Annotated in this window: 48 protein-coding genes, 3 tRNA genes and 2 pseudogenes (1 of these 53 running past the window's edge); 32 read left to right on the top strand and 21 right to left on the bottom strand. The window is 68.8% G+C overall.

Annotated elements, in window-relative coordinates:
* Window positions 1–1,363 carry the 5' portion of a coiled-coil domain-containing protein gene (locus ABEA10_RS00840; protein ID WP_345455926.1) on the bottom strand. 347 nt of this gene lie to the left of the window's left edge, so 1,363 of the gene's 1,710 nt are visible here — the first part of the coding sequence; it begins with the start codon at window positions 1,361–1,363; its stop codon lies beyond the left edge, outside the window.
* Window positions 1,364–1,854: 491 nt separating this feature from the next.
* Here ABEA10_RS00840 and ABEA10_RS00835 point away from each other — a divergent pair, with 491 nt between their 5' ends.
* From ABEA10_RS00835 to ABEA10_RS00815, 5 genes are all read left to right on the top strand, one after another.
* Window positions 1,855–2,211 carry a four-helix bundle copper-binding protein gene (locus tag ABEA10_RS00835; protein ID WP_345455924.1) on the top strand — a complete coding sequence of 119 codons (357 nt, stop codon included), beginning with the start codon at window positions 1,855–1,857 and terminating at the stop codon, window positions 2,209–2,211.
* A 230-nt stretch (window positions 2,212–2,441) separates the two neighbouring features.
* Window positions 2,442–2,894, top strand: coding sequence for a MarR family winged helix-turn-helix transcriptional regulator (locus ABEA10_RS00830; RefSeq protein ID WP_345455921.1), 453 nt, complete (start codon window positions 2,442–2,444; stop codon window positions 2,892–2,894).
* Entirely contained in the window at window positions 2,891–4,723 is a 1,833-nt protein-coding gene (locus ABEA10_RS00825) for an ABC transporter ATP-binding protein (RefSeq protein WP_345455918.1), read from the top strand. The genes ABEA10_RS00830 and ABEA10_RS00825 overlap by 4 nt, the downstream gene beginning before the upstream one ends.
* Complete coding sequence (locus tag ABEA10_RS00820; RefSeq protein ID WP_345455915.1) at window positions 4,720–6,567, top strand: ABC transporter ATP-binding protein; 1,848 nt, start codon at window positions 4,720–4,722, stop codon at window positions 6,565–6,567. The genes ABEA10_RS00825 and ABEA10_RS00820 overlap by 4 nt, the downstream gene beginning before the upstream one ends.
* An 82-nt stretch (window positions 6,568–6,649) precedes the next feature.
* Complete coding sequence (locus tag ABEA10_RS00815; protein WP_345455912.1) at window positions 6,650–7,327, top strand: class I SAM-dependent methyltransferase; 678 nt, start codon at window positions 6,650–6,652, stop codon at window positions 7,325–7,327.
* A 10-nt stretch (window positions 7,328–7,337) separates the two neighbouring features.
* Here ABEA10_RS00815 and ABEA10_RS00810 read toward each other — a convergent pair whose 3' ends face one another.
* Window positions 7,338–7,763 carry a PaaI family thioesterase gene (locus tag ABEA10_RS00810; protein WP_345455909.1) on the bottom strand — a complete coding sequence of 142 codons (426 nt, stop codon included), beginning with the start codon at window positions 7,761–7,763 and terminating at the stop codon, window positions 7,338–7,340.
* A gap of 184 nt (window positions 7,764–7,947) precedes the next feature.
* Between ABEA10_RS00810 and ABEA10_RS00805 the strand changes: the two genes are divergently transcribed.
* The gene (locus ABEA10_RS00805) at window positions 7,948–8,823 is read left to right on the top strand and encodes an SDR family NAD(P)-dependent oxidoreductase (protein ID WP_345455906.1); all 876 of its coding nucleotides are present in this window, start codon (window positions 7,948–7,950) and stop codon (window positions 8,821–8,823) included.
* A 9-nt stretch (window positions 8,824–8,832) separates the two neighbouring features.
* Entirely contained in the window at window positions 8,833–9,342 is a 510-nt protein-coding gene (locus ABEA10_RS00800; protein WP_345455903.1) for a MerR family transcriptional regulator, read from the top strand.
* Window positions 9,343–9,380: 38 nt separating this feature from the next.
* Here ABEA10_RS00800 and ABEA10_RS00795 read toward each other — a convergent pair whose 3' ends face one another.
* From ABEA10_RS00795 to aceE, 3 genes are all read right to left on the bottom strand, one after another.
* Window positions 9,381–9,953: a DUF732 domain-containing protein gene (locus ABEA10_RS00795; protein ID WP_345455900.1), complete on the bottom strand. Its 573-nt coding sequence runs from the start codon at window positions 9,951–9,953 to the stop codon at window positions 9,381–9,383.
* Window positions 9,954–9,979: 26 nt separating this feature from the next.
* On the bottom strand, window positions 9,980–10,549 hold the full coding sequence (locus tag ABEA10_RS00790; protein WP_345455897.1) for a DUF732 domain-containing protein: 570 nt from the start codon (window positions 10,547–10,549) through the stop codon (window positions 9,980–9,982).
* Between the two features lie 238 nt (window positions 10,550–10,787).
* Window positions 10,788–13,577, bottom strand: a complete 2,790-nt coding sequence (aceE, locus tag ABEA10_RS00785; RefSeq protein ID WP_345455894.1) for a pyruvate dehydrogenase (acetyl-transferring), homodimeric type — start codon at window positions 13,575–13,577, stop codon at window positions 10,788–10,790.
* A gap of 274 nt (window positions 13,578–13,851) precedes the next feature.
* On the opposite strand from aceE, the gene ABEA10_RS00780 reads away from it, so the two are divergent.
* The 5 genes from ABEA10_RS00780 to ABEA10_RS00760 all read left to right on the top strand — a co-directional run bounded on the left by ABEA10_RS00780 (window position 13,852) and on the right by ABEA10_RS00760 (window position 15,957).
* Window positions 13,852–14,265 (top strand): secondary thiamine-phosphate synthase enzyme YjbQ, encoded by a 414-nt coding sequence (locus ABEA10_RS00780; RefSeq protein ID WP_329240141.1) that lies wholly within the window; start codon window positions 13,852–13,854, stop codon window positions 14,263–14,265.
* 149 nt (window positions 14,266–14,414) lie between these two features.
* Window positions 14,415–14,837, top strand: a complete 423-nt coding sequence (locus ABEA10_RS00775) for a DUF3052 domain-containing protein (RefSeq protein ID WP_285581524.1) — start codon at window positions 14,415–14,417, stop codon at window positions 14,835–14,837.
* A 120-nt stretch (window positions 14,838–14,957) separates the two neighbouring features.
* The gene (locus ABEA10_RS00770; protein WP_329240143.1) at window positions 14,958–15,419 is read left to right on the top strand and encodes a peroxiredoxin; all 462 of its coding nucleotides are present in this window, start codon (window positions 14,958–14,960) and stop codon (window positions 15,417–15,419) included.
* A gap of 58 nt (window positions 15,420–15,477) precedes the next feature.
* Complete coding sequence (locus tag ABEA10_RS00765) at window positions 15,478–15,807, top strand: hypothetical protein (protein WP_345455881.1); 330 nt, start codon at window positions 15,478–15,480, stop codon at window positions 15,805–15,807.
* A gap of 77 nt (window positions 15,808–15,884) precedes the next feature.
* Window positions 15,885–15,957, top strand: a tRNA-Val gene (locus ABEA10_RS00760).
* A gap of 150 nt (window positions 15,958–16,107) precedes the next feature.
* Here the strand turns inward: ABEA10_RS00760 and ABEA10_RS00755 are convergent.
* Window positions 16,108–16,296: pseudogene (locus tag ABEA10_RS00755) on the bottom strand (DNA cytosine methyltransferase); the annotation flags it as partial.
* A 135-nt stretch (window positions 16,297–16,431) separates the two neighbouring features.
* Here ABEA10_RS00755 and ABEA10_RS00750 point away from each other — a divergent pair.
* Genes ABEA10_RS00750 through ABEA10_RS00735 form a run of 4 tightly spaced genes read left to right on the top strand, consistent with a single transcriptional unit; the run spans window position 16,432 to window position 20,062 of the window.
* Window positions 16,432–17,361: an ABC transporter ATP-binding protein gene (locus ABEA10_RS00750; RefSeq protein WP_345455878.1), complete on the top strand. Its 930-nt coding sequence runs from the start codon at window positions 16,432–16,434 to the stop codon at window positions 17,359–17,361.
* The gene (locus ABEA10_RS00745) at window positions 17,358–18,173 is read left to right on the top strand and encodes an ABC transporter permease subunit (RefSeq protein ID WP_345455875.1); all 816 of its coding nucleotides are present in this window, start codon (window positions 17,358–17,360) and stop codon (window positions 18,171–18,173) included. Before ABEA10_RS00750 ends, ABEA10_RS00745 begins: the two co-directional genes overlap by 4 nt.
* 6 nt (window positions 18,174–18,179) lie before the next feature.
* Window positions 18,180–19,406, top strand: a complete 1,227-nt coding sequence (locus tag ABEA10_RS00740) for a sensor histidine kinase (protein ID WP_345455873.1) — start codon at window positions 18,180–18,182, stop codon at window positions 19,404–19,406.
* Entirely contained in the window at window positions 19,403–20,062 is a 660-nt protein-coding gene (locus tag ABEA10_RS00735) for a response regulator (RefSeq protein WP_345455870.1), read from the top strand. Before ABEA10_RS00740 ends, ABEA10_RS00735 begins: the two co-directional genes overlap by 4 nt.
* Before the next feature lie 130 nt (window positions 20,063–20,192).
* On the opposite strand, the gene ABEA10_RS00730 is transcribed toward ABEA10_RS00735, so the two are convergent.
* The 4 genes from ABEA10_RS00730 to ABEA10_RS00715 form a co-directional block, all read right to left on the bottom strand.
* Window positions 20,193–21,329, bottom strand: coding sequence for a glycosyltransferase (locus ABEA10_RS00730; protein ID WP_345455867.1), 1,137 nt, complete (start codon window positions 21,327–21,329; stop codon window positions 20,193–20,195).
* A complete protein-coding gene (locus ABEA10_RS00725) occupies window positions 21,322–22,779 on the bottom strand; it encodes a CDP-glycerol glycerophosphotransferase family protein (RefSeq protein ID WP_345455864.1) in 1,458 nt (485 codons plus the stop codon). The genes ABEA10_RS00730 and ABEA10_RS00725 overlap by 8 nt, the downstream gene beginning before the upstream one ends.
* A gap of 69 nt (window positions 22,780–22,848) precedes the next feature.
* Window positions 22,849–24,177: a glycosyltransferase family 2 protein gene (locus tag ABEA10_RS00720; protein ID WP_345455861.1), complete on the bottom strand. Its 1,329-nt coding sequence runs from the start codon at window positions 24,175–24,177 to the stop codon at window positions 22,849–22,851.
* 291 nt (window positions 24,178–24,468) lie between these two features.
* Window positions 24,469–25,560 carry a beta-galactosidase gene (locus ABEA10_RS00715; protein ID WP_345455858.1) on the bottom strand — a complete coding sequence of 364 codons (1,092 nt, stop codon included), beginning with the start codon at window positions 25,558–25,560 and terminating at the stop codon, window positions 24,469–24,471.
* An 88-nt stretch (window positions 25,561–25,648) separates the two neighbouring features.
* Here ABEA10_RS00715 and ABEA10_RS00710 point away from each other — a divergent pair, with 88 nt between their 5' ends.
* Together ABEA10_RS00710 and ABEA10_RS00705 are read left to right on the top strand one after the other, a co-directional pair.
* Window positions 25,649–26,659, top strand: coding sequence for a LacI family DNA-binding transcriptional regulator (locus ABEA10_RS00710; RefSeq protein WP_345455855.1), 1,011 nt, complete (start codon window positions 25,649–25,651; stop codon window positions 26,657–26,659).
* Between the two features lie 436 nt (window positions 26,660–27,095).
* The gene (locus ABEA10_RS00705; protein ID WP_345455852.1) at window positions 27,096–28,070 is read left to right on the top strand and encodes a LacI family DNA-binding transcriptional regulator; all 975 of its coding nucleotides are present in this window, start codon (window positions 27,096–27,098) and stop codon (window positions 28,068–28,070) included.
* 13 nt (window positions 28,071–28,083) lie between these two features.
* Here the strand turns inward: ABEA10_RS00705 and ABEA10_RS00700 are convergent, their stop codons facing one another.
* Both ABEA10_RS00700 and ABEA10_RS00695 read right to left on the bottom strand, forming a co-directional pair.
* Window positions 28,084–28,749, bottom strand: a complete 666-nt coding sequence (locus ABEA10_RS00700; protein WP_345455849.1) for a DUF5005 domain-containing protein — start codon at window positions 28,747–28,749, stop codon at window positions 28,084–28,086.
* Between the two features lie 323 nt (window positions 28,750–29,072).
* Window positions 29,073–32,921: a GH92 family glycosyl hydrolase gene (locus ABEA10_RS00695; protein ID WP_345455847.1), complete on the bottom strand. Its 3,849-nt coding sequence runs from the start codon at window positions 32,919–32,921 to the stop codon at window positions 29,073–29,075.
* A gap of 377 nt (window positions 32,922–33,298) precedes the next feature.
* On the opposite strand from ABEA10_RS00695, the gene ABEA10_RS00690 reads away from it, so the two are divergent.
* Window positions 33,299–36,991, top strand: a complete 3,693-nt coding sequence (locus tag ABEA10_RS00690; RefSeq protein ID WP_345455844.1) for a discoidin domain-containing protein — start codon at window positions 33,299–33,301, stop codon at window positions 36,989–36,991.
* A gap of 181 nt (window positions 36,992–37,172) precedes the next feature.
* Here ABEA10_RS00690 and ABEA10_RS00685 read toward each other — a convergent pair whose 3' ends face one another.
* Window positions 37,173–38,018 carry a helix-turn-helix transcriptional regulator gene (locus ABEA10_RS00685; RefSeq protein WP_345455842.1) on the bottom strand — a complete coding sequence of 282 codons (846 nt, stop codon included), beginning with the start codon at window positions 38,016–38,018 and terminating at the stop codon, window positions 37,173–37,175.
* 101 nt (window positions 38,019–38,119) lie between these two features.
* Between ABEA10_RS00685 and ABEA10_RS00680 the strand changes: the two genes are divergently transcribed.
* Window positions 38,120–39,085, top strand: a complete 966-nt coding sequence (locus tag ABEA10_RS00680; RefSeq protein WP_345455840.1) for an alpha/beta hydrolase family protein — start codon at window positions 38,120–38,122, stop codon at window positions 39,083–39,085.
* Between the two features lie 350 nt (window positions 39,086–39,435).
* Here the strand turns inward: ABEA10_RS00680 and ABEA10_RS00675 are convergent.
* Window positions 39,436–39,556 (bottom strand) — tRNA-Lys (locus tag ABEA10_RS00675).
* Between the two features lie 152 nt (window positions 39,557–39,708).
* On the bottom strand, window positions 39,709–40,959 hold the full coding sequence (locus ABEA10_RS00670; protein ID WP_345455837.1) for a cytochrome P450: 1,251 nt from the start codon (window positions 40,957–40,959) through the stop codon (window positions 39,709–39,711).
* A 1,454-nt stretch (window positions 40,960–42,413) separates the two neighbouring features.
* Here ABEA10_RS00670 and ABEA10_RS00665 point away from each other — a divergent pair.
* The 3 genes from ABEA10_RS00665 (at window position 42,414) to ABEA10_RS00655 (ending at window position 44,616) form a co-directional block, all read left to right on the top strand.
* Window positions 42,414–43,100: a hypothetical protein gene (locus ABEA10_RS00665; protein WP_345455834.1), complete on the top strand. Its 687-nt coding sequence runs from the start codon at window positions 42,414–42,416 to the stop codon at window positions 43,098–43,100.
* Window positions 43,101–44,168: 1,068 nt separating this feature from the next.
* Complete coding sequence (locus tag ABEA10_RS00660; protein ID WP_345455831.1) at window positions 44,169–44,411, top strand: hypothetical protein; 243 nt, start codon at window positions 44,169–44,171, stop codon at window positions 44,409–44,411.
* 131 nt (window positions 44,412–44,542) lie between these two features.
* Window positions 44,543–44,616, top strand: a tRNA-Val gene (locus ABEA10_RS00655).
* A gap of 293 nt (window positions 44,617–44,909) precedes the next feature.
* On the opposite strand, the gene ABEA10_RS00650 is transcribed toward ABEA10_RS00655, so the two are convergent.
* The 3 genes from ABEA10_RS00650 to ABEA10_RS00640 form a co-directional block, all read right to left on the bottom strand.
* On the bottom strand, window positions 44,910–45,101 hold the full coding sequence (locus ABEA10_RS00650; protein WP_345455828.1) for a heavy-metal-associated domain-containing protein: 192 nt from the start codon (window positions 45,099–45,101) through the stop codon (window positions 44,910–44,912).
* Complete coding sequence (locus ABEA10_RS00645; protein WP_345455825.1) at window positions 45,094–46,512, bottom strand: MFS transporter; 1,419 nt, start codon at window positions 46,510–46,512, stop codon at window positions 45,094–45,096. Before ABEA10_RS00645 ends, ABEA10_RS00650 begins: the two co-directional genes overlap by 8 nt.
* A gap of 63 nt (window positions 46,513–46,575) precedes the next feature.
* Window positions 46,576–46,803: a heavy-metal-associated domain-containing protein gene (locus ABEA10_RS00640; protein ID WP_345455822.1), complete on the bottom strand. Its 228-nt coding sequence runs from the start codon at window positions 46,801–46,803 to the stop codon at window positions 46,576–46,578.
* Window positions 46,804–46,893: 90 nt separating this feature from the next.
* Here ABEA10_RS00640 and ABEA10_RS00635 point away from each other — a divergent pair, with 90 nt between their 5' ends.
* Together ABEA10_RS00635 and ABEA10_RS50960 are read left to right on the top strand one after the other, a co-directional pair.
* Window positions 46,894–47,199, top strand: a complete 306-nt coding sequence (locus ABEA10_RS00635) for a metal-sensitive transcriptional regulator (RefSeq protein ID WP_329240338.1) — start codon at window positions 46,894–46,896, stop codon at window positions 47,197–47,199.
* Between the two features lie 31 nt (window positions 47,200–47,230).
* A pseudogene (locus tag ABEA10_RS50960) lies at window positions 47,231–47,440 on the top strand (DUF6632 domain-containing protein); the annotation flags it as partial.
* Window positions 47,441–47,560: 120 nt separating this feature from the next.
* Here the strand turns inward: ABEA10_RS50960 and ABEA10_RS00630 are convergent.
* Complete coding sequence (locus ABEA10_RS00630; RefSeq protein WP_345455815.1) at window positions 47,561–48,202, bottom strand: phosphatase PAP2 family protein; 642 nt, start codon at window positions 48,200–48,202, stop codon at window positions 47,561–47,563.
* A gap of 150 nt (window positions 48,203–48,352) precedes the next feature.
* Between ABEA10_RS00630 and ABEA10_RS00625 the strand changes: the two genes are divergently transcribed.
* The gene (locus ABEA10_RS00625; protein WP_345455814.1) at window positions 48,353–48,766 is read left to right on the top strand and encodes a BlaI/MecI/CopY family transcriptional regulator; all 414 of its coding nucleotides are present in this window, start codon (window positions 48,353–48,355) and stop codon (window positions 48,764–48,766) included.
* The gene (locus tag ABEA10_RS00620; protein ID WP_345455812.1) at window positions 48,766–49,083 is read left to right on the top strand and encodes a hypothetical protein; all 318 of its coding nucleotides are present in this window, start codon (window positions 48,766–48,768) and stop codon (window positions 49,081–49,083) included. The genes ABEA10_RS00625 and ABEA10_RS00620 overlap by 1 nt, the downstream gene beginning before the upstream one ends.
* A 685-nt stretch (window positions 49,084–49,768) precedes the next feature.
* Here the strand turns inward: ABEA10_RS00620 and ABEA10_RS00615 are convergent.
* Window positions 49,769–50,470: a DUF5941 domain-containing protein gene (locus tag ABEA10_RS00615; RefSeq protein WP_345455809.1), complete on the bottom strand. Its 702-nt coding sequence runs from the start codon at window positions 50,468–50,470 to the stop codon at window positions 49,769–49,771.
* A gap of 354 nt (window positions 50,471–50,824) precedes the next feature.
* Between ABEA10_RS00615 and ABEA10_RS00610 the strand changes: the two genes are divergently transcribed.
* The 5 genes from ABEA10_RS00610 (at window position 50,825) to ABEA10_RS00590 (ending at window position 55,449) form a co-directional block, all read left to right on the top strand.
* Window positions 50,825–51,211: a BlaI/MecI/CopY family transcriptional regulator gene (locus ABEA10_RS00610; protein ID WP_345455806.1), complete on the top strand. Its 387-nt coding sequence runs from the start codon at window positions 50,825–50,827 to the stop codon at window positions 51,209–51,211.
* Window positions 51,211–52,053 carry a M48 family metalloprotease gene (locus ABEA10_RS00605; RefSeq protein WP_345455803.1) on the top strand — a complete coding sequence of 281 codons (843 nt, stop codon included), beginning with the start codon at window positions 51,211–51,213 and terminating at the stop codon, window positions 52,051–52,053. The genes ABEA10_RS00610 and ABEA10_RS00605 overlap by 1 nt, the downstream gene beginning before the upstream one ends.
* 449 nt (window positions 52,054–52,502) lie before the next feature.
* Window positions 52,503–53,114 (top strand): RNA polymerase sigma factor, encoded by a 612-nt coding sequence (locus ABEA10_RS00600; protein ID WP_345455800.1) that lies wholly within the window; start codon window positions 52,503–52,505, stop codon window positions 53,112–53,114.
* Between the two features lie 752 nt (window positions 53,115–53,866).
* Window positions 53,867–54,235: an STAS domain-containing protein gene (locus tag ABEA10_RS00595; protein WP_345455797.1), complete on the top strand. Its 369-nt coding sequence runs from the start codon at window positions 53,867–53,869 to the stop codon at window positions 54,233–54,235.
* A 665-nt stretch (window positions 54,236–54,900) separates the two neighbouring features.
* Window positions 54,901–55,449 (top strand): DUF6069 family protein, encoded by a 549-nt coding sequence (locus ABEA10_RS00590; RefSeq protein WP_345455794.1) that lies wholly within the window; start codon window positions 54,901–54,903, stop codon window positions 55,447–55,449.
* 282 nt (window positions 55,450–55,731) lie between these two features.
* On the opposite strand, the gene ABEA10_RS00585 is transcribed toward ABEA10_RS00590, so the two are convergent.
* The gene (locus ABEA10_RS00585) at window positions 55,732–56,730 is read right to left on the bottom strand and encodes an RNA polymerase subunit sigma-70 (protein ID WP_345455791.1); all 999 of its coding nucleotides are present in this window, start codon (window positions 56,728–56,730) and stop codon (window positions 55,732–55,734) included.
* Window positions 56,731–57,171: the final 441 nt, after the last annotated feature.

Raw genomic sequence — 57,171 nt, 5'->3', positions numbered from 1 at the left:
CGCTGTTGACGAGCCGCTCCAGCTCGCTGCGGGCCTCGTCCGCCTCGGCGCGGGCGGCGTCGCGTTCGGCGATCATCGTGGCCAGGGCGCCGCGGAGCTGGTCGACCATCTGGGAGTGCTCGCGGGACTTGAGCTGCTGCTCGACGAGCCGGGACTGGTGCTGTTCGAGCTCGCCGCGGCACTCCTCCAGCTCGGCGGCGATCCGCTCCCCCTCGGCCAGGCTCGCCTTCGCGGCCTCCAGCTCCTGGCGGCACGACGTGAGGTCGGCGGCCAGCGAGTCGCGCTCGGCGACGATCTCGTCGCGTTCGAGGCTCATCTCCTCCGCGTGCGAGCGGGCCTCCAGCGCCTGACGGTCGGCCTCGGCGCAGGCCTGTTCGGCGGCGGCGCGGCCCTTCTGCGCGATCTCGGCGGTGGTGCGCATCTTGTCCAGCTCGGACTCGGCCGTACGCAGCCGGGTGCGCGTCTCCTCCAGCGCCATCGACCGTTTCCGCGCCTCCTCGGCGCCGGCCAGCTCCTCCCGCTGGCGGGCGAGCTCCTCCCGTGCCAGGTCCAGGGCGGAGGTGAGCTCGGCGACCCGCCGCGCGAGCTGGTCGCGCTCGTCGCTCATCGCGGCGATCGCGGTGTTGGCGGCCTCGGCGGTGCGGGTCGCCTCGTTGCTCATCTCGCGGGCGGTGTCGCGTTCGGCGCACGCGGACTCCAGCCGGGCGGTCAGCTCGGCCACCCGCGCCTCGGCTCGCCGTACCTCGTCGTGTGCGGCGCCGAGCTGGGCGAGCCCCTGCTCGGCCTCCAGCCGCGCCGCCTCACGCTCGCGGTGGGCCTCGGCCAGGGCGGTCGCGGCCTCGGCCCGTGCCTCGGCCAGCCGTCGCTCCACGCCCGCCACGCTGAGGCCGCCCGTCAGCGAGATGGCCAGCAGCTCCGCGACGTCCTCCAGCCGCTCCACCATGTCCCACGTGCGCGCCACCTGGCCGGCGAGCCCCGGAGCGTCCTGGTCGCGCCGCCGCCGCTCGGCCGCGGCGTTCGCGCAGGCGCCTCCGTTGTCCGGGCAGTACCGCACCGCCGGAGACGAGTCGCCGGGCTGCGGGATCGGCCGCCCGCAGTAGGCGCACGGGCGCGTGATCCCCTCCTGCCCGGCCTCCTGCGGGCCTGCCTCGTACGGGTCGTCCTGCGGGTTGTCGTCCTGCGGGCCGTCGTCGTGCGGGGCCTCGCCGTCCGGATCGCCGTCGGTCCCGGCGGGCGGCTCGGCGGGCGTCTCCCGTGGCGGGCGCGCCTCGTCCCGGTCCGGTGCCCGGCTCTCGTCCTCGTCAGAGGGCGCGGCGGAGCCGGATGCGGGAACGTTCTCGTCCGTCGGGCCGGACACGGTCATCCCCCCTCGGTATCGGGATGATCTGGACTGTCAGCCCAAAGACCGTATCTGGTTCCTGACACGGTCGGAGCGCACAACGTAAGGATTTCGGGTCGGATCAGGCGCCGAGTATCAAGGGGCCCGGCGACGGGACGTCCGCCGGGCCCCTCGCTCCCCCCAGAGATCCGGATCCCGCGGCCCCCGGCGTGGCAAGCGGAGGATGGTGATCAGGGGACGAATCCCCAGAAAAGACCCGCGCGATCCGTACGTTCCGTACGTTCCGAGACAACAGCACAATCCGCCTCAAAGGAAGGGCCGGGACCTTTACGCAAATTAACCACCTCCGTGGAAGGGCGGCCGTAACCAGGTGACGCGCGACCGCAAAATAATGGGCGCCCCTTATAAAAGCGACGACTGACGGCAACTCGGACGCGCGGCCCGGGGAATATGGCCACATGAGGGTCATAAGTCCGGCCACGCGAAGTAGGCGAGGCCCCATCCGAGGAGGAACCGTGAACTACGGCGGAAAGATCAGCGGGGAGATGCAGAAGTCCATCGACGCCTGCATCGAGAGCTACAGCTGTTGCGAGCAGGCGATCGCACACTGCCTGAAGCAGGGCGGCCAGTACGTCGACATGATGATGATGGGCCCACTGATGGACTGCGTCGACGTCGCCCGCGCGTGCGCTGACATGCTCATGCGTCAGTCGCCCCAGGCCCTGGAGATGTCGGCCACGTGCGCCCGCGTGGCGGACATGTGCGCCGAGGCGTGCACGACGATGAACAGCGACCCGGTGATGAAGCGCTGCGCCGGGATCTGCCGGACCTGCGCCGAGGCGTGCCGCAGCCTGGCCGGCGTACGGGCCTGAGAACGGTCAGGCCCCCGTCCGGTCGTCCGGTTCGCCGGGCGGGGGCCGAAACGCCCCCGGCGGAGGCCGCCCCCACCCGGAACCACCTGCCGCGCCGAGTGCGGCATCCCCTGAGTGCGGCTGGAGACCTGCTCCCCTGCACGTATGTACGCAACTGCGTAACGATCTCAGGATGATCGCGGGTAAATTCGGTTGAACTCCTTCGTCATGGCTTACTAATCTCCTTGGCCGTGGAGGACTTCCCGGAGCTGCCCGAGGCGGCCGTCGCGGCGTCCATCGGCGCCTCGAACCTCGCGCAGCGGATGCGCGCCGAGCGGCCGCGTGACGGCACGACCCTGTCGATGATCAGCGCGCTGACCCACCTCGATCGCGAGGGCCCGATGACGGCCGGCCGTCTCGCCGCCCTCCAGCGGGCCAAGCCGCAGACCCTGACCCGGACGCTCGCCCGCCTGGAGGAACGCGGGTGGATCACGCGCGGCCCCTCCGGCACGGACCGGCGCCGAGTCCTGCTCCACCTCACCGAACGAGGTGCCGCGCGGCTCGGCGAGGACGTACGGTGCCGCACCGCCTGGCTGGCGCGCGCGATGGAGCGTCTGTCGCCCACCGAGCGGGAGGTCCTGCGGATCGCCGGGACGCTCATGTCCGAGCTGGCGACCTGGGACGACGTCGAGGACACCCCGTGAGATCCTCGGCGCGCGCACGGGTCCTGCGCGACTTCGCCTCCGCCGCGCCCGGCCTGTTCGCCGCCGCCCTGGTGTTCATGGTCGTGGAGGCCCTGCTGCCCAACGTCGTCCTCGTCGCGATGGGCCGCACCGTCGGCGGCATCCCGGCCGCGGTCGAGGACGGGCTCGGCTCGCCCGCCGGGCACCGGATGCTCGTGGACCTCGGCGCCGCGGGCGGCCTGTACGCCGTCTCCCTGCTGCGCGGCCCGGTGGAGGACGCCCTGAGCACGGTGGCCCAGGCGCGGATGAGCGTCGTGACGCGACGGCGCCTGATCGAGGCCGTGTCCGCCCCGGCCGGGATCGACCACCTCGAGGACCCGGCCGTCCTGGACCGGCTGTCCTCGGCCCAGGGCGAGCTGATGAGCCAGGAGCCCGCGGGCGCCGCGATGGCGCTGATCGGCCGCACCGGTGACCGGCTGTCGGGCGTGCTGGCGTGCGCGGTGCTCGCCGCGTTCCACTGGTGGCTGGGGCTCGGCGTCCTGGCGATGTGGCTGGTGCTGAACCGGCCGCTGCGGGCGCTCGTACGGTCGCGGGTCGGCACGTACCGGCGGGCGACGGAGACGCTGCGGCGCAGCTGGTACTTCGCCGGGCTGGCCCGGCGTCCCCAGGCGGCCAAGGAGATCCGGGTGTTCGGGCTCGGCGACTGGCTGGTCGGCCGCCACCGCGCCCTGTACGACGAGGCCATGCGGCCCTCGTGGGCGGAGCTCCGCCGGATCAACCGGCGGATCGCGCTGCTCAGCGCGCTGGTACTGGGCGTGTACGCGGTGAGCGCCGCGCTGCTGGGCCGGGCGGCGTACCACCACACCATCACGCTGGGCGCGCTCGTCGTGATGCTGACGATGCTCCCCGCGAGCATGCAGGCCGGCAGCGTCAACGCGGCCGACTTCGCCCTGGAGGGCATGCTCGCCTCGGTGCCGGACCTCGACGCGCTCACGAGCGACCTGACCGCCGCCGGCCCCGATGAGGACGCCGCCGGTCCCGGGAAGGACACCGCCGCCGTCCCGGTCGCGGGACTGCCGCGCGAGGACGTGGTGTTCGCGTCCGTCGCGTTCCGCTATCCCGGCACCGATCAGGACGTGCTGACCGGCCTCGACCTGGTCCTGGCGGCGGGCACGTCCACCGCGATCGTCGGGGTGAACGGCGCGGGCAAGACCACCCTGGTCACGCTGCTGGCCCGGCTGCGCGACCCGACCGCGGGACGGATCCTCATCGACGGCGTACCGCTGAGCGCCCTGCCGGCGCGCGAGTGGCAGCGGCAGGTCGCCGTGGTCTACCAGGACTTCACCCGCTTCCCGCTGACGGCGCGCGAGAACGTCGCCCTCGACCTGCTCGGTGGGCCGGTCGACGCCGAGGCGCTGGCACGCGTCGCACGCCGGGCCGGCGCGGCCGACCTCGTCGACGGGCTGCCCGGCGGCTGGGACACGGTGCTGTCCGCGCAGTACGAGGGCGGCCAGGACCTGTCCGGCGGTCAGTGGCAGCGGCTCGCACTCGCCCGCGCGCTGTACGCGGTGGAACGCGGCGCGCGGATCCTCGTCCTGGACGAACCCACCGCGCAGCTCGACGTCCGGGCCGAGGCGCGTTTCTACGACCGGTTCCTCGACATCACCAAGGGGGTCACGAGCGTGGTGATCTCACACCGCTTCTCGACCGTACGGCGGGCCGACCGGATCGCGGTTCTCGACGGAGGCCGCGTCACCGAGAACGGGACCCACGACGAACTGCTGCGGGCCGACGGGACGTACGCGGAGATGTTCCGCCTCCAGGTCGCCCGCTTCGGAGAAGGCCGATGAACGTGGCCGAACCGCGGCGGGCCGGCCGAACGTACGCGATGTTCCGGCTTCAGGCCGTGCGGCCCTCCGGCACGGTGCTGCGCGTCCTCGTGGGTCCCGCGTGGCGGGCGGCGCCGGGGATGCTCGCGTGGGCGTTCGCCGCGACCACCGTGGCCGCGGTCGCGTCGGCGACGTTCCCGCTCGGATTCCATCTCATGGTCGACGGTGCCCTCGCCCACGACCGGGCACGGGTCGTCGCCGGGGTCTGCCTGGTCGCGGCGCTGTTCACCGTGGCGTGGACGCTGACGACGATGAGCGCCGCGCGCAACTCCGCGCTCACCGACCGGGTCAGCTCCTACCTCATGGCGCGCATCTCGATCCTGGTCAACGCCGTGCCCGGCGTCGAACACCTCGAACGCCCCGACCTGCTGAGCGAGATCGACCAGCTCCGCGACGGCCGCCGTACGCTCGCGGGCGCCGCGCGGCAGCTCCTCGGCGGATGGCAGGTGGTCATCCGCAGCGCCGCGATCATCGTGCTGCTCGCGACCGTGTACCCGCCCGTGATGGTCGTGCCGCTCGTCGGACTGGCGCCGATGCTCGCCGACCGGCGGGCGAGCCGCGTACAGCAGGCCTCCGGTGACGCGCTCGCCGACGACCGGCGTCTCGCGGACCAGCTGTTCGCCCTGGCCACGACCGCCGGCACCGCCAAGGAGCTGCGCACGTACGGCGTCACCGGCTCTCTCGCGGCCCGGCACTCGGCGATCGCCGAACGGGTGCGCGCCGGCTCGGTCCGCGCCGCGCTGCGCGCCGCGGCCTGGGAGGGGCTGGGGTGGGTCTGTTACGCCGCCGGGTTCGTCCTGGTGATCATCGTGCTGGTGCTGCGGGCGGTCCACGGGCACACCTCACCGGGGCAGGTGGTCATGGCGGTGAGCCTGATGCGCCGCGCGCAGGCGCAGGTCTCGAGCGCCACCGACACGGCGGGCTCGCTGGCCTCCGCCGTGCGTACCGCCCGGCGGCTGCTGTGGCTGGAGCGCTACGCGGCCACGGCGCGCTCCGCGGCGGACGGGGCGGTGCCGGCGACGCTGCGCACCGGCATCCGGCTGGAGTCGGTGACCTTCGCCTACCCGGGCCGGGACGAACCGGTGCTGCGCGACGTCGACCTCACCCTGCCGGCCGGCGCGACCGTCGCCGTCGTCGGCGAGAACGGCGCGGGCAAGACGACGCTGGTCAAGCTGCTGACGCGCATGTACGTGCCGTCCGAGGGCCGGATCCTGGTCGACGGCGAGGACCTGGCCGCGATGCCGGCCGACCGGTGGCGCGAGCGGACGACCGCGGTCTTCCAGGACTTCCTGCGCCCGAGCCTGACCGCACGCGAGGTCGTGGGCGCCGGCGACCTGCCACGCGCCGGCGACGACGCGGCGGTCGGCACCGCGGTGGACCGCGGCGGGGCACGCCGGGTCGTGCAGCGCCTGCCGGAGGGCCTGGCGACGCCGCTGGGCCGGTGGTTCACGGGCGGCCACGAGCTGTCCGGCGGGCAGTGGCAGCGGCTGGCGCTCGCCCGCGGCCTGATGCGTCCGGCGCCGCTGCTGACCGTCCTCGACGAGCCGACGGCGAGCCTGGACGCCGTCGCCGAGGCGCGGCTGTTCGCCCGGTTCGCGGAGGTGTCCCGTGCCGGGCGCGAGGCGGGCGGTGTGACGCTGCTGATCTCCCACCGCTTCTCCACCGTGCGGATGGCCGACCTGATCGTCGTCCTGGACCAGGGCCGCGTCGCCGAGGTGGGCGACCACGACGCGCTCCTTCGCTCCGGCGGCACGTACGCCCAGCTCTTCACGCTCCAGGCCCGCGCGTACCTCGACCCGCCGTGATCTCGTTCGGTCCGCCGACGGCGAAGCGCGTGGCAGGCCGGACGGGGGCGTGACAGGGTCCGGGACGAGGCGAGGAGGGCGCATGGCACCGGCGGCGTACGACGCGATCGCGGACTGGTACGAACAGGAGTTCCTCGGCGGCCGGGACGACTCCGACCCGATCGGGATCGATCAGGCCCTGCGCGACCTGCTCGGGCCGGGTTCGGGCACCTGCCTGGAGATCGGCTGCGGCACGGGCGTCCACGCGGCCACCGTCCGCTCGCTGGGCCGTACGCCGGTGGGGGTGGATCTGTCCGCGGGAATGCTCCGCCACGCCCGAGGCCGCCTGCCGGTCGCGCGGGGCGACGCCGAACGCGTGCCGGTCCGCAGCGGATCGCTCGGCTCGGTGATCGCCGTGATGGTCCACACGGACATGCCGGGCTATCCGGCCGTCCTCCGCGAGGCCGCGCGCGTGCTGCGGCCCCGCGGGGTGTTCGTGCACGTGGGGGTCCATCCGTGTTTCTGCGGGGGCTTCGCCGACCGCGCCGACCCCGCGGCGGTGGTGATCCGCCGGGGCTACGCCGACGGCCACTGGACCAAGGCCTCATGGACGGACCAGGGCGTACGCGACAAGGTCGGCGCCTCTCACTGGCCGCTGCCCGCCCTGCTGAACGCCTTCCTCGACGCCGGCCTGACCCTCGAACGCTTCACCGAGGGCGGCGAGCCGACCCCGGCCGTCCTGGCCGTACGGGCGCGGAAACCGCGAGAGTCGGCCGGCTGAGGCCCGGCCGCTATCGCGGTCCGAGGATCGACTTGGTGAGCTGGGCGCGGGCGATCGTGCGGTCCTCGGCCGTGGCGACCACGGACAGGAACGCGAGGCGCCGGGTGCGGCGGTCCACCTGGCCGCGGACCTCCACCCGGTCACCGTCCTTGGCCGCCGCGACGAGCTGGGTGGCGATCGCGTGCGTCACCGCGTCCTCCGACACCGACAGGCTCGGGAGCAGCGCCAGGTAGGCGGCCAGTTCCAGCACCGTGCCCAGGGCCGCCGCGTGGAGGGCGCCCCGGCCGTTGCTCGCCAGGCCGGCCACGACGAACCACGCGCCGGCGGCGGGGGCGTCCGGGTCGAGGAGCCGGGCGCCGAGGGAACGCTGCAGCGGGACCTCCAGGGCCTCCGCGGCGCGGGCGGCCAGAGCCGCGCCGGTCAAGAGTTCGGCCATCTCCCGATCCTGCCGCCTCCCGGCAAACCGGCGGTGTAGTCCCCTGGGCCGGCGAGCTACACGCCGGTGGCGCGTGACTCCGTGTCTCGGCCGTGGTGATCCAGCCGTCCTTGACCGTACGGGGAGCGGAAGGTCGGACGCCGCGCTTGCGTTCGAGCGCGCTCAAACTCCTAGCGTCTCCGGCATGACATCGCGATCAGGCAGTAAGCGGACATGGATCATTACCGGCGCGTCGGCGGGCTTCGGCCGTGCCATCGCCGAACGCGCCATCGGACAGGGGGACAACGTGGTGCTGGCCGTACGGCGGCCCGGGTCGGTGGCCGACCTCGCGGACGCCCACCGTGACCAGGTACTGGTCGCCGAGTTCGACGTGTGTGACACCGGGCGCGCCGGGGACCTCGTGCGTTCGGCGGCCGACCGGTTCGGCCGGGTGGACGTGCTGGTGAACAACGCCGGCCGCGGGGTGGTCGGCGCGGCCGAGGAGGTCGGCGAGGACGAGCTGCGCGCTTCCCTCGAACTGCACCTGGTGGGCCCGGCGGCGCTCGTACGGGCCGTCCTGCCGTTCTTCCGCGGCCAGGGGTCGGGCACGATCGTGCAGATGAGCAGCCAGGGAGGGCGCATCTCCTTCCCGGGCGTCGGGGCGTACTCCGCCGGCAAGTTCGCGCTCGAAGGCTGGTCGGAGGCGCTGGCCGGCGAGGTCGCGCCGTTCGGGGTGCGGGTGATGATCGTCGAGCCGAGCCGGTTCCGCACCTCGTTCAACGCGCCCGACGTGCTCCGGTTCGCCGGATCCAGCCCCGCGTACGCGGGAGTGCTGGAGGCCGTCCGCGGCGACATGGCCGGCGCCGACGGCGTGCAGGAGGGCGACCCGGTGCGGGCCGCGGAGATCATCGTGGACCTGGTCGCCGGTGACGAGCTGCCGCTGCGCCTTCCGCTCGGGCACGAGGCGGTCGAGCGCATCGGCCGGTCCTACCGGCGGGGCCTGGAGGAGCTCGAACGCTGGGCGCCGACCGCGCACGCCGCCGACTTCCCCGACGTCGCCGCGTCGGCCCGCCCGATCTAGGGTGATGACGTGGCCACCGATGATCTGATGTCCAGGGCACTGTCCGCACTCGACGAGGTAGACGGGCCGATGTCGGTCGAGGTGATCCACCGCCTCGTCGACGTGGGCGACGCGACCGAACCCATGACGATCACCGAGGTCGCCGACCTGCTCGGCATGTCACCGCACACGCTGCGCTACTACGAGCGGGTCGGCCTGGTCGAGGTCGGCCGCGACGCCTTCGGCCACCGCAGCTACGACGCGGACACGGTACGGAGACTGGTGTTCCTGACCCGCATGCGCCTGTCCGGAATGGCCATGCGCGACCTGCAGCACTATGTGCAACTGGTCGACGAGGGCGAGGAGACCGTCCCCGAACGCCTGGACATGCTGCTCGAACACCGCGACACGATCCGCCGGCAGCTCAAGGAACTCACCCTGTCCCTGGCCGCCACCGAATACAAGATCGCCACCTACGGCGGCCGCACCGGCTCGCCGCAGGACCGAGCCGGGCAACACGAGCAAGAACCCGATCGGTAGCCCGCTGAGAAGCGCCGCGAAGATCGGCCATCACGTCCCTAGCGCACTGCGCTGCCGCAGTTGTTGGTGTCGCTGGTATGCTGGTAAACCTGGAGCGCCGCCTGCGTAAAGGCGATCTTTTGCTGGGCGCTCATGCCGAATTCGCCCACCAGGAGCTCTTCCGTGTCGGGGCGGCTTGGCCCATTCCGGTCGCAAACCAGATAGATTATTCGCTGGGCAGTACTAACGGCCTGATCGTCCGAGATCACGGCTTTGGTGATCCCAGCAGCGCGAATTCTCTGCAGAAACATCGCGTCGTCACCAGAAGGCGAAGGCGATCGATTACCGAAATTAGATCCATTAATCAAACCGGCCGGCGCCACGGCCATGTCGTGAGTGAGCAGCGCTCCCCTCTCCGACGTTCCGACGCAGTGCCCTGCTTGGCTGTTCAGGCCCTCCGGAAATCCGGCCAGATAGCCTTGTTTGTAGCTATCCCAATAAGGTCCCGACCTGCCGGAAACCGGATCTGTCTCCTCGACGGACCCGCAGTGGCTCCTCCCCCAATCCAAGCCGTCGGCATAACCTTTTTGGTAACCGTCCTCGTAGGGAGTGCCATTGGCCTCTTGCGCCACTACAGCACTCGTCAGAGCTCGCACGCCTAAATCTCGTATGCGGCTATTGCCGCCGCCTCGAACGCGTCGACATGTTCGTCGTACACCCCGAAGTTACGAATGACACGAGCCATGTCGTCAGCGCTGGCGTTCGACGAGTCCATCCTGGCGACTTCATTCGCCGTCTCAACGGCCTCCTGGTCCGGCGCGATGATGCCCGCTCGATGAATGCCCTGCAGAAACGCCGCATCCTGCCCATACGAACCGTATGCGGCTGTCGCTGCCGCCTCGAACGCGTCGACATGTTCGTCATACACCCCGAAGTTACGAATGACACGAGCCATGTCGTCAGCGCCGGCATTCGACGAGTCCATCCTGGCGACTTCATTCGCCGTCTCAACGGCCTCCTGGTCCGGCGCGATGATGCCCGCTCGATGAATGCCCCGCAGAAACGAACTGTCGGTGCCGAGGCGAGTCTGCGAATCGTGCCTCGTGGACCCGATGGCCGGTGCAGATCCAAGCATCGGCGCAGTAGACCCTGCCGCCGCGACGACCGTTATGACCAACGCGACGACAATGCCGATCAGCGCTGTATTGAGTCCCGTCTTGGTTCGCATCGCACTAGTCCCTTTTCAAGGGCCGACCGGCTCCGACGATCAGTCGCCGGACGCTCGGCTTCGGCGTGACGCGCTGATACCCCCATCTGAACGCGACGCGCCGAAAGGACGTCCACAGGGATGACGTCCTTTACCCGAAGGACCTAAGTCGCCGCAGAGCCCCTCGACCGGCCCTGGACGGGGCGTGGGCATGACAGCGGGGCGCCCCCGAGGGGGCGCCCGCTGATGACGCTCCGGCTCAGCCGGGAGTCGTCATCGAGTCGGTGGTGGTCTCCGCCGGGGTCTTGTCCGCGCCGACCACGACGTCCGCGCCCTCGCCCAGTTGGTAGCGCTCGATCGCGCGTTGCAGGACCTCCTGCTTGACCTCGCCGAGGCGGGCCAGGCGCGTCAGCACCGCGAGGGTGATGGACGCCGCGTCCACGTGGAAGAAGCGGCGGGCGGCGGCGCGGGTGTCGGAGAAGCCGAACCCGTCCGTGCCCAGTGACGCGTAGTCGCCCGGCACCCACTGCGCGATCTGGTCGGGGACCGCGCGCATGAAGTCGCTCACCGCCACGATCGGCCCCGGCTGGCCGTCCAGGACGCGAGTCACGTACGGCACGCGCTGGTCGGCCTCGGGGTGCAGGAGGTTCCACTCGTCGGCGGCGATGGCCTCGCGGCGCAGCTCCGTCCACGACGTGGCGGACCACACGTCGGCGGCCACGCCCCACTCCTCGGCCAGCATGCGCTGCGCCTCCAGGGCCCAGCGGACGCCGACGCCCGACGCGAGGATCTGCGCGCCCGGCGCCTCGCCCTCGACGTCCGGCGCCTCGGCGTAGCGGTAGAGGCCCTTGAGCACGCCGTCCACGTCGAGGTTCGCCGGCTCGGCGGGCTGCTGGTACGGCTCGTTGTAGAGCGTCAGATAGTAGAAGATGTTCTCGCCCTGCGGGTGCTCCTCGCTGGAGCCGTACATGCGCCGCAGCGCGTCCTTGATGATGTGGGACAGCTCGAACGCCCAGGCCGGGTCGTAGTAGACGCACGCCGGGTTGGACGAGGCCAGCAGCGGCGAGTGACCGTCGTTGTGCTGGAGTCCCTCGCCGGTCAGGGTCGTACGGCCCGCCGTGGCGCCCAGCAGGAAGCCGCGGCCCATCTGGTCGCCCAGCGCCCAGATGCTGTCACCGGTGCGCTGGAACCCGAACATCGAGTAGAAGATGTAGACCGGGATCATGTGCACGCCGTGCGTGGCGTACGCGGTGCCCGCGGCGATCGCCGAGCCCATCGCGCCTGCCTCGCTGATGCCCTCGTGCAGCATCTGGCCGTGCTCGGACTCCTTGTACGACAGCAGCAGCTTGCGGTCGACCGCCTCGTACGTCTGGCCGTACGGGGAGTAGATCTTCGCGGACGGGAACAGCGAGTCCATGCCGAAGGTGCGGTACTCGTCCGGCGCGATGGGCACGAACCGGGCGCCGATGTCCTCGTTCTTGATCAGGTCCTTGAGCAGCCGGACGAACGCCATCGTCGTGGCGACGTTCTGCTTGCCCGAGCCCTTCTTCAGCTCGGCGTACACCGGGTCGCCGGGCAGCTTGAGGGCCTTGGCGCGGTTGACGCGCTTGGGCAGGTAGCCGCCGAGCGCCATGCGCCGCTCGCGCATGTACTGGATCTCGTCGGAGTCCTCGCCCGGGTGGTAGTACGGCGGCAGGTCCGCCTCGAGCGCCGAGTCGGGGATCTCCAGGTAGAGCCGGTCGCGGAACTCCTTCAGCTCGGCCTTGGTGAGCTTCTTCATCTGGTGCGTCGCGTTGCGCGCCTCGAAGTCGGGCCCGAGCGTCCAGCCCTTGATGGTGTGGGTGAGGATCACGGTCGGCTGGCCGACGTGCTCACGCGCGGACTTGAACGCGGCGTACAGCTTGCGGTAGTCGTGGCCGCCGCGCGACAGCTTGCGGATGTCGTCGTCGGTCATGTGCTCGACCATCTTGCGCAGCCGCGGGTCGTCGCCGAAGAAGTGCTCGCGGATGTAGTCGCCGGTCTCGACGGAGTAGGTCTGGAACTGGCCGTCCGGCGTGGTGTTCATCTTGTTGACGAGCACGCCGTCGACGTCCTGGGCGAGCAGCGGGTCCCAGTCGCGGCCCCAGATGACCTTGATGACGTTCCAGCCGGCGCCGCGGAAGTACGACTCCAGCTCCTGAATGATCTTGCCGTTGCCGCGTACGGGGCCGTCGAGCTGCTGGAGGTTGCAGTTGATGACGAAGGTCAGGTTGTCGAGCTCCTCGCGGGCGGCCAGGCCGATCGCGCCGAGCGACTCCGGCTCGGCCATCTCGCCGTCGCCGAGGAACGCCCACACGTGGGAGCGCGAGGTGTCCTTGATCTTGCGGTTGTACAGGTAGCGGTTGAACCGCGCCTGGTAGATCGAGTTGATCGCGGTGAGCCCCATGGAGACCGTTGGGAACTCCCAGAACTCCGGCATCAGCCGCGGGTGCGGGTAAGAGGACAGGCCCCCGCCGGGGTGGGAGATCTCCTGCCGGAAGCCGTCGAGGCTCTCCTGCGGCAGGCGCCCCTCCAGGAACGCGCGCGCGTAGATGCCCGGCGCCGCGTGGCCCTGGATGAAGACCTGGTCGCCGGACTCGCCGTGGTCCTTGCCGCGGAAGAAGTGGTTGAAGCCCACCTCGTACAGCGAGGCGGCCGAGGCGTACGTCGCGATGTGGCCGCCGACGGAGAGCTCGGGGCGGTTCGCCCGCGACACCATGATCGCGGCGTTCCACCGGATGTACGCGCGGATGCGGCGCTCGACGTACTCGTCGCCGGGGAACCACGGCTCCCGCTCGGGCGAGATCGTGTTGATGTAGTCGGTGCTGCGGAGGCCGGGCACGCCCACCTGCTGTTCACGCGCGCGCTCCAGGAGGCGCAGCATGAGGTAGCGGGCACGGCTGCGGCCCTCCGTCTTGATGACGGTGTCGAGCGACTCCAGCCACTCCCGGGTCTCATCGGGGTCGATGTCCGGGAGCTGACTGGGGAGGCCGTCGCTGATGATCGAAAAGCGCTGGCGTCCGGAAGCCACGGGGTCCCCTTCTCACTCACCCAGGTGCAGGTCTGGATCGTCGGTGTCCAGACCATCGTCGTACGTCGTGCCCGTTAACGCATCTCTACCCCCGGGTAACCGTAGTGCCCGCGCTCCCGGCACGCTCGTCACGCCGTGTGGAGAGCCCGTACTCAGGGGATACCCGCCCTCAGGAGGTGAAACGACCATCGCGATCGGAACCGGATCGATCTTTGCGAGACCGCACCCGTACGGCTTGTGCGGACAGGCTTGTGCGGGCAGGTAGACAGAGCACATGAGAACTGAAGTGATCCGTGTGGCCACCGGTAGCCGGGAGACCGTTCAGGACATCACCGGTGAGTGCGAGGACTTCCTCGGCCGGACCGGCGCGGGCGACGGGCTTTTGCACATCTTCGTCCCCCATGCGACGGCCGGAATCGCGCTGATCGAGCTGGGTTCGGGCAGCGACGTGGACCTGCTCGACGCGATGCGCGCGCTTTTGCCCAAAGACGACCGGTGGACCCATTCCCATGGGTCACTCGGGCACGGCAGGTCACACGTCATGCCGGCCCTCGTTCCGCCGTACGCCACCATTCCCGTCGTGGGGGGAAAGATGGCCCTCGGGACCTGGCAATCAGTGGCCGTTGTCGACCTCAACGTGGACAATGTCGTGCGCAACGTACGGCTCAGCTTCATTGACGGCGGTTGACACAGGTGGACGGGTTTGCTCACATGCGGGCAAGACACTTGCGCGCGGGGTGGTCCGGCGTGTGAACTGTCCGGCAATGCCGCACCTCACGAGCGGCAGACAATGATCATCGTGGCCCGGCATGCGGCCCCGACACAGGGAGGACGTTCGTGAGCGCGACCGCGGGTCAGGCGCAGAGCAGCCTGGCCGAACGGCTCGGTATCAAGCCGAGCCAGGTGGTGCAGGAGATCGGCTACGACGACGACTGCGACGAAGAGCTGCGCAGCTCCATCGAAGAGGTCTCGGAGAACGAGCTGGTCGACGAGGACTACGACGACGTGGTCGACGTCGTGCTGCTGTGGTGGCGCGACGACGACGGTGATCTGTTCGACGCTTTGTCCGACGCGCTCACCACGTTGGCGGACGGCGGCCACATCTGGCTGCTGACGCCGAAGGCCGGGCGCGACGGCCACGTGGAGCCCAGCGACATCGGCGAGGCCGCCCAGACGGCCGGCCTGTCGCAGACGAGCAGCATCAGCGCGGCCCGCGAGTGGTCCGGCACCCGCCTGGTGACGCCCAAGGCACGGCGTTGACCCACCTCGCACGCGGGGATCGTCATCACTCGCGGGATCCGCGAGTCTCCTGACCGTCTCTTCGGCACCGGGTGGCAGACTGGCGCTTGCGTCCGAAAATCCGTGGAGAGGTTACAGAACATGGCGATTGAGGTAGGCCAGGCCGCACCGGACTTCGAGCTGAAGGACCAGCACGGCACGCCGGTGAAGCTCTCGGAGTTCAAGGGGAAGAAGACCGTCGTCCTGGTCTTCTATCCGCTGGCGTTCAGCGGCATCTGCACCGGGGAGCTCTGCACGATCCGCGACGAGCTCCCGACGCTCGGCGGCGACGACGTCCAGGTCCTGGCGGTCTCGGTCGACTCGGTCTTCACCCACCGCGCCTGGGCCGAGAAGGAGGGCTATGAGTTCCCTCTGCTCTCGGACTTCTGGCCGCACGGCGGGGTGGCCAAGGCGTACGGGATCTTCAACGAGGACGCGGGCCTCGCCCAGCGCGGCACGTACATCATCGACAAGGACGGCGTGGTCCGGTGGAAGGTCGAGAACGCCATTCCGGACGCCCGTGACATCGACGAGTACCGCAAGGCGCTCGCCGAAATCTCGTAGTCTCCTGCGGCCGGGCCCGCCCAAGGCGGGCCCGGCCCCGGACACTCTGGAGGGGACCATGCCCTGCTATCGCTGCGGGGCCCGGCAGACCGACCCGACCCGCGGCGCGAGCCCCTGGAAACGCGCGGTCCGCGACGAGCGTCAGGTCCTGGTCTGCCCCCGATGCCAGGCCATCGACGGCTGGACCGCCGACCTGGACCACTGCACGGCCTGCCACTCATCGACCCTGGTCTGCCGCCTCGGCGAGATCGAGTGCCGCGCCTGCGGCCACGTACGCACCGCCGAACGCACCGGAGACAACCTGGTCACCTCCGAAGCCCCCGGCCTGTCAGAGGAGGTAGAGGCGGCCCTGAGCCGCGTCCTCCACCGAAGAGCCGCCCCCACCTGACCCCCGGAAGGCCGCTCGGTTTGCCAGGCAGGCCGTTGATTTCGGTAGGCTTTCCCGGTCGCCGGAACTCCGGCAGCGGGCGCATAGCTCAGTGGTTAGAGCACTGGTCTTACAAACCAGGAGTCGCTGGTTCGAATCCAGCTGTGCCCACGTCTTGATCAACATGCGAAACGGCGCCTGACCTGCGGCTACGCGGTCAGGCGCCGTTTGCGTGATGTTCGGTTGTCTGCGGCTGTCACCCCGCAGGTCGTACGGTCGGCGGGCGAGCGGAGACTCATACTGCTGGTCGATGAACATCCGCTCGCGGCGGTGGGGCGCTCCGACATCCGCGGCGCGTAGGCCCATCAATGCCGTGTCGTACTCGAGTGCGGCCAGGTCCGCCAGAACGGTGGCGAGTCCGCGGGTGCGGAGGGCGGCCACGTTCTCCAGCAGGACGAGTCGGGGTCGTAGCAGAGTGGGCAGCGACACCTCGACGTGGTCCCGCTCCATCCCGCGATGTACCTGTACATCGGCCGGTGTACCTTCGCCACCTGCCGGAATCGTCCGGGCGGGCGACGAATGTGCCCGAGGCGACGCCCTAGCGTTCTCCCTGAGTACGCCCCTCAATCTTCCAAGGAACCGATGATGATCGAGGCCAAGGCCCTGACCAAGCGGTACGGCGACAAGATCGCGGTGAACGACCTGTCGTTCACCGTCAAACCCGGGGTCGTCACCGGGTTCCTGGGCCCGAACGGCGCGGGAAAGTCCACGACGATGCGTATGATCCTCGGCCTGGACCGGCCGACCTCCGGTTCGGTGACCGTCAACGGCCGGCCGTACGCCGGCCACGCGGCGCCACTGCACGAGGTCGGCGCCCTGCTGGAGGCCAAGGCCATCCACACGGGCCGGACCGCCTACAACCACCTGCTCGCGCTCGCCGCGACCACCGGCATTCCCCGGGGCCGGGTCGATGAGGTCATCGATCTGGTCGGCCTGCGCGATGTCGCCCGCAAGCGCGTCGGCGGCTTCTCTCTCGGCATGGGCCAGCGTCTTGGGATCGCGTCGGCGCTGCTGGGCGATCCCAGGACGCTGATTCTCGACGAGCCGGTCAACGGCCTGGATCCGGAGGGCATCCTGTGGATCCGTAACCTGCTCAAGGATCTGGCCGCCGAGGGACGCGCCGTCTTCGTCTCCTCCCACCTGATGAGCGAGATGGCATTGACCGCCGAGCACCTCATCGTCATCGGCCGGGGGAAGCTGATCGCCGACACCTCCGTCACCGAGTTCATTGAGCGCGCCTCCGCCGGCCGGGTCAAGGTCCGCTCTCCCCAGGCGGCGCGGCTGCGCGACCTGCTGGCGGGCCCGGACGTAACGGTGGCGGACATCGCAGAGGGCACCCTGCTCGTCAGCGGGCTGACCAGCGATCAGATCGGCATGATCGCCGGGGACAACGGCGTCACGCTGTTCGAGCTGGCGCCGCAGCAGGCCTCGCTGGAAGAGGCGTTCATGGAGCTGACCGGCGAGTCCGTCGAGTACCGGGCCCCTGCCCGCACCGCAGAAAGGTCCGCGGCATGACCACCGCCACCACCCCCCTTCGGACCGGCAGGGTCACCCAGCTGCGCGTCCTGAACTCCGAGTGGATCAAGCTCAGGACCCTGCGCTCCACCTTCTGGTCGCTGTTCGCCGCGGTCGTCGCGACCATGGGCCTCGGGATGCTCTTCAGCTGGGGCTTTGCCAGCCGCCTCAGCGACCACGCCCGGCCGATCGAGCATGCCGCGACCATGGCGGTGACCGTGCCGCTCCGGCCGTACGTCATCGCCCAGCTCGCCGTGGGCGTGCTCGGCGTCATGGTGATCACTGGCGAGTACTCCACCGGGATGATCCGCGCCACCCTGTCCGCGGTCCCCGGCCGGCTCCCCGTGCTGTGGGCCAAGGCCGTGGTGTTCAGCGTGGTGGTCCTGGTCCTGATGGAGATCGTGTCATTCGTGACCTTCCTCGGCGGCGAGGCGATCCTGTCCTCCCAGCACGTCCAGGCCACGCTCTCCTCGCCGCAGGCGCTGCGGATCGTCGCCGGGGTGGGGTTCTACCTCACGGTCGTCGGCCTCCTCGGCACCGCGCTCGGCGCCATCATCCGCAGCACCGCCGGCGCCATCGCCGCGCTGTTCGGCATCCTGCTGGTGCTCCCGGTCCTCGGCGAGGTCCTCAACCTCACGTCCTGGGGCAGGCACATCACGCCGTACCTGCCGAGCAACGCGGGCGGCGACCTGCTCACCAACGCGCCCGAGCCGGGATCGCTCGGCCCGTGGACGGGGTTCGGGGTCTTCGTTCTCTACACCGCCATCGCGATGGCGGTGGCAGCGTACCTGCTCAAGCGCAGGGACGCCTGACCCTCGATGATCGGCTCTTCGCCCGAGTCCGGCCCCGGCGCGCTCGTCGCGCGCTGGGGCCCTCGCCTGCGTACGCTCGCCGGACGGCATCCCGCCGCCGTCGACAGCGGGTTCGCGCTCGCCGTGCTTCTGCTCGGGGTACCTCACCTGTTCCGGGAGCCGCCGAAGCAGCCTCTTCTCGGCTGGGGGCTACAGATCGCGCTGCTCGTGCCGCTGATCTGGCGGCGACGCGCGCCGTTCACGGCCTTCAGCGTGGTCGCGGCGCTGGCGTTCGCTCAGTGGCTCGGCGGAGTGCTCCTGTCGACCGGGGACGTCGCCGTGCTCATCGCGCTGTACTCGGTCGCGGCCCACTCGACGCTGCGGCGGCTGCTCGTCGCGGCGGGCATCGTGGAACTCGGCGTCGCGATGGCCACCGTTCAGTGGGCGCCGCCGGGCCACTTGCAGAAGGTCTTCGTCCTGTTGTCCGGGATGACCACGGCCGCCGCCGTCATCGGGCTGAACATGCGCACGCGCCGCGCCTATCTGGCGTCGCTGGAGGACCGCGCCGCCCGCCTCGAGAAGGAACGCGACCAGCAGGCCCAGATCGCTGCGGCAGAGGAACGCGCGCGGATCGCCCGCGAGGTCCACGACATCGTCACCCACAGCCTGTCGGTCATGGTCGCCCTCACCGACGGCGCCGCCTACGCCCTTCCGGTCGCACCCGAGCGGGCCGCCGACGCCGTGTCCAAGTCGTCGGAGATCGGGCGTCAGGCCATCGCGGAGATGCAGCGCGTCCTGGAAGTACTTCGCCAGGACACCCCCTCCGCCGGTCTACGGCGCCCGCAGCCGGGGCTGGGCCAGTTCGACGCGTTGCTCACCGAGGTCCGGGCCGCGGGGCTCCCGGTGGAGTTCGTGGTCACCGGGCAGCCGCCCGCCATGGCCTCCGGGGCCGAACTCACCATCTACCGTCTCGTCCAGGAGGCGCTCACCAACGTCCGGAAGCACACCCCGCCGGGGACCAGTGCCCGGGTACGGCTCGAATACACCGCGGAGCATGTGGAGATCGAGATCACCGATGATGGGCGGCCGACCGTCGGCGTTCCGGCGGGGCGGCGGCGCATCGGCCACGGCATCGCCGGGATGCGCGAGCGCGTCGCGGTCTACGGCGGCCGGTTGCAGGCCGGTCCGCTGCCCGACGGCGGCTGGCGGGTCCACGCGCGCTTCGAACCGTCCCAGCCGGCGAACGCCCGATGATCAACGTTCTCCTCGTCGACGACCAGCCGCTGCTCCGCATGGGCTTCCGGCTGGTGCTGGAGACACAGCCCGACATCGCCGTCGTCGGTGAGGCCGGCGACGGCGCCGAGGCCCTCGCTCAGGTGACCTCGCTCGGCCCCGACGTGGTGCTCATGGACGTACGGATGCCGGGCATGGACGGCATCGAGGCCACCGAGCGGATCACCCGCGACCACGCGGGCTCGCGCGTTCTCATTCTCACGACGTTCGACCTCGACGAGTACGCGTTCGCCGCCCTCCACGCCGGTGCCGCCGGTTTCCTGCTCAAGAACGTCCAGCCCGCCGAACTCATCGCGGGCATCCGTACGGTCGCCGCCGGCGACGGCGTCGTCGCGCCCCGGCTCACCCGGGTGCTCATCGAGACGTTCACCCGCCGGAACCCCGCACGGCCCGGCTCGGCCGACGATCCGCGTCTCGACCTGCTCACCGACCGGGAGCGCGAGGTGCTGATCGAGATGGCCAAAGGGCTCTCCAACGCCGAGATCGCCACCGAACTCGGGCTGTCCGAGGCGACTGTGAAGACACACGTCAGCCGCATCCTCCCCAAACTCGGCCTACGCGACCGCGTCCAGGCGGTCGTACTGGCCTACCAGACCGGACTGCTGCGACCGCCATAAACGACCCGGTAACGCCAGGCCCGACCATCCGTCGGCCTTCAGGTCTGGCGCAGGAGACCACGGCGGCGGAGCCTCCCGCGACCATGCCCAGGAACGCCGTGGCACGGCGTCCGGCCGATGCCGGACGGCATCAGTCGACCGATGTCCGGTCAGCGCGCTCGGTCACGAGCGTGAACGTCCGTTCCCAGCGGTCGACGACGATGTCCGGGGCGTATCTGCGGACCGAGGCGCGGGCCGCTTCCCCGAACGAGTCGCGCAGGTGCTCATCGTCCATGAGGCGTTCCAGCGCGGCGGCGAAGGCGGTCACGTTTCCCGGCGTCGCCACCAGACCGTCGTGCCCGTCGGTGAGCAGCTCCCGTACGCCCGGCGCGCAGTCGAAGGCGACGGTCGGTAGTCCGTACGCCATCGCCTCGATGATCGACATCGGGAAGCCCTCCTCCCGCGAGGACAGCGCGAAGATCGATGCGCCGGTCAGCGCGCCCTCCAGGTCGGAGGTCGGGCCGGGAAACTCCACACTCGCCGCGACGCCGAGCTCGGCCGCCCGTCGTCGCAGCGCGTCCTCCTCCGGGCCCGAGCCGTACAGGCGCAGCCGCCACGACGGGTAGCGAAGGGCGATCTCGGACCACGCCTCGAGCAGCATGTCCTGCCCCTTCTCGAACGACAGCCGCCCGAGCCGTACGACCACCGGATCGGTCCGCGGGGAGACCGCCGCCGGTTCGACATGGAGTGGGTTGGGCATGGCGGCGGCATTCGACATGTCGTCGAAGGCCCAGGCGTCGGCGTCGGCCTGCGTGAGCGCGAGCAGCCGGTCGGCCCGCGCGAAGTAACGCTTGACCCGCCGGTAACGCGAGGACTGCCGGGTCGCGGCGTACGACTCATGGCTCATGCCGATCACCGGCATGCCCGCGGTGTCAGCGCACGCGACCCACTCCATCGCCCAGACCTGCGCGGCGATGACGATGCCGCCCGGTGCTGCGGTGCGGAACAGCGCGCTCAGCCGCGCGGCGCCGCGGCGGACCATGGCACGGTGCGCGAGCCGGGATGCGGCCCCGCGGCGCGGCCTGGGCCGACGCTCGTGCAACACGGTGACGGCGTACGGCGGGTTCTCGCCGTAGTCGTGAGCCCGGTCCGCACGGGTGACGCCGACGAGATGGACGCGATGCTCCCGCTCGGTGAACAGGCGGGCGATGTGGTGGGCCCAGCGCTGCAGGCCGCCGAGCTCGTCCACGTTGTTGCACACGATGAAGATGTCGCGGGCCTCAGCCACGGGGGCCTCCGGAGAAGAAGCGTTCGACGATGGCCTTGACGGCGGTGCCGGTGTCGTACTCACCGAACCGCTCGACGAACCGGCGTCGCCGATCGGCGTGGTCACGATGGACGCGATCGAGATCGGTGAGGGCGGCGAACAGCCCGTCCTCGTCGCGGACCACCGGCCCGGGCGCCTGCTCGGCGAGATCGAAGTACGTGCCCCGTCGGAGGATGTATTCGTCGAGGTCGGGCGTGTAAAAGATCATCGGGCGGTCGCGGAGCGCGTAGTCGAACATGACCGAGGAGTAGTCGGTGACCAGGGCGTCGGCGAGCAGCAGCAGCGGCGTGACGTCGTGTACGCCGCCCACGTCGATGACGGTGCCGCGCAGTCCGGGAGGCACCACGGCCGTGCTCAGGTAGTGCGAGCGAACGAGGAGCACGTGGGAGTCACCGAACTCGCGGGCGAAGCGTTCGAGGTCGAACGGCGACGAGAAGCGCGGGGCCGGCCGGTCGTTCTCGTCTGCCCGGAACGTGGGTGCGTACAGCACGACGGTACGGGTGTCGTCCGCGAGCCCCAGGCTCTTCCGCAGCGCGGCCGTCTCTTCCGGGTCGCCGCCGTTCACCAGCGGGTCGTTGCGCGGGTATCCGGCCCGCGTCATCGGCGCTGTCACGCCGAGCCCCGTGGCCAGTGTCCGGACGTCGTGCTCGGACCGTACGAGGAAATGGTCGAACCGGTCGGCCATCTGGCGCCGGCGTACGTGCTCGGCCCAGGTGCTCTGCTTGACCGAGGGTTCGTCGAAGCCCATCCGTTTGTACGCCGAGCCATGCCAGGTCTGGATGTAGGTGGTCTGGCGGCGTTTGGTGAGTCCGGCCGGGAAGCCCTGGTTGTCGACCCAGTACTCGGCCCGGGCAAGGGCGCGGTAGTACGCCCACGACCCTCGCCGGACCAGCGTCGCCTCGGCGGGAAAACCCTGCTTGCTCGTGCTGTAGGACCAGATCGCCCGGTGCGGTGTGCCGCGCTCGCGCAGTTCTCGGTAGATGTACTTTGGATTGTCGGAGTACTGGGCACCGAGGTGGCTCTCGAACACGACAGTGCCCTTCTTGACCGGAAGCCGGACAAGAACCCGGTTGAAGATCATGATCTTCGTAGCGCGGCCGGTCAGCCGTTTGACCAGCATTTTCTCGGCACGGATAAGGAATCGCCATACCTCGACGCCGAGGTTCGTACGGACAAGCCCGCGCAGCAGGGGCAGGACGGTCCGGGCGGGAAAGCGGCGACCGACGATACGGAACGCGAGCTCGCCCGAGTCGGCGACGTACGCCTCCAGGTGGTCGCCGACGACACGGGTCAGCCGTGGCCGTATCGGCACCACGACGTCCTCGTGGGCGGTCCATGGAGAGGTCACGCGAACGCTGACCGTGGCGTCGCCGGCATCCACGCGCAGCCAGAGTCCCCAGGTCTGGTCCACCAGGCCGATCGGCCGTATGGCGCGGGCGGGCGTGAAGCCGGCCCGCCAGCCGATCCGGTCACCGTCATGTCACAGCGTCACCGGGACGCGGAAGGCACGCCCCTTCCTGCGGCGATCTCGGATCTCCAGCTTCCCGGCGAGCTCTACGGTGGCATCGATCCGGCCCAGCGGGTTGATGAAGTCGCCGGTGAGGAGAAGTTCGCGCCCCGCCTGCCGCGCTTCGGTCAGCCGGCCGCCGAGAGTGAGTGTGCCGAGCGGCGCGGAGTGGATACCCAGATCGGTGACGTCGAGAATCCGGCGGCCCACCTCCGCGCCGAGGTAGGTGCCAGACCAGTAGATCCGCCCGTCGCGCTCGACCGGGCTGAGCGACAGCGTCGGCGCGCCGCCCTTCCTCGGCACGTGGTCGGCCGCCGCCATCGCCGCACGCAAATCGCCCTGCACGATCAGATAGCCGGCGATCGCCATCATCGGGTTGCACTCCTCGAAGACCGCGCTGTCCATCGTCTCGAGGTACGCCTGAGCCAGGTCGAGGAAGGCCTGGCGATACTCCGGGTCGCGGCTGCGCAGCTCACGGAGGTAGAGCAGCAGGTCGTGATTGAGAAACTTAACGTTCTTGTGCTTGATGAGCTCCGTGGCACCGCGAAGCCGGAAGGTCACGTCGATCCGCCGGTGGATCTCCAGCCGGTCGGCGAAGTTGCGCAGCTCGGATCGGCGGTGCGTTATCGAAAGGGTCTCGCCACGCGGCACGACGATCCAGTTGTAGACCCGGTGCGGGATGATCGCGATCTTCCGCGCGCCGGCATAGGCCTGCGCGCTGAACAGCAGGTCCTCATAGTGGAGCCGGTCGACGAACCGCAGGTCCTCACGATCAAGGAACTCGCGCCGATAGCACTTGTTGGTCGAAAGGGTGTCATAGAGCAGGTCGGGTTCATCCGAGATGCTCGTGAGGACTCGAGACTCGCGGTACAGGGACGGGTACCAGTTCTGCTCACGTTCTGGCTGCACGCGGACGCAACGCCCGGAGACCAGATCGGCGCCGGTCTCCTCGGCAGCGGTGACGAGGTTCCGGCAAGCGTGCGGATCGAGCGTGTCGTCGCTGTCGAGGAACATCACGTACCGGCCGTTCGCGTGATCCATTCCGACGTTGCGCGGCCGGCCACAACCGCCGGAGTTCTCGGGCAGCGTGACCACCCGCACGCGGTCGGGCCGGGCGGCGGCCAGCCGCGCCGCCACCCGTGGGGTCGCATCGGTGCTGGCGTCGTCGACGATCACGATCTCGACTCCGGACAGCGACTGATCCAGCGCCGATTGGACCGCGCGAGCCAGGCGGCCCGCATCGTTATAGACGATGACGATGATCGTCACATCGGGTTCTGAAACCAACAGGCTCACACTCATCGCCCCGATTCGAGAGGGGTTGCGACTATTGCGGTAGTACGACCGCGAACGTAGTAGTGCGAGGGTTACCTAGAGGCAAACCGCAGATGATCCGGCGGCACCACAGGACGGCGAAGGTGCAGGCGGCGGGCGGCGGGCGGCGGGCGGCAACGGTAGCCAGACCGTGATCATCCGGTATCCGAGCACCGCCCCGACGGCCACCGCCGAGGAAGCGCCCGCGGCGGCCAATCCCGCGGCCAGTGCCACGCAGACAGCGATCGACCGTACGGCTCATCGGCCCTCAACAAGACCTCATGCCAGGACCCCTAGTCCTTGACGGGCCCCAGATCGAGGTCGGCCACGAACCGGACCGCGGCGGCCGGTGCGGTGTCGAGCTCGAGGACGTCCAGGGTGTTCTCCCCGCCCCGTACGAGTACGGGACCGGGGACGAACAGGGGTTCGCTGCGGTCCGCGCGACCAGTACCTCCCGAGGCAGAACCCGTTGACCCACGCGACTCCCTTGCCCAGCGTGGAGACGTCGAGGAACCGGTCGCGCGCGTCCTCGGCCTCGAACGTGCCCACCGCGACGGTCAGCGCCGGGAGCGACCGGGATTCGACGAGCGCGTCGTCGCGAGGGAGCGCGATCACGTCATCCGCGTCGAGCGCGACCGTCTCCCAACCCGTCACCGGTGAGCCGTCGACGCGGACGCCGCCGATGACGCCCTTGTCCTCACCCAGGCGGGGACCGTAGTTCACGCGGCCCTGGTCCTCGACGACGAGGAGCAACTCCCGGGTGACCGGCGGCAGCGTGAGCACGGTCGCGCGGTCCTCGCGCTGGAGCACGCCGACACAGTGCCCGTCGACGAGGACGTGCACACGGTCACGGACCTCGCCCACGGTGAGGACCGACGCCGACGGGTGCCGTAGACGGGCCCGGTGGAGGACGTACGCGGCGTCGTCGCGCGTCTCCGCGAAGGTCGGCACGGTGTGGGTCGGCGCGACGGGCATCGTCGTGAACGCCATCTCGGGGAAGGAACCGGCGGGAGTCAGCCGGACCTCCCCGGTCGGCGCCGGCTCGGCGGCGTCCGGCACCTCGTCGGGCACCGTGGTGTACTTCGCCAGGACCTCTCGGTAGGCCCAGTACTTCGCGGTCGGCCACCCGGCCTCGTCGAGCGGCGCGTCGTAGTCGTACGTCGTGGCGATGGGCTGGTACACGCCCCGGTCGTTCGCGCCGTTCGTCAGGCCGAAGTTGGTGCCGCCGTGGAACATGTAGAGGTTGACCGACGCGCCGGTGCCGAGCAGGGCGTCCAGGTCGGCGGCGGACTCCTCGGCGGACGTCGTGTGGTGGTACGTGTCCGACGACATGAGCGGTCCGGTCGGCTGGTGCAGGCGCAGAGTGCGCATTCGCTCCGGATGAGCACGCGTTCAATTGGAAGGTTTGAGATGACGACAGGGAATGGTCCTGAACCGCCGAAGCGGCGGAAGGGATCTCGTGCGCCCGTCGGCAACACGACAGATCGCGCAGATCGCGCAGGCCGCCGCCGTCAGCGAAGCCACCGTCAGCCGGATCATCAACCGCAAGTACGGCGTCTCCCCGGCCACCCGGCAGGCGGTGGAGAAAGCGCTGAAGCAGGTGGGCTACGAACGCCCCCTCGACAACCGGCTCGTCGTCATGCTCACCCCCAACCTGAAGAACCCGATCTTCGCCCTCCAGGCCGAACGCGTCGAGAACGAGCTCAATCCGTACGGACTGACGACGATCATCTGCCCCGTATACCCGGGCACGCCGCGAGAACGGGACTACGTCGAGTCGCTCGTCGACGCGGGCGTCGCCGCGATCGTCTTCCTGTCCTCGAGCAACACCCTCCGGGACGAAGACCACCGCGTCGTGCAGTTCGTCGAGTCACGCGGCATCCCGTACGTGAGCATCAACGGTGGTTTCCCCGAGACCGAGGCTCCGGTCGTCTCCACCGACGACTGGCGCGCCGCCGAGCCGGCGATCGGACACCTGCACGACCTCGGGCACCGGAGGATCGGCCTCCTCGCCGGACCGACCGGCAACCTCCCGGCCGACCGCCGAGTCGAGGGATTCCTGCGGGCCCTGGACCGCCGCGGCGTCGACAACTCCGAAGAGTTCGTCGTGCGCCAGCACTTCAACATCGAGGGCGGTCAGCAGGCCGCGACCACACTGCTCGCCCAGGGGGTGACCGGCATCGTGGCCTCCAGCGACGAGATGGCCTTCGGCGCGTACCGGGCCGCGGAGCGCGCCGGGTTGAGTGTGCCGAAGGACATCTCGGTCGTGGGATATGACGACTCGCCCGTACTCGACTTCATCGGGCCCCCGCTCACGACGGTCCGGCAGCCGATCGAGCGCATCGCGAAGAATGTCGCACGCATCGTCACGTCGCTGATCTCGAACCGGACCGTCGCCACCGAGGAGATCCTCATCGAACCGGAGCCGCGGCTACGGGGGTCGACGGCCCCCGTGGCGATCGGCACCTGATTCCAGGCCGACGATGTTCGGAGCCCTCGGCAGCACCGGTCAAACCGCGTGCCCTACCAGGCCGGTCCCAGGTCGGCGGACAGCCACCGGTCCACGCGTCACCAGAGCGAGACAACGTTGTCATCGACAGAAGCATCGTCGTGATCCTCTTGCGGCCGAGGCTCTTTCCCTCCCGGTCGTGCCCATGGTGGCGGAGAAGCGGCTCTGACCTGGCGATCTGGGGGGCGGAACTCGCCAGGCCACTCGACCGTTGACCCTTCGAGTGGACGGACGATGGACGAGGCATGGCTGATAACGATGTCTCCCCTAGGCGGCCTATGCTGTCGGGCAGCCGTCGACCGCCGAAGTTCGGGACGACGAACAGGGCTGAGCGATCTCTGGCAGAAGGGCTCTGGTGGACAAGCAGGACAGGCCGCGCAGGCCGACGATCTCAGATGTGGCTGCCGCCGCCGGAGTCAGCCCGAAGACGGTGTCCCGTGTCATCAACAACGAGCCGGGCGTGCGCGCCGAACTGGCCGACCAGGTGCTCGCGGCGGTCAGCAAGCTCGGGTTTCGCCGCAACACCATGGCCAGCTCACTGCGCTCCGGCGGGCAGACCGCGACCATCGGGCTGATCATCGAGGACCTGGCCAACCCGTTCTACTCCACGATCGCGGCGACGGTGGCCAACATCGCGCGCACCCACGACACCCATCTGATCACCGTCAGCTCCGAAGAGAACCCCGAGCTGGAACAACGTCAGTTCCTCCAACTGTGCCAGCGCCGAGTGGACGGCATGATCATCGTGCCCGCCGGCTCCGACCACTCCTACACCCGACCCGAGGTCGAGATGGGCATGCGGATGGTTTTCCTGGACCGTCCCCCGTCGGGCATCCTGGCCGACAGCGTTGTCATCGACAACGCGGCGGGTGCTCGGGCCGGCATCGTGGACCTGCTGAAGGACGGACACCGCCGTATCGGAGTCGTCATCGACTCCCCGGTCATCTACACCGCACGTGAACGGCTGGCCGGCGTGCGCTCGGCGCTGGCCGAGGCGGGCATTCCCTATGACGACGCACTGGTCAGGGTCGGCGTCACGAACCCCGATGAGGCCGCCCACGCCGTCGCCACCATGCTCGACGGCGTCGACCCGCCCACCGCCTTCTTCACCGGCAACAACCGGAGCACCATCGGCGCGATCCAGGAGCTGTACCGCCGCGACAGCGACGCCGCGCTGCTGGGCTTCGACGACTTCGAACTGGCCACACTGATGCCGCGCCCGCTGACCGTGATCGCCTACGATGTGCAGGAACTCGGCCGCGCCGCCACCCTCCGGCTGTTCGAGCGGATCGGTGGCGACACGTCCTGGCCGTCGGAGACCGTGATCCCCACTCATCTGGTGCAGCGTGGCGTCCAGCTCCTGAAGTCCTGACGCTCTCAGTGCCCTACCGCGCGAAGCGCAGGTCGAGGAAGCGGGCGCGGTTGTTGTTGATGTTCGCGTACAGGTCGTCGATCTTCTGGCTGTTGACGTTGTAGGAGATCACCAGCTCGCCGGGGCGACTCAGTTCCGGGTGCGCTGCGATGTTGTACGGCGCGTAGATGTCGCCGCCGCCCTCGGGGGCCGTGTACACGTCGGTCCGATTCGTGAATGGACCGACGGGTGTCGGCGCGGTCGCCACGTAGATGTCGTGACCGAGATAGGCGTCGGATGTGGTGAGGACGTAGTAGCCGTTCACCTCGGTAACGCTGTACGAGGCCCCGACGTTGTCGGTCACGCGCGCCGACCCGGTCGGGTCGTTCGACCAGCCGGAGCCGGTGTCGGTCCTGACCCATTTGAAGTTCCACGGCGGCGGGTCGTCCGTGGGGACCTGGGCGTACTCGAACAGTCGCAGCTCGCCACCGTCCATGATGCCGTCGCCGTTCCAGTACCAGGTGTCGTTCGTCCCCGAGGGATCCCACGGCGGCGCCGACGGCGTCTCGCCGATGAGCGACTGCGGTGCGTCGTGCGTCCCTCCGGTCAACGTGGTCTCGGGAAGCCCGTCACGTCCGGCCAAGACGATGGTGTTGTGGACGAAGCCCGCGTCTTTCGGCAGGCTTTCGTCGGCGTTCACCGGGCCGAGGAAGGTGTCGTTGAGGAGCCATGCGACGCGCCCGCCCGGCAGCGTCGCCGAATACGTGCCGTCCGAGGCCGCCCAACCGCGATGATTGGTCCAGCCCCCGCCGCTGTCACCGAACGCACGCCAGAATGAGCGGGCCGGCCACCATGCGGCATGGAATCGTCTCCTGACTCTTCATACGATCACACGGCATGACCTCCAGGGCTGCCCGCGCGACGCGCTCCCGCCGGTCGGCGGCTCGTTTCCGGTGCCGGCACCACGGCCTTCTCTCGTGGTGCCGGCACCGGGCGGGCGGCGCCCGTGTGCTGTCCGCGTGATCAACGCTTGGCGAGCAACTCCACCTCGGACAGTCTCAGCCCGTGGCCGTCTGCCGGCGGGTCGAAATCGAACCGAACATACTGGTAGCTGCCGGTCACATCACTCGGCGTGAAGGCCCGCGTCTGCTGGCGCCAAGTGAACTGCTCGGCGCTTCTGCGGTCCACCTCTGTCCAGTGAGTGCCGTCGGTGGAAACGCTGACCTTCCAGGCCGCCGGGTCACCGCCGGATTGGGCGGCGCTGGTGAGCGTGTATTGGGCGATGGGGTGCGGTCGGTCGAACCGATAGGTGAGGGACTTCGGTCCGGTGGAGAAGGCGACCGCGGTGTTCGAGTCGTTGTCGAACAGTGCGGCCGGGTCGGTGCCGTCATTCGTCGTCGCCGTTCCGCTCCCGGAACCGGTCTGGTCGACCGGCGGGTTCGCGGCCTTGGAACCGGTGGTCAGCGACGGGGGCGCGGCCGAAGGCGAGGTACCCCAGGCTGAGGCGCGCGGGCCCATCTGGAAGTCGATGTGTCCGCCGCGGGTCAGGTCGGCGTGCTGGACATAGGTCTTGTCCCAGCTCTTTCCGTTGATCCGCATCGACTGGACGTAGATGTTGCGGTCTGAGTTGTGGTGTGCGGTGATGGTCAACGTACGACCGCCGGTCGGGCGGATGGTGACTCGGTCGTACAGGGGCGATCCAATGGCGAACGTGGGCGAGCCTTGCTGTAGCGGGTAGAGCCCGAGCGCGTTGTCGATGTAGAACGCCGACATGGAACCGTTGTCCTCGTCACCGGGGTAGCCCTGGCCGATCGTGCTGCCGGTGAACAGCCGGCCTAGCGCGTCCCGTATGTGCGCTGCGGCCTTGGCCGGCTGCCCCACGTAGTCGTACATGTAGGGCACGTGCATTGACGGCTGGTCGTTGAAGGCCCACTGCCCGATCTGGTCGTCCCGGGACTCGAACATCTCGTGGTAGGGACCACCCCAGCCTCCGCCGTACTGCGCGGTCTCCGGTGTGGCGAAGAACTTGTCGAGCTTGTCGGCGAGGGCGGCCCGGCCGCCGTAGAGGTTGGCCAGGCCGTTGCCGTCCTCGGGAACGGCGAAGGCATACGTCCATCCGTCGCCCTCGGTGTAGTCGGTGGCGTTCCAGTCCAGCGGGTTGTAGGTGCCGGGCGTGTGCTCCGAGCTGCCGTTGGCGTTGCGGGACTGGAAGAAGCCGGTGGACTTATCGAACAGCTCGACGTAGTGCTGGGCCCGGTCGCGGAAGTACCGGTAATTGTCCAGATACTCACGCCGGTGGACGTCGTCGGCCGCGCTGGTCCGGTACAGCTTCAGTGACATTTGGGAGATGCCGTAGTCGGCGAGGTAGTCCTCCAGCGATACCGACGCGCTGGAGCCGGTCGTCTGCGGGGTGTAGCCCAGGAAGGTGGAATGCGCCACGTCGGGACGGCCGGTCAGCCCGGACGACGGGATCGTGGCGTTCTTGATCGCGGCCTCGTACGCCTTGCGGACGTCGAAGTTGGTCACCCCGCGCAGATAGGCGTCGGCGATGGCCACGTCCGAGTTGGTGCCGCTGAATCCGAGATAGCCGGGCGCCGTCCACTGCCCGATCCAGCCACCGTCCCGGTACTGCTGCACGAACCCGTCGATCATCTCGCCGGTCAGCTTCGGATAGAGCAGCGCGTCCAGCGACCAAGCGGTCCGGTAGGTGTCCCAGAAACCCTCGTTGGCGTACGGCTTGCCCTTCATCACCGCGGCCCCGGTGGTCGTGGAGGTCGCCTGGCCGGTGGCCGGCCGATACGGGCTGGCGTAGCGATAGTCGGGAGCGGCCTGTGTGCCGGTGTTCTCGAACAGCTCGTTCGGGTACAGGTTCAGGCGGTAGAGACTGGAGTAGAGCGTTATGAGCTGGTCCTGGCTCGCACCGTCCGGCCTGATCACGCCCAGTGCCTCATCCCAGGTCCGCTGTGCCACGGCGTGCACCTGGTCGAACCCGGCGTTGCCGACTTCGAGTCCGAGGTTGTGTTTCGCCTGGTCGACACTGATGAAGGACGTTGCGATGCGCATGGTCAGCCGGTGGTCCGTGCCCAGGGAGAAGCCCGCGTATCCGGAGACGTTCGCCCCACCGCCGCCGGTCAGCGGGCCGCTACCGGTCATCGGCCGGTCGAAGGTCGCGTAGACGAACATGCGGGGCGCGCCCCAGAACCCCGCGACGTCGGAGTAGCCGCTGACCACGCCGTGCGCACGGTCGATCGTCAGACCGCCGTTGTCGTTGACGTTGTCGAAGATCAGGCTGTTCTGGCCGGAGGGAAAGCTGAACCGCATCACGGCGGCGTGATCGGTCGGCGTGATCTCCCCGTGCAGGCCGTTGTCGAAGGTCACGCCGTAGTAGTCGGCGCGAGCGGTCTCATGGTCGTGGCTGAACGCGAGCGCGCGGGCGGCGCGGTCGGCCGTCGCCGGGACGGCGGACGTGGACGGCATCACCTGGAACGTCTGATGATCGGCGACCCAGATGCTGGGCTCGTGGCTGACGGAGAACGCCTGGATCTCGGGCTCGTTCGCGGCGTTGTTGCCCTTCTGATACGCGTAGATGATCCCGGTGCTGCCCGCATCGGTGACCGGAGTCCAGAAGTTGAAGCCGTGCGGGAGCGCAGCGGCCGGGATGTCGTTGCCGCGCGAATAGTCGCCTGTGGAGTTGGTGCCGCGAGTGGTGATGACACACGTCGACGGGTGGGCGCAGTCGTCCGTCGGCGGCGCCGATCCGATGTCGATGTCGTCCAACCAGCCGGCGAAACGCCCGGGACCGGAGGGGTCGTCGTAGCCGACCCTGATGCGGGTGATGGTCTTGCCGACCGCGACCCGGCCGATGTCAGCGATCACCGCGTTCCACTGGTCGGTGTGCAGTACCTTCGACTCTCCCTGCGCCCGCGGGCTCAGGCCCTTGCCGTTCTGGTCGGTGGCATCGAGTTCACTGAGGTAGGTGCCGTCGCTGAAGGCCAGATCGACCGCGACGTACGTACTCGGGAACGCCAGGTCCTTGCCCGTGAACTCCGGAAAGACCTTGTACGACAACCGGGTGTCACGACGTACCGGCAGGGAGACCTGGTAAATCGTGTCGTACGCCCTGCCGTGATCGGTGAGCTGCCATCCTGCGTAGTGGAGAGCGTGCGTTCCGGTGAAGCCGACGTGCGTCTTGGCCGTGGGGCTCGACGAAGGGCCGTCCCCGATCGCGGCCGTCATTCCGGCCTCCTCCGACGGCGCCCCGCCGAGGGCCAGTTCGGCGAGCTGCGTGTGACCGTCACCGTGATTGGCGGAGATCGCCAGCCGGTAGTGGGAGTACGCGCCCGCGTGCCGGACGGCGAAGATCCTCGTCTGCGAGCGCTGGCCGAACCGCTGACCGCTCTCGGTGTCCACCGTCTGCCAGATCCGCCCATCGGTCGAGCCCTCCAGCCGCCAGGACTGGGGATCCCGCTCGGGCCAGTCGGACGCCGAGGTCATGGTGTAGCTCTCGATCCGGGTGGGTGCGGTGAAAGCGACCGCCAGCCAGGGCGACCGGCTCGCGGCCTGCCAGATGCTGTTGACGTCGCCGTCGGTGGCACGTGCCGCGCCGTGGTCGGGCAGGATCTCATCACTCGCGGTGACGCCCGTCACCGCGGACATCGCCGAACCGGGTAGCCCGGCGCCGGTGTCGGGGTACACGCCCGCCGTTCGGTGGCTGTCGTGGCCGCCGTCCGGTGTGCTCTGCCGGCCGGGGGCAGGGTCGCCCGGCTCGAACGATGTCGCGAAGGTGCCGGGTCCGGCGGGACGCGGCACGGGCTGGGCCAAGGCGCTCTGCGCGGGGAACAGGGACAGGACGATGCCCGCCAATGCCGCCACCGAAACGGGTACAGGATGTCGGGAACAGCGCCTGCGGAAAAGGCGGCGAGGGGGTTGGGCCACGACCACGCTCCTTGGCGGGGGAGGTTCCGACAGCTCTGGGAGTTCGCGCGGCCTGCGGCTGACGCTCGGGCCGGCAAGGATCTATGACAACGTTGACAGCGGTTGATCAGTGTCAGACGCACTGGATTCCTCTGTCAACCCTCCGCCGCGTCGCCGGCCGAGCGACTCTCGGCCTGTTGGTGCTTTCATCGCCTGTCGGTGGCCTCTTGACGAGCGTGAGCCCTGAGGTCAAAACTATGCGCAGCCAGATGACAACGATGTCAGCTCATTCGACTCGTGTTGGCGTGCCTCCGCACCACGGACCAAGGAGCCCGATGCTCGACGACCACACTGAGGGCGCGCGCGGGAGAGCACGGGTGACGCGCCGCGACGTGCTGCGCACGGGGGCCACCGTACTCGCGAGCGTCAGTTTGTTCGGGGCGTTCGAGGAGAAGGCGGTCGCGTCGCTCCCCGCCTCAGGGGCGGGAGGCCAGGCGCCCGTCGCCGACCTGGCGCTCTACCGCCCCGTACAGGTCTCCTCCACCGCTTACGCGCCCGCTGCCGGTCAATTCGTCGTCGACCGCATGGCGAGCAGCGGACCCCGCGGCAGCGGATGGCGGGCGGCCGACACCGACACCCCGCAGTGGGTGGCCGTCGACCTGCAGGGACCGTGCCGGGTCACATCGGTCGTCCTCGTCTTCGAGGCGGCCGAGGGCGATGTCGTGTTCAAGCCCGCCGACGACGTCAACCCTCGCGTGAACACCACCGGCTGGGAGGTCCTGTCCAGCTACGCCACGCACTTCCGCATCGAGGTCTCGCCCGACGGAAAAGCATGGAAGCCGGTCAAGGAAGGCACCACGGACACCGGTGGCACCGTCGAGGTGGTCCTGGACCAGGCCGTGACGACGCGGTGGATCCGCATGGTCGGCACCGGGCTGTCCAATCCCAACCCGCTGGGGCTGAACTCCTTCCAGGTTCTCGGCACCGCGCCGGCCAACCGTCGGCAGTCGTCGGGATGGACCGACTGGACGAGCGGCGCCCGGCCGGTCCCCCCGCTCCGAGTCGCGGACGACGGCACGGTGCCGATCGAGTCGGGCTGGAATCTCACTCTCGATGGGTTCGCCGGCGCCGGCGACGGAGCGAGGCTGTCGTCCACCGAGGTGGACACCTCTCGCTGGTTGCGCGCGCAGGTGCCGGGCACGGTGCTGGCCTCCCTCGTGGCGGAGGGCCACCTGCCCGACCCCGTACGGGGCTTCGGCAACCTCCGTGTTCCCGAGGCGCTCAGTCGCAATTCCTGGTGGTATCGCCGCACATTCGACGTCCCGCACGGGTTCGGCGCCCGCGGCCATGACCACGTCTGGCTTGAACTGGACGGGGTCAACCACCACGCGGAGATCTGGCTCGACGGCACCAAGGTGGGTGAACTCACTCATCCGACCGCCCGTGGCGCCTTCGACGTCACCGCCCGCCTGGAGCACGGCGGGCAGCACGTGCTGGCCGTCCGAATCGACCCCATGCCCTACCCGGGCAACCCCGGCGACAAGGGCGCGGACGGCGTCCCCTATGCCGACGCCGGCTCCGGCATGATGATGCGCAACGGCCCCACCTACCTGGCGATGTCCGGCTGGGACTGGATGCCCGCGGTACGCGACCGCGTCATGGGCATCTGGAACCACGTTCGGCTGCGCTCCACCGGCCCGGCCGTCATCGGCGATCCGCGGGTGGACACCGTGCTCCCCCACCTGCCGGACCGTTCCCGGGCCGACGTCACCCTGACCGTGCCTGTCCGCAACGCCGCCTCGGACCGGCGCACGGTGACGGTTCAGGCCCGGCTCGGCGGCATCCGCGTCAGCAAGGACGTCACGATCGACGGCGGGCGAAGCGTCGAGGCGGTCTTCGCCCCCGATGAGTTCGCCTCCCTGCGTCTGTCCGACCCGGCACTGTGGTGGCCTAACGGCTACGGTGATCCCGTCCTGCACGACCTGGAGGTCTCCACCTCGGTCGGTGCCGCCCCCAGCGACCGGCGCGTCGTACGAGTCGGGCTACGCGAACTGCAGTACGCCTCCGACAACCCCATCACCTTCGAACCGGGTGCCAACCGCGTCGAGCAGACCGTCGACGTTCCTACGCAGCGGGCCCGCCATGTCCGTATCCTGGCGGGCCGCCGCGCCACCGGCTTCGGAGTCTCCCTGTGGACACTGTCCGTCGTCGACAGCGGGCAGGCTCAGACCGATCTCGCCCTGCACGCCGCCGCCTCCGCTTCTTCCACCGACAACACCGACCATCCCGCCTCGGCCGCTGTGGACGGCGACTCCCAGACCCGCTGGTCCTCCGCCTACTCCGACAACCAGTGGATTCAGGTCGACCTGGGCCGGACGCAGACCTTCAACCGGATCACCCTGGTTTGGGAGGTCGCGTACGCCCTGACCTTCACCGTCCAGGTCTCCGATGACGGCCAGGAGTGGACCGACGTACAAGCCGTTGACAACCGGCCCCATCAGCTGCAGATCAGCGTCAACGGGGTGAAGGTCATGTGCCGCGGCGGCAACTGGGGATGGGACGAGCTGCTGCGCCGCATGGGAGGCGGCCGAATGGAGGCCGCGGTCGAGATGCACCGTGACATGAACTTCACGATGATCCGCAACTGGCTCGGCAGTAGCAACCGCGAGGAGTTCTACGCCCGCTGCGACGAGAACGGCCTGCTGGTATGGAACGACTTCTGGAACGCCTGGTTCCTCGACCCCCCGGACCACGCGCTCTATCTCGATCATGTACGCGACACCGTGCGGCGGTACCGATCACACCCGTGCATCGCGGTGTGGTGCGGCGCCAACGAGGGCACACCTTCGGGCGAGATCGACGAGGGCGCCAGGAAAGCCGTCGCCGAGGAGCATCCCGGCGTGCGCTACATCAGCAACTCGGCGGCCGGTGTCGTCAGCGGAAGCGGACCGTACGCCTGGATCGACCCCGAGCAGTACTACTCGCCGCAGACTTACGCCGCCGACACTTTCGGCTTCCACACCGAGATAGGCATCCCCACCGTGTCGGTCGTCGAGAGCATGCGCAACCTGGTCGGCGACGAGGGCGGCTGGCCCATCGGCACGGTGTGGAACTACCACGACTGGTCTACCCGCGGAAACCAGTACCCGCAAAACTACAAGGCGGCGATCGACGAACGCCTGGGCGAGTCCTCCAGCCTGGAGGAGTTCTGCGCCAAGGCACAGCTGGTCAACTTCGAGTCCATGCGCGCGATGTTCGAGGCATGGAACGCCAACCTGTGGAACGACGCAAGCGGCCTGCTGCTGTGGATGTCCAACCCGGCCTGGCACAGCACCGTGTGGCAGACCTATGACTACGACCTCGACGTCAACGGCAGCTACTACGGCGCCCGCGCCGGCTGCGAGGCCCACCACGTACAAGCCGACCCACAGCACTGGAACGTGATCGCGGTCAACCACACCGCCGATGAACTGCGCGCGGCGGTCGTCGACGCCGAAGTGCTGGACCTGTCCGGCCGGCGGCTGGCACCACCCCAACGGCGGACCGTCGACATCGCCGCCTCGTCGACGGCGTCCGCCTTCACCGTCTCCCAGCCGAGCGGCGACCACCCCCTGCACCTGGTCCGGCTGCGCCTCACGAGCGCCGACGGGACGACGCTGTCCGAGAACACCTACTGGCGCTGCGCCGAACCAAAGGACCTCCAGGCGCTGACCAAGCTGTCCGGAGCCGTCTTGCACGTCACCCGGGGCCATGCTCGCGCCGGGCGTGACGGCCGCCTGACGACCACGGTGACCGTACGCAACACCGGCGACGTCGTCGCGCCGATGGTACGGCTGTCACTACGAGACCATCGATCGGGAGACCGGGTACTGCCCGTCCGGTACTCCGAGAACTACCTGTGGTTGCTGCCCGGAGAGCAGCGGACCGTGACGATCTCCTGTCCCCGAGGCGAACTGTCTCCCGGGAACCTGGAGGTCAGAGCACAGGGCTACGGCACTTCCGCCGTCTCGGACCGAGCAAGACGCTGAGGTCCGACGATCGTCCACGCCGGCGCGCGACGGTGAGTTCCTCTACCTGGCGACGGTGATCGACCGGTGCTCCCGGAGCAACTTCGGACGGCGTTTCCGGCGCGCCGGCCTGTCTTTCGGTCCACGGGACCGGAAGACAGGCCGGCGCGTCCGGTTGCGTCCACGAGGTGGTGTAGCGTCTTCACTCCGCTTCGGAAAACTGCTGGGTGCCGATCACGCGTAGCAGCTCAAGCTTCTCGGCGGCGTCCGTACCCTCCAGCGGCAGGAGGGTTCGCATCCGGATACCGGTCTCCGGCGTCACAAGCAACTGGCAACGCAGCCGGATCAGCCCGACCGTGGGGTGCTGGACATCCTTCAGATCAGCGCGTCGGACGGCCACGTCGTGCCGGTCCCACAGCATCCGGAACTCCGCACTGTGCACCGCGAGGTCATTCACCAGTTCAGTGATCTGGTCGTCTTCGGCGCGGCGAGAGTAGGTGGCGCGAAGGTCGCTGACATGAGCCGCCGACAGGCGGGCTCGATCTGCTTCCGGAACGCGATCACGGGACGCTGGGCGCGTGAACCAGCGCCAATAGAGGTTGCTGTCACGGCCGGGGCGAAGCTCGCCACGGCAGTGCAGCGCGTCATCGAGCGCGTTGGTGTAGAGCACCTCGCCGAGCTCGTTGTAGACGCACGTCGGCAGGCCATCCAGGTGCGCGGCGAGTTGACGCAATCCCGGGTCGATATGGCGACCGACCTGGCGGGACGGAATCGGCACACCGGCGAGGCGGAAGAGATGGTCCTTCTCATCCGGGGTGCACCGCAACACGCGAGCGAGCGCGGCCACGACCGACTCTGACGGGTCGGAGCCGCGGGCCTGCTCCAGTCGCGCGTAGAAGTCGCTCGATACGCCGGCCAGCACGGCGACCTCTTCGCGCCGCAAGCCGGGCGTCCTGCGACGCGAGGTCTCCGGCAGGCCGACGTCCGACGGCGAGAGTCCCTCACGCCGTCGACGCAAGAATTCGGCGAGTCCGGGCCGGTCGATCACCTCATCAGTATGCGCACGCGGACGCCGCCGCATCCAGGACCAGGCTGGTCCTGGATGGACCAGCCCTGGCAGACCACGACGACCGGCCGCACGGTAGGTCCATGACCAACAACTATGTCCAGCTCGCCCGAAGCATCCCCGTCCCGGAAGCCGTGCCAACCGTCTCGGTCAACCCGGTCACCCTGCCGGCACCCGACCGCGGCCTCCCGCTGGAACTGCGGGTCACCGCACCCCTGCACGGCGACGCCCTGCCGATCGTGCTGCTGTCCCATGGCGGCGGCAGCTCACACTATCTGAAGTCCAAGGACGGCTACTCGCCCCTCGTCGACTTCTACGCGAGCCACGGATTCGCCGTTATCCAACCGACCCATCTGAGTTCCCCCAGTGGCGGACTCGGCCTGGACAAGGACGCTCCCGGCTACCCGCTGTTCTGGCGATCAAGGATCGATGACTTCGGCCTCATCCTGGACAATCTGAACGCCATCGAGGCCCAGGCGCCGGTCGTCGCCGGACGGCTTGATTCGGCGCGCATCGCCGTCGTCGGTCACTCAGCGGGCGGTAACACCGTCAGCGCGCTGCTCGGCGCGCGGGCCACCGATCCCGCCAACGGCACGATCCTCGACCTGCGTGAGCCCCGCGTCAGTGCGGGCGTGCTGCTCGCCTCGACCGGCAGCGCCGAGGGCATGACCAGTACCATGCGCGAGCAGTACCCCGAGCTGGAAACCGACTTCTCCCACCTGACCACGCGAACCTTGGTCGTCTACGGCGACCAGGACGGGAACCCCGTCGCGACCACCCGCGGCGCCGACTGGCACGCGGAGCCTTACCACCTCAGCCCGGGCGCCGACGCCCTGCTGACCCTGCCCGGCGCGAAGCACTACCTGGGCGGCATCATGGGCTACAGCCTCGCCGAAACCGACGACGAAGACCCCGAACGGCTCGCGGTCACCCAGCGCATGACCTGGGCCTACCTGCGATCGGCCCTCCACGCCGGCGACCCCGCCTGGCAGCAGGCCACCGCAGCGATTCGCCGCAACCCATCACTCGGGAGTGTGCACACCAAGTAGCCGCCCCAGCGCTATGCGCGGGTGGCACCGCAAGACGCAGGTCCACCTGAACGTCCACAATTCAGCACGACGGCACAGTGGCTGACGCGGCGGTGGTCACGCTGGAGGATCGCCATGCGATTCGCGACACGTACGTCACCGTTTCCCCGTGCGATCGACGGCAGATGAGTGCGACCGGAGTGGACCAACCGTGGGCCGGCCATGTCGGCGGCCTGCTGTGGCGGCGCGGCACCGGCCGACGGCCCCGCCCGGCAAGATCACGACATTCGGAGCACCCACGGGTGGCGAACCGCCCCAAAACGCACGCTGGGCACTCCCGACAGTGTCTAGAATGCCCAGCTCAGCACGGGTGCGCCGCCAGGGACTTGAACCCCGAACCCCGCGGATTAAGAGTCCGCTGCTCAGGTGACGGATCGGCGCTCTCAATGTCGGTCTATATCGATTCGTCCGAGACTTCGCCGATTCGCTCGCCGAAACGTGTCGCCAGGTGACGGCGTGTACCGCGACATACGAGCATCCAACGAGCAACCACGGTTCCCCACGCGTTCATGATTTGCCATTAACGGTGGTCCGACGTTACGCCCGTCCGCTCTGTCCGGAATCTGGATCCGGCACGAGTGGTGCTACATCGGGCTGAAAACGACCGGTAGTGAGATCAGGCCGCGCATCCACACGGACGGGCGCCATTGGAGCTCGTTCTCCGGTACCGCCAGCGCGATGTGCGGGAGCCGGTCGAGCAGTACCTCGATGGCGGTCTCGACGATGGCCTCGGCGATCTCGCGTGCGGGCTGCGGGCACCCGTGGAGGCCGTGGCTGAACGACATGTAGGCATGGTTGCCGGACGTGCGCGCGTACGAGGCGGGCCGTACCAGCGGATCGGCGTTGGCCGCCGCCAGCCCGAGTACGACTGCGTCGCCCTTGCGGATGTGCTGGCCGGCCAGCCGTGTGTCCTGGATCGCCCACCGGCCGACGAAGTTCTGCGTCGGTGTCTCCTCCCACAGAACCTCATTCAGCGCCTGGCCGACACTTCGGCGACCACCGGACAGGTTCAGCGAGAACCGGTCGTCGGTGAGCATCAGCCGCAGCGTGTTGCCCATCCAGTCCGCGGTCGTGAGCTGTGCCGCGCCCATCGTCAGGAACAGATCCGTCGGAATCTCCTCCGGCGGCAGGCCCGCGGAATGGGCCAGGAGGCGGGACGGGTAGTCCGAGCCGGGCCGCTCCTGCTTCTCCTCGACGAGCCGCCGCATCCGGGCGACCACCCGCTGATGCGCCCGTACGGCCTCCTCGCCCTCGTCGGCCGAGGTGGCGATGTCCGCGGCCAGGGTCGGCGCCTCGGCATCGGGCAGGCCGAACAGCCGCGCGATGGTCAGCACGGGCAGGCGGAGCGCGTACTGCGTCATCAGGTCGGCCTTGCCGCTGCTGGCGAAGAAGTCGATGAGCCCGTCGGCGATGCGCTCGACGTCATGCCGGAGTTCGAACTGGTCGACCGCCGCGAGGGCGTCGCTCAGCGCGCCACCACGCCGCCGATGCTCGTCCCCCTCGGTGAACACCGAGCACGGCTGGTATTCGGCGTACGGCCGGATCGCCCAGTCGGCGGGGATGGCCGCCCAGGCGTTCCATCGACGGGAGTCACGTCCGAAGATCTGCGGATTGCTCGTGACGTGGAGCACCTCGCGGTATCCGAGCACGAGCCATGCCGGCACATCACTCTCGAGCAGAACCGGCGCCACCGGCCCGTGCTTGCGCCTGATCTCCCGGTACACCACAGCCGGTTCGTTCTGGAACCGCGGTCCGTACAACCGGACCACTTCGCCGCCGAGATCCGTGAGCGAGTCCAACGACGCCGGAGTGACCTCAGGATTCGTCTCGACCATTTATCATCACCCGTGATTGCCACTCGTCTGAAGATCGGGCCGCCACCCGTAGGACGGGAATCCTAGACCTCCCTCAGTTACATCGGCGAGCCTTACACAAGGTGACCTCGCCCCAGCGCCGGAACGGGCTGGGGCGTGGTCCGGGCCTCCTCGTGGAGCCCGGCGCAGGTGCCGCCTCCATCTCCTCGACGTACGCGAGCGGGTAGCGCTCCTCGAAGTCGCGGTTGATCCCGTATGTCGCGCCGGCCGGCGTCATTCGTATCAGACCCTGCCAACCGTCTGGCTGGCGTCAACGAGCGCATTTTCCTCACGCGGGCGCCTCAATGCGCACTGGCCACTGGGTAGCAGCCAACCGTTTGGGAGACAAGGCGAGGCAGCGAGAGATCCCCCAGGCTCTGACGTTAGGGCTGGGAAGATCACGAGTTTCGTCGGTGCCCCCGTAGAGGAGCTATGTGCGAAAATCGGCCGCAACCGCGCGATCCCACCGCTCCTCGTTGTGCGGGATCAGGTTCGACGTCGTCGGGTGAGGTTGGGGACTGCCGCATGGTCGGCCAACTGCTCTTTCCGGATTCCTGTTGGTCTCCTTGAGCCGGTGGTTCTCGATCTCCAAAACCTGGACGATCCTGGCCACGAGTTGCAGTTGCCCGAAGCAGAGCCATTGGCCCGGCCACCGTATGGGGGCCGCCGCCCATCACCGGCGGCCATACTCGGCGATGAGGTGGGGCCTCCTCAGGAGCAGGCGCGATGCATATCCATGCAAGCCCAACGGCCGGTTTGGGTGCTCGGCGGGTGCTCGTATGGCGCGGTACCGTCCGGCAGCACCCGGTACTCCGTCGGGCTGGTATGCCGTAAAGCGCATGGCGAACGTGGACCAAATGACACGTAGTGGCACTGTGAAGCAGGACGCGGTAGCGCGTCGAGTAGGGGGTTCTTGTAAAGCTGTGGAGTTTTAATCCGCAGCTCTGCTCGGGCACGAGCGTCAGAAAGACCGCAGGTCAGGACCTGCAGCAGTAGGTGCCACGCTGAACGCTCAACTGAACAGAGCGGGGGCCTGGACAGATCGCGCCATGTGTGGCGTCGGTCAGGCTGCGCACGCGACCCGAACGATCCGACCCCCCTGCCAGGCTGCCCAGACACACCCCCGGGCGAGCCGTCATACCGCGACCGAACCCGCGCGCTGCTGACCGATTGAGGTCACCTCGTACCCAGTTGTGGTGCGGTGGGCGTCCTCACCATGGCGTCAAGATGGCGTCACTTCGGTCCACGACGGCGCACTCGTGCGCGGAGTTGGAGAGTCCATGCATCGGCGGCGAAGTCTTATCGCTCGGCTCTTAGTGGTCTGTCTCGGCATGACCACCGCACTCCTTGTCCACGGACAGCCTGCGAATGCGTCAACATGCAGCCTCGGGGGCCTACTTTGTGGCGAGGTGGATAATAATTCATCCGCTTGGGTGATGATCGGCGGAGGTAACGTCGACTCGGAGTACGGCTGGTGTTGGAACGACAACGCGCCACGTTACGCGGTCAACTTCACCTGCCTGAACACCGCGCAGCTGCCAGCAAACACCGACTCCAACACCGGCACCTATTCCAACGGCGGACACTTCAAAGACACCGATTCATTCCGAGTGGATGCGGGCTGCGTTATCAAGTACACCGACCCCGCACTCAACCCAACCTGGATCTATCCGTATGACACGCGGGTAGAGGATCGGCGCGGCAAGGCCAACGACAAGTGGATCAAGCTGACCGACGAAGACACCATTAACATCTCCTACCAGTCCTGTACCGGTACGCCCGCGAAGTACTACGTGAACACGTGGGGCACGGCTACCGGCTACCAAGACCAGCACTGCTACGGCGACACAAAGGACTCGACCGATCACGCCCGCTGCAACGCAGACGGTGTGCTGTACGCCGCCAACAACTACTTCTTCTGCAAGATCTCAGGAGACCGAGTCGGCACGTCCACCATTTATAATCACTATTGGCTCCTCACGGATCTCGATTCTGTGAATTCAGGTCGGGACGGCCGGTCCTTCGTGTCGGCGTACTACCTCACCGGCGGCCCAAACGACACCCAGAACGACTCCGCCTACTACTACAACGGCAGCAGTTGGCAGTGGATCCCCAACTGCTAGTCAGAACCAGCAACGTCCGTTCGAAGTTTCCGGCCGGACGACCGGCATCGTGCGCACCGGATCGGCCCTATGACCTTCCGGCGCGCACGACCCGGCGTACCGCCTCGCGGGTGGCAGACAACGGCGAACCTAATAGGGCCCGCTGACGGGCGGGCCCACTCGGTCCGTGCCGACCCGGGTGGATCGGTGCTGCGGTTCTTGACCAGCGAATATATCCGCCAACACATGCACAGCCATCATCAACAAAGGCGAAACGTCCCTCCATGTCGCTTTCCCAGTCCGGAACCTACCGTGTGTCGCTGTGCACTTGAGGTTCCGAACCTGGCGAACGAAGTTCGTCGACGGGTAGATACGGGTCATGTTCACAGTGAGCTGCCCGCCTCCGCCGCTGCGGGCGTCATCGCAGCCGAGCAGTAGCGGCTGACTCGGAACGGGCGGCGCAGTGAGCACTTCCCCTGGACGTACGCCCTGGTACAGCCCAGCACAGCCTGGCCTTCCCTTCTGCGCGGCTTCCGCAAGGAGGTCTACACCTGCACAGCGCTCTTCTGACCAAAGCTGCCGGTTGGCGATCGCCCACTGCGATGCGGCATGTTGCCATTCCGGCGCCGAGCGTCTCAGTCGTGAACGCCCTCGATCCACGGCACAGGGCCGGGCGGATGAGGCTTAGTGGTGCCGCCCATCCGCAGCCCTCACCGTTTTTCTCTTCTTGGCATGAGCTCGAGCCCAGGAGAGAATGATCCATGACCGTCGAAGCTATAGTTATTGCACGTCGGGTAACACACGTCGTCGTACAGCTGGCCTTGAATGCCATTCCAGAAGACACAGACTGGTGCTGATAGTTCACAAATGCCTCTTTTGGCGATACACCCTGCGCTCCAGTTGAATAAAAGCCACACCCCGACAACACACCGAAAGGCAAGGCAAAGGGCAACGTCAACAAAGCGCCGGCCGCCTGAGATCAGCCATGGCCATATCGCTGGGCGTAACAGCCCAAGCCTCTACGGCGCTGTAGATCTTGTGTCATCTCACCCCATAGACTCCATACCGACAGACGGCCGGACCGGCATCGTGACGACCGTCGGGCGGCACCGCGTACCGGCCGCCACGCACCACCACACCGGGCTGTTCCACGCCGACCACCTCACCGCCGTCGTCGCGGTCGGCGCCGTGCTCTGGATCCTCGGCACCGCCTTCGTCACCAGCTGGCAGGACAGCGGCAACAGACTTCGGGGCATACTCAGCGAACTCGACGAGCACCACGACCCGCACGCCGAACAACACACCGATGCACATACGGCGAGCCCTCACTGAGGACCGCACACCGTCGAGACACCACATTGCGCATTCGTGCTCGCCGTATTCGCGCCCTCTCCTGACCACCGTGCCGAATACGTGCCCAGATCCCGTCGGGCCGACTCGATCAGCATGTGTTTGCGCAGGTCAGCGGAGCTCCTGGATCCTTGACCGCACTGATCCTACAAACCAGGAGTCGCTGGTTCGAATCCAGCTGTGCCCACGTCTTGATCAACATGCGAAACGGCGCCTGACCTGCGACTTCGAGGTCAGGCGCCGTTTGTGTGAGGTCCGGCTGTCTCTGGCTGTGACCGGTTCCCGGCGGCCATCCGCGCCCAGGATGCGGAAGGCGAACTCCCCCATGTCGGTGTGGGTGTTCGTTGCCTCGGCGCTTGCCCTGATGGGGCCGGCCAGGTGACCGGCCCCGCAGGCCACGCCTAACACCGTCGCCAGCCCGAGTGCGAAGACGCTCGGCTTGGCTGGTGTGTTCATCACTGTTCTTTCCGCCGTAGTCGATCAGGAGCCGACGACTTCGTAGCCGGCCTCGTCGACCGCCTCGCGTACCGCCGTCTCGTCGAGAGGGGCGGCGCTGGTGACGGTGACCGGACCGGAGGCCAGGTCGACCTGGACATCGGTGACGCCGTTCAGCCGGCCGGGGCGTATCGTCGCGACGTGATGCCGGTTACGTGATCGTTGCTGGTCAGACATTGACGGTCTCTGGGTCGGGTGTCGGTGCCGACCGTGGGATGCGAAGTGAGATCAAGCCGAGGATCGCACCGGCGAGGGCGACGACGCCGGCACCGATGAAGGCGGCCTGGAATCCGTTCGTGAGAGAGTGCGGGTCGCCGAGGTGGCTCGCTCCCTTTGAGGTCGCGATGGCGGTCATGACGGCCAGGCCTACCGCCGAGCCGATCTGGTAGGTCGTGTTGACGATTCCGGAGGCCAGCCCGCCCTGCTCCGGCGGGACGGCTCCGATCGCCGCCATGGTGGCCGGGATGAAGACGAGCGCCATGCCCACCGCGGAGATCAGTGAGCCGGGTAGCACGTCGGCGAGGAAGGTACCGTGCGCGCGGACGGTGGACAGTACTCCGAGCCCGCCGGCGAGCACGACCAGGCCGGTGACGATGAGCGGCTTGGTGCCGAAGCGGGCGATGAGCCGGCCGGTCACCCCGACCATCAGGATCATCATCAGCGCGGTCATCGGGACCAGCGCGGCGCCGCTGGGGAACGCGCCGTATCCGAGGACCTGTTGCAGGTAGAGGTTGAGGAAGTACCACATCGGGATCCATGCCGCACCCAGCAGCGTCATCGCCACGTTGGCTCCGGCGAGGTTGGGCGTGCGCCAGACCGACAGCGGCATGAGCGGCCGTCGTACCAGTCGCTGGATGAGCACGAACGCGGCCAGCAGGACCACCGCGCCGGCGAGCTGGAGGATCGTCGTGCTCGTGCCCCAGCCGCGCTGGGGCGCCTGCACGATCGCGTACACCGCCAGCGCCAGGCCGCCGGTGACCGCGACGGCTCCGGCCAGGTCCAGACCCGCCTTCCGGCCCGGGACGGCCGGCAGCAGGGCTGGGGTCATCAGGAGGCTCAGCAGGCCGATCGGGATGTAGATGATGAAGACGTACGGCCAGCTCAGCCACTCGGTGATGACACCGCCGAGGAAGACGCCGGCGGTCCCGCCGGCCGGTGCGGCGGCACCGTAGAAGGCCAACGCCTTCGGCAGTTCGCTCGGCTGCCCGGCGAACAAAACCATCAATAGCGTCATCGCCGCAGGCGCGATCAACGCCGCTCCGACACCTTGGACGGCCCGGCCGGTCACCTCCAGCGCGGGACCGTTCGCCGCCGCCGCGACGACCGACCCGGCGATCAACGCCAGCCATCCGATGGCGAAGACGCGGCGGGCGCCGAGCAGGTCCGACAGCCGGCCACCCAGCAGTAGCAGGCCGCCGAACGCGACGACGTAGGCGTTGAACACCCACTGCAGGCCGCCCGGGCTGAAGCCCAGGGCGTGCTGCATGTCGGGCAGGGCCACCCCGATGATCGAGGTATCCATGATGACCATGAACTGGGCACCGGCGAGCACGACCAGTGCCCACCAGCGCCGAGGATCAGCAGACATCCCAATTCCCTTCCGCGGGGCGCGGCGCACAGGCTGCGCCCCGGATGAAGACCGCCGAAACGGTCAGATCGTGGCGATCTCGCGAATCGCGGAGTCGGTGGCGGTGCCCGCCACCGCGATGCGTCCGGCGGCCAGGTCGACGGTGACAGCAGTGACGCCGTCGACCTGCTCGACCGCTGCGGTGACCTTTGTCGCGCACGGTTGACAGGTCATGCCCGTGACCGTGTAGGTGCGGTCCGTCGATTCGGTCCGCGTGGCCGTCGAGGCGGCGCCGGTCTCACATGTGCACATGTCCACTCCCTTGGTACGGATACCCCCTACGGGTACCGACCAAGACGAGAACGTAACATACCCCCAGGGGGTAGAGGTACAGTGGGAAACATGACGCCTGCCAGCACCACCGCGCCGACTCGCGGCTATACCGCCACCAAGGACCAGCTGCAGACCCGGTTGCGCCGCGTCGAAGGTCAGGTCCGCGGGATCCAGAACATGGTCGACGAAGACCGCTACTGCATCGACGTGCTCACGCAGATCTCCGCCATCCAGGCGGCCCTCGACAAGGTCGCCCTCGGCCTGCTCGACGACCACGTACGCCACTGCGTCAAGGAGGCGACCGCCGAAGGGCGCAGCGACGAGATGACGACGGAGATGATGTCGGCGATCGGACGCCTCATGCGACGCGGATAGTCTCGCGGCGACCTGCGCGGAAGGTTCGAAGATGACTCAGGAGCGGCGCCTTCGAATCGCCCTCATCGCGGTGGGGATCATCTTTGTCGCCGGCGTGTACCCGATGATCAACCTTTGGCACGCCGGTTTCCGCTGGCGTCCGGGGCAACCCGAGTACGAGCAGATGATCGCGGTGGTCTACGCGACACTCGGAATCTTCCTGATTCGAGCTTCCCGCGCCCCATTCGGCCACCTGTCTCTGATCGCGAGATCCTTCGCAAGCGTCATAGCCCGCCGGAAATCGGGGTGCTGGAGGCGCGCGCCAAGGCCGGCGCCGACGATGGGCCGGGTTCGGGTCGGCCGGGCCTGTCGAACCCGGGCTTCAGCGGGTGCTGGTGAGGAGCAACCGGAGCGGCGTGCGTACGAACCAGTGGATCAGGTGCGCGAGAGGCCGGCGCGTCAGCGGCCAGCCGCCGAAGCTGATGAGGGCGGCCAGAGCCAGTGCGGCCAGCACGTCGTGCGGGTAGTGCTGACCGAGGTAGACACGGGAGAAGCCTTCCAGCAGGGCCAAGACCGCCGCCATCAGGCCGAGTCTGCGGCTGGCCAGCCAGATGCCCGCGGCGAGCGCGGCGGCGAGGGCGGTGTGGTTGGAGGGGAAGGCGTAGTCGCTCGGGCCTGGACAGGGCTGCACGGTGGTCACATGGGCGATCGCCAGACAGGGGCGGCTCTCGGCGAACACCTGCTTGAGCGCCGTGGCCGCGGCGACGCAGACCAGAGTGCCGACCCCTGCCCACGCGACGGCGGTGACGGCGGCCAGGTCGCCACGACGCCGGGCGTTCCACCAGGCGAGGACCAGCAGAGCGCACAGCATGAGGACGCCGACGGTGGTGTAGGCGGTCATCAGAGGCTGAAGCCAGGGAGTGCGCTGAGCGAAGCCGGTCATGCCGCGGTACCACGTGCCGTCGATTGACGGCACGTCCAGGGCGAGCAGGTGATCGGCGGAAGCCGCGGCAGGCGATGTCATCGGCGGACGGTCCTTGTTCTGACAGGAGGCCCCAGGGCCTGCGGTGGTGCGGCGGGTGGCCGAGCGTGACACACTCGGACACCACGCTTCTTCTACGCATATGTAGAAGTTTGCTGCGACTGTAGAGGATGAACCGACGGTGATCAAACCGTGAACCCGCGCAGCGGCGGGACGGCCGGGGGGCGACGGCCCAATGGAGCGCTTGCCTCCGAGGTCCTTACGGTGTTGCAGGAGGCGTCCGAGGCGTTGACCGCTGGGCAGGTGCTGGAGCGCCTGGGCGGCGGCCTGGCCTACACCACGGTGGTGACCACACTTTCGCGGCTTTATGACAAGCAGGTCCTGTCGCGGGTCTCGTCCGGACGGGCGTTCGCGTACGCGCCGGTCACCGACGCCTCGGGGTTGACCGCGCGCCGGATGCATCAGGTACTGGCCGACGGTCCGGATCGCGAGCAGGTGCTGACGCGTTTCGTCAGCGACCTTGCGACCAGTGATGCGACGTTGCTGCGGACCCTGCTCGAAAACGGCGTGGAGCGCGCGTCTGAACGGCTGGAGCGGGAGGAGTAATGCGGTTCGCCGTCTACCTGCCGTTCATTGTTCCGGTGGTGGCGGGGCCGGCGGCCCGGCCGCTGGCGGAGCGTCTGACGCCGCGCCTGGCGACCTGGCTGCTGACGCTTTCGGCCGTGCTGCCGGCGGCCGGCAGCAGCACCGCTTTGGGGTTGTTGATGGTGACCGGCCTGGCCAGGATCCCGCTGGTGGCCGGGCTGGCGCATCGGTCGGTGAGGGTGGTCGTCGCGGGAGATCCGACCGCGCTTCCGGTCGCCGCCGTGCCGAGTGTGCTGCTTCGCAGCTTCCGGTGCAAGGTGATGATCTCGACGTCGTGACGGTCCGCGAGATGGTTGGCGAGGGTCAGGGTGGCGCGGATCGTGCCGCCCATACCGTGCGCGGCCTTGAGAAGAAACGTGATCTTCATGCCTGGCATCTCCGCGGGGGTAGGTCCTCGCCGCGCCTGCCGTCGCCTCGCCGATCTGGCGATCACATAGAGGCTTGTACCTCTGTGAGCAGCGAGAGTATCTACTATTCGAATAGCAGGCATGCGATCCCCGAGTCCCCGCCGCCCGCCGGGCATCTTGGGAAGACGAAGTACTCGCCGCGTGGGCACCGCGCAATGACCGAACTGCTGGACCGCCGCCAAGACCGCGCCCGGGGCCCTCATCCGCTTCGTCGGCTACTACGCAAAGAAGACGGTCGCTGACGTGCACGTCCTCGTCTATCCGCCGTTCGTGGCCTCACTGCTGCCGGGCGCATCCGGCCTGCGGCTGACCAGACGCTGTTCATCCGTGAGCTCATCGTCGTCGGGACCCATGAGGGCTTGGCCGCCACCCGGGCCCGCTGTACAACCACATTCCCAACCTGAAGGAACTACGCGGCGCGACATCGAGGCGCGCCCCAACGGAGCACCTGCGGCCGATGCCGGCGCACATCATCGGGCCGGGCCGACACCTCGCGGAAGCGGCGGTGGGAAAACGGGCGCTCCGAGCCTGCCTGCCATGGCCTCGACCCATTGCCTCATGCGTCATAGACCTCGGGCGGAGCGACGTCGGCAACGTCCTCTTCTTCGAGATCGACCACGACTCCACGCCGGTCGGCGCGGATCCAGGTATGGACGCTCTCGGCGACGAACAGTATGCCGAGGTAGACCGTGAGCACCACGTAGATCAGCGATGCGATGTGCGCGATGGCGGCGATGCCCGCGATGAGCATCCGCCCGTCCCAGCCGAGTCCGGCGCCGAAGACCCGGGCGGCCGGCCACAGCCGTTGCCTGGTCCGGTAGACGGTGTCGTAGTGATGGAAGGCCAGGACGCCGAGGAGCACGTAGACCAGCGGTTTGGGAACCGCATGAGAGAAGCCCACGGTGGCGAGGTATCCGTACTCGATGAGGCGGATGACGATGGGCGCACCCCAGTCCAGCCGCCCGGTGTGCGGATGAGTTGAGCCCGGTCCGGCCGGCAACAGCGCCAGCACGGGGGCGAGCAGTACGAGACTGGTCTGGCCGCCGACTCCGGCGAGCAACAAGACGAGCGTGACGACGACCGCGACGATCAGCGGCGGCAGGGGAGGCAACTGCCCGTGGGCCAGCCGGCCCAGGCCGACGGCGATCGGGCCGTCGTCGCGGTAGGCCAGCAGCCGGCGCGTGTGGAAGGCGGCCTCGGTCTCGTCGTCGGTGACTCGCGTCGCCCGCGCTTCGGGTGGGGTGTTCGGCGTGGTCATGGGCTATCCGGTCTCCGAGTCGTACTGGGTTCGGCCGCGACCGAGGCGCGAGGACGTACGCAAGAAGGCAGTGGCGAGCAGGGGCCTCAACGGGGTCAGGAGCAGTCATGTGGCGACCCTTGTGAACGCGGGGTCTTGGAGGGCGTATCCGGCCGACCTCGGCAGCGGCAGTCCGACACGCGGGCTGAGGATGAACGTGGGCCGCAATCGGTGGTCGCCTTTTCACTCGGGTCAGCGGTCAGTGCTCGCACGGTCTTCCGCCGCGATGAGAGATGACCCTATCTACTATCGCAGTCGTACTCGCCGGATAGTACTAGCTGATGCGTATGATGCCGACATGGATGAGGAGACTCGATGAACGCGACACCCGAAGAGAGCCCGCACGGCCGGCGCCCGCCGGGCATGCTCGAGGACGAGTTGCTCGCGGTGCTGTGGGCCACCGGCCGGCCGATGACCCCGGCCGACGTGCAGGTCCACATCGGCCACCGGCTCGCCTACACCACCGTGATGTCGACCCTCACCCGCCTGTATCGCAAAGGCCTGGTCACCCGGGAACCGACCGGACGCGGCTACATCTACACGCCCGCGGTGAACGAAGCCGACCACACCGCCCAGGCGATGACCGAGCTGCTGAGCCGCCGCACCGACCGCGCCGGCGTACTCACCCGCTTCGTCTCCTCCCTGCCCCCAGAGGACGAGGCGTTGCTGCAACGGCTGCTCCGCGGTGAAGACGGACCCTGATGCGCGTCATCGTCTACCTGCCCTTCGTGGTCTCCGCGCTGCTGGCGATCGCCGGACCACGACTGGCGCACCGGATGCCGCCCAAGACCGGAACACGCCTCCTGCTCACCGCCGCGCTGGGATGCGCGCTCGCCTTCGCGACGGCACGCCGGCTGCGCACGCTGCACCACGTACGGCGCGAAGCCCGGCGGCTCGGAGACGGACACCTCGTCGTCATCGACGAACCGCAGATCGAAGCGTTCGCCGTCCCGACCCGCGACGAGCAGGGCGGCCGGATCGTGATCTCCACCGGAATGCTGCGCACCCTCACCGACGACGAACGCCGCGTGCTGCTGGCCCACGAGACCGCACACCTCAACCACCGCCACCACCGCCACCGCACCCTGGCCACCCTCATCGCCGCGGCCAACCCGATCCTGGTCACGCTCCCCGCGGCCGTCCACCACCTCACCGAACGCTGGGCCGACGAAGACGCGGCGGCCACCACGGACGACCGGCACCTCGCCGCCCGAGCACTCGCCCGCGCCGCGCTCGCCGCCCACGAAGAGAAACGGCGGCCCTCCCCCGGCAGCGCGGTGCTGTGCTTCGGCAAGGCAGGCGTCGGCAACCGGGTACGCGCGCTTCTCGCCGGCACCCCACGACGCCGCCCCGCCATCGCGGCACTCCTGCTCGCCCTCCTCACCGCAGCCCTGCTCAGCACCGCCGAAGCCGGACGCGACAGCGCCCAACAGCTCGACCAGGCCCGCGACCACTACCACGCTCGACCGATCGCCATCTCCGCCGCCGCCCTCCACGAGGCGCACCACCTCACCGCCGTTCTCGAACACCGCCTCCACCACTGACGACTTCCCTGCCGGCTCGTAGCTGTCTGTGTCCACCTTCACGGCGTAGACCTCTCAGGCCTCACTCCCTCAGACCGTGGACTCGGCTCTGCCCCTGAACCGCGTGGCAACAGGTCGCGGTGAGCGGTGCTGAAGCACCGGCCACCCTGGCCTGCGTGGCGCCGCATGTACGGCCACGGCAGGCCGGCCCCGCTTCCCCGGCCTGCCGCGCCCGTGACCGCACGGCACCTCGATGAGGAACCCGGCGCCGTGCGGCGCCTATCACTCCTCCACCGACATCTTCAGCGCCGAGGAACTCGCCGGTGTTACCGCTACGGTGGTGGCCAGCCGATACGGCTCATCCGTACGCCGGACCGCCAAGGCCCAATGCTCCGTCAGGCCATCCGCACTCGCCGGTCGGCCCAAGGAATTCCAGGCGGGTTGCCCGGAAATGACCCATCATGGCGTCGATGGGTCACGTACACGAGCTCGACCGCACACCTCGGCTGAGCAGCGGAGCGGACACCTCACCGCCGGTCGATCTCGACCGTGCTCTGGAAGCGGCGCGGGAGGGGGACGAAGAGGCCTTCCGCACGCTGTACCGCCAGATCCAACCCCGGCTCCTGCGCTACCTTCGGACGCTGGTCGGTCAGGAGGCCGAAGACGTCGCCTCGGAAGCATGGCTGCACATCGCCAAGGACATCGGCTCTTTCAGTGGAGACACCGACCGCTTCCGAGCCTGGACAGCGACCATCGCACGCCATCGCGCCCTGGACCACCTGCGCTACCTTCAACGCCGCCCGACCGAGAACACACCACACGGCCACCTGCCGGAACGGCCCGCACCTGAGAACACCGAGAACCAGGCGCTGGACACCCTGTCCACCCAAGCCGCCCTCGGTCTGATCGCGTGCCTGCCACGCGACCAAGCGGAGATCGTCGTGCTTCGTGTCGTGGTCGGCCTGGATGCCAAGACGGTCGCGAGAATTGTCGGTAAGCGCCCCGGAACCGTACGCACGGCGGCGCATCGCGGGCTACGCCGCCTCGAGCGTCTTCTCAACGATGTGGGGCATCCGCGATGAACGAACCCCGGCTCGATCGTGAGCCGGCAGAGCGGACGCTGCGCGGAGAGCCCGTCGGGCCACCCAGACTCGCCGAACTTCTCGCCGCCGCCTCGTCCGAGTTCGGCGTCGAGGAGCCGACTGGCGAAGACGCGGCCGTCACCGCGTTCCGCGAAGCACGCTCACGCCGCGCCACTCCGCCTCGTTCACGACGGCCGGCAACGTTCCACGGTACGGCCCATGGCCAACGGCACCCGCACCCAACGAAGAAGCCGAGGACCAATCCGAAAAAGCACCTGCCCCACAAGCCCAAGAAGTCGGTGCCTCACCCGGCAGACCGATGAACATCGCAGAGGCTCGACAAGCCGGGCCCTGCCCATCGAGGGCTCGAAGGGCAGGGCCCGCCACCACGCGTCCAAGCAAGCCGGCGGCTCCGACCTGGCGAGCGGTCACTGGGTCGAGCTGCCGCCGCGGGACTCCCTCGCTCCCGGCCGTGGCCGACACCGGGATGGAGACTCCCTCATATGAGGATCGCGCGTTGAGGCACAGCAGTTGATAGTGCCTCAACCGATTACACCGCCAGACCGGTCGGCCACGTCACCGTACGCGGCCTCGCGCCGAATCTCGAACCGTCCCGCGCCCCTTCACCCTGCGATCGGTGGACTCGCCGACTCCAGCAAGCCGGTGAACATCCACGGCCGCGCCCGGCCATCGAGCTGTTACGTTCTAGGCATCATGCCGTTAGGCTCACCGCCGAGGGCTGGAGGATCCTCATGGATTTCGACGTCACCCAACATCTGGTCGGCGAGATCGCAGTCATCGAAGTGAGCGGATGGATCGAGATAGCGTCGGCACCGAAGCTACGCGACACTCTCATCAACGTGATCGACGAGGGCCGCGTGCACCTGGTGATCGACCTGTCCGGCGTCGTCTTCCTGGACTCCACCGGGCTGGGCGTGCTCATCGGCACGTTGCATCGCCTGCGCTCGCGCGATGGCTCCCTGGCTCTGGCCGGCGCGAGCGACCGCGTGTACAAGGTGTTCCACACCACTCAGCTCACCAAGGTCCTCACGATCACCGAGACCGTCGACGACGCGATCGCCGCCATCAACTCAGGCAAGGCGGGCGGCAAGGCGCCGTGACCAGCCGACCTCACACGTACGCACACCGCCGGAACTCCGCACTGACGGACGGCTCCGCGCAACGGTCGGCCGCTCTCCATGCCGGTGACGGAGCAGTGGCTGGCGACCGGCCAACCATCGGGAGCCGCAGGAGGACGACGAAGGACACCAACGCCACGCGATCGTGATCCACTACGACGGACACCCGAGAACGCAAGCCTCGATGCAGAGCGAGGTCAGCCATCGGCTGGCGTTCACCCTCCGCCGGACGGCTCCGCTCTGTGGGTAGCCACGGAACAACGACCGGCCTGTAACGAATCTGACCCGCGTGGCGCTGTAGGTGATGTGCGGCGGTCACCCCCTGAACCGCTTCGCATCCATGCTGTCCCGGGGTTTGCCCCCGTAACCCCGGGGCGGCCTCGCCCGCAACTGGACTCGAAAACCCGAGCAGCGGCCGGCGGATCACCCCGGGGCGCCGCAATGGGCACCGCCCGATCGGCTTGCCGGACGAGGCGCCAGCGCTGGCCCACAGGCTCATGAGTCGAGTTCGCCGGTGCCACTGTGCGTTTGGGCGATAAGTGAGTTACCACCGTGTTGACGTTGCGTAACGCTTCGACGCGCTGGTGACGTTCCGAACCGATGAGAGGCCGAACCCTCTAGGCACGGCCTCGCCTGAGGAGAGAACAATGCGATCGACCGACATGTCATGGGACGAGCAGACCCGCGCCGACGCGAGCCGGCTATGGGCCGGAGGCGCGGCGACCGCGCTCGTCGCCGCAGGCGTGGCGCTCATCGGCGTCATGGTCTTGCACAAAATCCTCCACGCGCCCATCCTCAGCCCCGGCGGCCTGCGCCAGGCCGCGGACTACGCCATGTTCGCCTTCCCGGTCTCGGCCGCGATCCTGACCCTGCTCGCCACCGGCCTGCTGCACCTGCTGATGTCGACCACGCCTCAAGCCTCGCAGTTCTTCACCTGGATCGCCTCACTGTTCATGGTCCTCGTCGTCCTCCAGGTGTTCCTCCACGACACCGACCTGCTCACCCAGCTGGAAACCGCAGCCTTCTACCTCCTGATCGGCATCGCCATCATCACCTCGCTGCTGGGCGTCTCACGCTCCGCCGTCCGGCACCACCGCCACCAGGCCTACCGGGACAACCACGCGGACGGGTACGCGAGCCCGTACGCCGACCGGTACGCCGACCGGTCCGGGTACCGCCAAGAGCCCTGGCGGTAAACCGGCCTTCGCGAGGGCGGCACCGCCGGCGAGGTCACGGCGCTGTGCAACACCAAGGTCAGCGACGCCCAATGGGCTGCGTTCCTAGACGCCCACGCGCCGCTGCCGGAGGAGGACAAGGGCCGCAAGCGCACCATGGCCGGGAACAGGCGCGACACGCTGACGCGGCTGTGGAACCACCGCAGGCGGGTGCAGCTGGAGCTTCCCGGTGGCGAGCCCGGGCCGGTCCTCGGACTCGACACCGGGTTCGGCCGCGACCACGCGCGAGCGTCCGTGCCGGGTCTACTCCGTGCCGTCCGCCGGCAGGCGCTCCGGCAGCCCGAGCTGCGGGAACCGGTCGTCGTGGAACGTGACGATCTCGGTGATCGCCCCGCCGGTGACGCGCAGGACGTCGATCGTCAGCGGCAGGTACGCGCCCTCCCGCTTCCGCCACAGGTAGAAGGCGATGGCGGGCTGCCGGTTCACCGAGGTAAGGACGGCCCGCAGGTGCTTCAAGCCTTCAAAGCCGCTCTCGACCCAGCCGTTCACCACCGCGTCGCGCCCGACGTACAGGCCCGGCGTGGGCGGCATCGAGAAACGCACGTCGTCCCGCAGCAGCGCGGCGAGCCCGTCGACGTCCGTGGCCACGCTGGCGTCTGTATAGCGGCGCACCAGCTCGCGCGTCCCGGCGTCCCCCTCACCGCCCGTCCAGTCCTGCCGCTCGGCGGGCAGGTACTCCCGCATCCCGGCACGGGCCCGCTGCAGCGCACTGTTCACGGAGTTGACGGAATTCCCGAGGAGCTCCGCGACGTCCTTCGCCGGCCAGCCGAGCACGTCCCGCAGGATCAGCACGGCCCGCGGGCGCGGCGCGAGGTGCTGGACCGCGACCAGGTACGCCAGCTCGATCGTCTCCCTCGCGACCGCGACGGTCTCCGGCTCGTCCGCGCCGCCCGCGGGCAACTCGTCGAGCAGCCCGTCCGGGTAGGGCTGCAGCCACAACACCTCGCCACCGGTCGCAGGCTCCGGGCGGTACTTGGCGAGCAGATCCAGGCAGGCGTTGGTGGCGATCCGGTACAGCCAGGCCCGGAACGTCGACCGCCCCTCGAAGGTCTCCCGCCGCCGCCAGGCACGCAGGAACGTCTCCTGCACGGTGTCCTCGGCGTCCTCGAACGACCCGAGCATCCGGTAGCAGTGCACGTGCAGCTCCCGCCGGTGCCGCTCCGCCAGCCCCGAGAACGCCGGCTCATCGACCTCGCCCAGACCGCCCACGCCCAGCTCCTCCAGCCGCGTGTCCCCACTCATCACGTCATCCTTCCGCCTCGTCATGTCCCGTCGTAGGTATGACGGCTGCGGGCGCGACAACTCATCACCAGGCCCAGCCGGCACGGAGTGTGTCCCGGATGGCGTGCGCTTTGCCGCTCGCCGTTTTGGCGGCTTCGCCGTAGCCCGCGATTTCTTTCCGGGGGCAGGCTGACGCAAGCCCGGCGCACCAGCGGCGACTCGTACTGCTGATCCGTGAACACCGTCGGGCGTGCCTGCCTCCAGGCGCGCCTGTAGGTGATCGTCGGAAGATCCCCGCCCCTAACTACGGTGAACAGCCGCGCCCTCGGACCGTCCTACTGTTTCTGGGAAGACGACGGTCAGGACGACCACGACGCCAACGCCGTTCGGTTAGCGGTTTGGGTTGTTGGGCGAGCCGGTGACGGCGATTCGAGTGGTTGTCCGGTCGGCGGCCCGGCACGC

It is taken from the genome of Actinoallomurus oryzae, from assembly GCF_039541955.1.
Classification (GTDB): domain Bacteria; phylum Actinomycetota; class Actinomycetes; order Streptosporangiales; family Streptosporangiaceae; genus Actinoallomurus; species Actinoallomurus oryzae.
Note: the sequence above shows the minus strand (reverse complement) of the source record. Positions and strands in the feature narration are given on the sequence as shown.

What these genes read in the sequence shown, in the direction of transcription:
- ABEA10_RS00820 (WP_345455915.1), top strand. Translation starts at nt 4,720, where the DNA reads ATGAACGTGGCCGAACCGCGGCGGGCCGGCCGAACGTACGCGATGTTC.
- ABEA10_RS00815 (WP_345455912.1), top strand. Translation starts at nt 6,650, where the DNA reads ATGGCACCGGCGGCGTACGACGCGATCGCGGACTGGTACGAACAGGAG.
- ABEA10_RS00810 (WP_345455909.1), bottom strand. Translation starts at nt 7,763, where the DNA reads ATGGCCGAACTCTTGACCGGCGCGGCTCTGGCCGCCCGCGCCGCGGAG.
- ABEA10_RS00805 (WP_345455906.1), top strand. Translation starts at nt 7,948, where the DNA reads ATGACATCGCGATCAGGCAGTAAGCGGACATGGATCATTACCGGCGCG.
- ABEA10_RS00790 (WP_345455897.1), bottom strand. Translation starts at nt 10,549, where the DNA reads ATGCGAACCAAGACGGGACTCAATACAGCGCTGATCGGCATTGTCGTC.
- ABEA10_RS00780 (WP_329240141.1), top strand. Translation starts at nt 13,852, where the DNA reads ATGAGAACTGAAGTGATCCGTGTGGCCACCGGTAGCCGGGAGACCGTT.
- ABEA10_RS00770 (WP_329240143.1), top strand. Translation starts at nt 14,958, where the DNA reads ATGGCGATTGAGGTAGGCCAGGCCGCACCGGACTTCGAGCTGAAGGAC.
- ABEA10_RS00765 (WP_345455881.1), top strand. Translation starts at nt 15,478, where the DNA reads ATGCCCTGCTATCGCTGCGGGGCCCGGCAGACCGACCCGACCCGCGGC.
- ABEA10_RS00750 (WP_345455878.1), top strand. Translation starts at nt 16,432, where the DNA reads ATGATCGAGGCCAAGGCCCTGACCAAGCGGTACGGCGACAAGATCGCG.
- ABEA10_RS00745 (WP_345455875.1), top strand. Translation starts at nt 17,358, where the DNA reads ATGACCACCGCCACCACCCCCCTTCGGACCGGCAGGGTCACCCAGCTG.
- ABEA10_RS00740 (WP_345455873.1), top strand. Translation starts at nt 18,180, where the DNA reads ATGATCGGCTCTTCGCCCGAGTCCGGCCCCGGCGCGCTCGTCGCGCGC.
- ABEA10_RS00735 (WP_345455870.1), top strand. Translation starts at nt 19,403, where the DNA reads ATGATCAACGTTCTCCTCGTCGACGACCAGCCGCTGCTCCGCATGGGC.
- ABEA10_RS00720 (WP_345455861.1), bottom strand. Translation starts at nt 24,177, where the DNA reads ATGAGTGTGAGCCTGTTGGTTTCAGAACCCGATGTGACGATCATCGTC.
- ABEA10_RS00715 (WP_345455858.1), bottom strand. Translation starts at nt 25,560, where the DNA reads ATGCGCACTCTGCGCCTGCACCAGCCGACCGGACCGCTCATGTCGTCG.
- ABEA10_RS00690 (WP_345455844.1), top strand. Translation starts at nt 33,299, where the DNA reads ATGCTCGACGACCACACTGAGGGCGCGCGCGGGAGAGCACGGGTGACG.
- ABEA10_RS00680 (WP_345455840.1), top strand. Translation starts at nt 38,120, where the DNA reads ATGACCAACAACTATGTCCAGCTCGCCCGAAGCATCCCCGTCCCGGAA.
- ABEA10_RS00670 (WP_345455837.1), bottom strand. Translation starts at nt 40,959, where the DNA reads ATGGTCGAGACGAATCCTGAGGTCACTCCGGCGTCGTTGGACTCGCTC.
- ABEA10_RS00665 (WP_345455834.1), top strand. Translation starts at nt 42,414, where the DNA reads ATGATCGGCGGAGGTAACGTCGACTCGGAGTACGGCTGGTGTTGGAAC.
- ABEA10_RS00650 (WP_345455828.1), bottom strand. Translation starts at nt 45,101, where the DNA reads ATGTCTGACCAGCAACGATCACGTAACCGGCATCACGTCGCGACGATA.
- ABEA10_RS00645 (WP_345455825.1), bottom strand. Translation starts at nt 46,512, where the DNA reads ATGTCTGCTGATCCTCGGCGCTGGTGGGCACTGGTCGTGCTCGCCGGT.
- ABEA10_RS00640 (WP_345455822.1), bottom strand. Translation starts at nt 46,803, where the DNA reads ATGTGCACATGTGAGACCGGCGCCGCCTCGACGGCCACGCGGACCGAA.
- ABEA10_RS00635 (WP_329240338.1), top strand. Translation starts at nt 46,894, where the DNA reads ATGACGCCTGCCAGCACCACCGCGCCGACTCGCGGCTATACCGCCACC.
- ABEA10_RS00630 (WP_345455815.1), bottom strand. Translation starts at nt 48,202, where the DNA reads ATGACATCGCCTGCCGCGGCTTCCGCCGATCACCTGCTCGCCCTGGAC.
- ABEA10_RS00620 (WP_345455812.1), top strand. Translation starts at nt 48,766, where the DNA reads ATGCGGTTCGCCGTCTACCTGCCGTTCATTGTTCCGGTGGTGGCGGGG.
- ABEA10_RS00615 (WP_345455809.1), bottom strand. Translation starts at nt 50,470, where the DNA reads ATGACCACGCCGAACACCCCACCCGAAGCGCGGGCGACGCGAGTCACC.
- ABEA10_RS00610 (WP_345455806.1), top strand. Translation starts at nt 50,825, where the DNA reads ATGAACGCGACACCCGAAGAGAGCCCGCACGGCCGGCGCCCGCCGGGC.
- ABEA10_RS00605 (WP_345455803.1), top strand. Translation starts at nt 51,211, where the DNA reads ATGCGCGTCATCGTCTACCTGCCCTTCGTGGTCTCCGCGCTGCTGGCG.
- ABEA10_RS00600 (WP_345455800.1), top strand. Translation starts at nt 52,503, where the DNA reads ATGGGTCACGTACACGAGCTCGACCGCACACCTCGGCTGAGCAGCGGA.
- ABEA10_RS00595 (WP_345455797.1), top strand. Translation starts at nt 53,867, where the DNA reads ATGGATTTCGACGTCACCCAACATCTGGTCGGCGAGATCGCAGTCATC.
- ABEA10_RS00590 (WP_345455794.1), top strand. Translation starts at nt 54,901, where the DNA reads ATGCGATCGACCGACATGTCATGGGACGAGCAGACCCGCGCCGACGCG.
- ABEA10_RS00585 (WP_345455791.1), bottom strand. Translation starts at nt 56,730, where the DNA reads ATGAGTGGGGACACGCGGCTGGAGGAGCTGGGCGTGGGCGGTCTGGGC.